This is a genomic window from Kribbella sandramycini (assembly GCF_013131805.1).
GTDB lineage: Bacteria > Actinomycetota > Actinomycetes > Propionibacteriales > Kribbellaceae > Kribbella > Kribbella sandramycini.
Genome location: NZ_JABJRC010000002.1, coordinates 403079 through 460749, shown reverse-complemented (window position 1 = coordinate 460749; position 57671 = coordinate 403079). Strand labels below are relative to the sequence as shown.

Below are 57671 nucleotides of genomic sequence, written 5' to 3'. Positions count from 1 at the left end.
ATGGCCCAGCTGCTCGCGAACCTCTTCCGGGTCGTTGCCGACCGCAATCTCCAGCGGCGGCACCTCGGGCAGCACCCGCTGCGACCCGTCCGGCGAAACGACTACCCGGAGCATGTCGTGCCGCTGGACCAGCCGGTTCCACGCCGCCCGGACCCGATCCGGATCGAGGCTGTCGTACCCGACTTCGAGGTAGACGTGGCAGGCGACGCCGCCGTACCCGAAGGCGTCGTTACGACCGACCAGGTAGGCAGCCTGGACGTCGGTCAGCGGGAACGACTCGTACCGGTCGAGCGGCGCGGGCACGATCGCCGGCCGATCCGACTCCAGCACCTCGATCACCGCGCTCTTGTACGCGCGCAGCTCGTCGAGGCGCTCCGGCGTGAGCGCGCCCTTGGGCGCCCGGTACCGCAGCCGCCCTTGTTCCACCCACAGCGCGACACCCGTGCCGCGCAATTCCGCGATGAATTCCACCGCGTTCCTGGTATTCGTCATCCGGCCCTCCCGGGGAAAACTTGGCAAATGGCGTGACGCATGCTTTCCTCGGCACCGAACCCGTCCGTTCGAAAGGACCTCGAATGCCCGAACTCGTCCGGCCCGGCGATCCCTCGTACGACGCCGCCCGCCGGGTCCGCAATGCCCGGATCGACCGGCGCCCGGCCGCGATCGCCCGCTGCGCCGGCACCGCCGATGTGGTCGCCGCCATCGATCACGCGCGTGCGCACGGCCTCGGCGTCGCGGTCCGCGGTGGCGGCGCGAACGTGGCCGGCTGGGGTACCTGCGACGGCGGCCTGGTGATCGACACCGGCCCGATGAAGCAGCTGGTCGTCGACCCGGCCCGGCAGCTGGCGTCGGCCGGTCCTGGCCTGACCTGGGGTGAGTTCGACGCCGGTACGGCGCCGTACGGGCTGGCGCTGCCCGGAGCCCGCAACACCGGGGTCGGCATCGCCGGTCACACGCTCGGCGGCGGCGTCGGCGACCTGTCCCGGCAGTTCGGGCTGACCAGCGACAACCTGGTCGAGGCCGAGGTCGTCACCGCGGCCGGCGCGGTGGTCCGGGCCACGGCGGACGAGAACCCGGAGCTGTTCTGGGCCTTGCGCGGCGGCAGCGGAAACTTCGGCGTCGTCACGCGCTTCACCTTCCGGCTGCATCCGGTCAGCACCGTGGTGGCCGGGCCGATCGTGCATCCGTACGCCGCCGTCCCGGCCGCGCTGCGCAGCGCACGCGATTGGCTCGCGACCGCGCCCGACGAGGCATCGCTGATCGCCATCGTCTGGACGGCGCCGCCCCTGCCCTTCATCCCCGAGCAGTACTGGTACGAGCGCGGTGCGCTGCTGATCCCGACCTGGTTCGGCGACCCGGCGCGGGCGGATGAAGTCCTCCGGCCGTTGCTGACCGATCCGGCACCGGTCGCCACCGCGATCCGGCCGATGGCCTACGCCGACTACCAGAGCCTGCTCGGCTCGCCGCCCGACTTCGCGTCGCAGCATGTCTACAACCGCGGCGAGCTGCTGCCCGCCCTGCCGGACGACGTCCTCGACCGGATTCTCCAGCACTGGCAGGCCTCCGGGCCCAACTACTCGGTCGTCTTCGGTGCCCTCGGCGGCGCGATCGGCCGCGGCGGGCCGACGGCGTTCGCGCATCGCGAGGCGCAGTGGTTCGTCGAGCTGTGCGCCCAGTGGTACGGCGCCGCCGACAGCGAGCTGCACGTCGGGGTGGCGGCCGACGGCTGGCAAGCCCTGCAGGACGTGACGCTGGGCCCGTACCTCAACCTGCTGCCGGACACCGATCCCGAATGGGTCGGCGCGGCGTTCGGCGCCAACCACGAACGACTGGTCGCGATCAAACAGGTCTGGGATCCGGAGAACCTGTTCCGCTTCGGCCCGGCGCTTCACAGTCCACCGGCAAACTGAGCCCCATTGAGCTCGACGGACTGGACGCCGGTCTGTTCGGCCGGCACGACGTCGAGCCAGGGGTCCGGCCCGATCAGCGCTTCGAGTCCCGCCCGGTCCTGCGCGGCCACGCCGAACCGGATCCGGGCGACGGACTTCGCGCCGTTCGGGTGCGCGATCTCGGCCGGCCGCTGCGGCGGATCGTACGACGAGACGATGAAGGGCAGTCCGGCCGGCGCCGGAGCCAGGAACTGGTAGCCCACCTTGGAGCCGTCCGGGTTGGTCCGGCGTCCCTTCAGGATTCGGGAGACCGGCAGGTCGAGCCGGGACAGCTCGGCGTACTCGGCCCGCAGGTGCTGGGCGTCGGTCTCGAGCGCGAGGTCGGCCCAGCCAGGGGCCGACCGCGCCCACGCGGCGATCCGCTGCCCGGCCGGGGCGCCGTACCGCAGGCCCACCGGCCAGCGCAGCACGGCGGCCCGGGCGGGGAGTTCGAAGAGCTCCACGAAAGGCCCCTCGGGGAACCACAACAGCGCATTGTGCGCCTTGTCCGGACGGCTCCCCCAGGTCACCGTGAAACCTTGTCCGGTAAAGTCGCGGACCGCCGCGGAAATGTCCGCGACTTTGCACAGCACGTGACTCGATCGCAGTTTCATCCGCATTCTCCAGAACATTGCCTCAGACTTCTTCCGGCGTTTAAGGTGACGCCGTGACCACCTCTTTCGCCGCCATTGCCGAGGGCTCCGAACACCCGATCTCCCCCGACGATTCGCCGGCCCGGGTGCTGGCGCTGCTCGAACGGGTCAGGGCCACCGGCCTGACCGTTCCGTCGGCGCTCCTGTGGCGGCTGTGCGACGATCCGTCGGCGCCGCTGACGGATCTGAGCACGCTGCGGACGGTTACCCACCACGGTCCGCCGCCATCGGCCGCGGACGCCGCTCGCGCGGCCGAGCTGTTCACCGCTGAGCTGATCCACGTCGCGGTGGCGGAGACCGATCTGAGCTCGGCGCTGTCGGTCGCCGCGGACGAGGCCGTCGGGCCGGTCGATCCGGCGGTGGTTGACGCCTTCCTGACCGCCCTGGACGAGGCCGTCCTCGGGTCGATGGTTCGCAGCCTTCGCGCGGCTGGGCTGTTCCAGGGCGAGAAGGTTGCCCAGAGCACCGATCAGATCCGGGCCGCGCTCGGTGCCCCGCCCGCCCATCACCGCGTGCTCGATCGCTGGCTGCGCGCCCTGGTCGGCAACGGCTACCTGACGACCGACGGCAGCGGGTTCCGCGCCGGACGGGCGATCGGCGACCTCGACGATGCCTGGCAGCGCGCCCGGGCGGCCTGGGCGAGCGGGCTCGGCAGCCCCACCTTCGTGGACTACCTGCGCAGCAACGCCGATCACCTCGACGCCCTCGTTCGCGGCGAACAGGAGGCAACGTACTTGCTGTTCCCGCAAGGCCGCACCGATCTCGCGGACGCCGTCTACCGGGAGACGATCACGGCTCGCTACCTGAACGCGGCGATCGCGGCTCTGGTTCAAGAGCTGCCGCGCCCGCTGCGCGTGCTCGAGGTCGGTGCGGGCACCGGCGCGACCACCGACGCCGTCCTGGCCGCGATCGGGGTCGCTCCGACGGAGTACGTCTTCACGGACGTCTCGGCGTACTTCCTGTCCATCGCGCGCGAACGGCTGCCCGAGTGGCTGAAGTACGAGCGGTACGACATCGACGCGGCCCCGCCGTTCGAGCCGCGGCGATTCGACCTGATCATCTGCGCGGGCGTGCTCAACAACGCCCGGAACGCCGATCGGACGGTCGCCGGCCTGGTCGAGCTGCTCACGCCCGGCGGTCATCTGGTGATCACCGAGCCGACCCGCGAGCACTACGAGATCCTCATCTCGCAGGCGTTCATGATGACCGCGGCCGAGGACGCCCGGGACGCGGACGACGGCGCGATGTTCCTGACCCGGGCCCAGTGGCTCGACATCCTGGGCGAGACCGAGACCGTCGCCGTGCTGCCGGCCGAGGAGCACCCGCTCGCCCCGCTCGGGCAACGCCTGTTCCTGGTACGCCGTCATCTCAGCGCACCTCCGCGGTGAGGAGCTCGACCGGCAGCGGCTCGTGCGCCTGCCCCGGCCGGAGCACCGGATAGCCAAGTGAGTTCGTGAGGTCGTGCCACATCCGGCTCAAGGCGAGGTGGTACTGCTCGGGCCGGTCCGACTGGCCCAGCACCTGCTCCCGCAAGGCGAGCAGATCGGCGCCGATCGCGGTCGGCCACTCGGCGGACAGGAGCTCGCGATAGCTCGCCGTGCCGGCCGGTCCGACGATCGAGGACGCGTCAGCGCTGAGGTGGTCGGCGTCGAAGTCGAAGGCGTCCCGCACACCGGCCGGGATGTGCAGCCGCGGGTTCCACAGCACCGGTCCATGAGTGTCGGTCAGGGTGAGGCCACCGCTGCTGGTGCCGATCGTGATCCGGTGCAGGAAGTGCAGATGGTTGTCCGGATCATCGGGATCGACCTCGTTCTGGACACGCAGCGTGAGCGGGACGCCGCCAATCTCGCCGTGCAGCAAGGCGAGGCCGGTGTCGTTGCCCACGGCACTGATCTGCCATGGACGCAGCACGCCGCCGAGGGCGGCACCGAGAATGTGCAGCAGCGGGAACGCGACCTGCATGGAACAGGCCGCATCGATGTAGGCGGCCGCGCGGTGTTCCAGCAGCACCCGGGCCGCCGCGACGAACCGCTGCACCGCAGATAGGTGCACGTACAGATCACCGAGCCGGTACGTCGCTCCGCCCACGCGGGCAGCCCGGTAACAGGCGGCCAGATCGCCGTGGTGCACCGGCTGCTCCTGCAGCACGTTGACGCCACGTGTCAGCAGCTGCTCGGCCAGCTCGCTGCCGGGGCCGCCCATCGCACCGGATCGGACCACGACGCAGGCGACGTCGACATCGCCCGGGAGCTCGTCGACCGAGGTGTAGAGCGGTACCCCGGCCCGCGCGGCGACCGCGGCCGAGCGGCTGCTTCCGCGGGCAACGATCCCCACCGGCTCGAACTCGCCCGGCAGCCGATGCAACGCCGCCAGGTAGAACTGACCGAACGTCGTCCCGCAGACGACGGCCTTCAGACGAGTCACAGGACGCCGTCCTCGACCACGCTCAGGTCCTCGATGGTCCCTGGAACCTTGGCGAGCTGTCCGATCGACGCAAAGGTGCGCTCGGGATCGAGCACGCACGCCGCGAGCCCTGCCCCCGGCGGCATCGACGTCTCCTGGACGGCGAGCGCGGCGACCGCGGCCGTCGTCCCGGTGAGCTCCGAGATGCCCGGCCCGTGGAACACGACCGTCTCGGCGGCGTCGAGCTCCACGACGAACGTCGTCCGCGGCTCCAGACCGGCCGTGTCGAGGGCCGATGCCGAACAGACGAGGTCGATCGCCTGCTCGCGATCCAGGCCGCGGGTCTGATCGAGTGCCCCGGCCAGCCGCGGTCCTTCGAAGGCGCTGTACCAGTCGAGGCGCGCGATGCCGAGCGATCGGGCCACCTGCTCGGCTTCGTCGTCAAGGAACGGGAACGCCGGAACCGGCTCCGCGAACTGCGGGAGCCGAAGGGTTGCCCGCGACAACGAGTTGGCGACCACGCGGCCGTCTCGCCAGCCGGCCAACGGTCGCGTCGACGCGCTGAGCACGCCGTCGAGGTAGTCCGCGGCGGCCACGCGGCTGAACCGGTCCCGGACCACGAAGTACGCGCGGACGTCGCGGTGGTTCGGGGCGACCAACCGCGGCAACAACCCGGACAGACCCGGCAGAGCTCCAGCCGCCAGCACGATTCGCCGCTCGGCAGCGCGAGCCGGTTCGTCCAGCCGCGACGCGAGCGCACCGTCGCCCCCGGCGTCGACCAGATCCACACCAGCCCGCAGCGCGGCCTGTGCGACGTGTTCCGAGTAGCGCACCGACGGTCCCGCGCAGTTCACCACCACCGTGCACCCGGCGACGAACTGCTCCACCGACCGGGCGTCGTCCAGATCGACTCCCATCCGGCCTTCAGCGTCTGGTGCGGCGGCGAAGGTGCGGCTGCCGAGGCGCAGGGCAGTTCGGCCGGCGAGGAAAGCCGTGGCCGCGCGGCCGACTTCGCCGGTGGCGCCGAGGATGCCGATCACAGCTCGCCCTCCTCGACGTCGGTGCCGAGCTCGGCCTCGAGCGCAGCGGCGACGGCGGCCACGGTCGGGTTGGCGAAGACGGTGCGCAGCGGCAGCTCGATGGCGAACCGCTGCCGAACGGCCTCGACGAACCGGGTGGCGAGCAGACTGTTGCCGCCGTGGCCGAAGAAGCTCCACCCGCGTCCGAACGAGTTCAGGCCGAGCAGCTCGGACCACATCGCCGCGACCGCCTGCTCGAGCTCTCCCTCGGGCTCGCCGTCGTCGGCGCCCGCGGCTTGGTCCGGCCAGAGGCGCGCCACGGCAGCCCGGTCGACCTTGCCGTTCGAGCTCAACGGCAACCAGGCCCGAACCTCGAACAACTCCGGCACCATGTGCGCCGGAACCCGCTCCGCGACATGCGCCCGCAACCGCTCCAGGTCGATCACCCCGAGCGGCGCATCGGCCGTGAACCGGTTCAGGAACGAGTTCGCGACCGAGGTGGACGAGGCAGCTCGCCACCCGGACGCCGTCAGGTGTCCGGCCCATCCGGCTCCGGACAGCATCGGCGTACCGGCCCGGCGGCGGACCGGGTCGAAACCCGTGTACGCGCGATCGAGCAGCGCGGCCGTCAGCATCGCGATCGGGGTCAGGTCGGTGCGCTCGGCACCGATCAGCCGCCCGCCGGGTTTGACCAGCAGGCTTGCCAGCGCCGGTCCGTGGGCCGGGTCCGGGAAGCGGTGGAACGAGTTCGCGGCGATCACCACGTCGTACGCCCAGCGATCGGCCGCGTCGACCCAGCCGTCATGAACCTCGACCTGACGCGCGTCGTACCCACGCTCGGCCAGCGCGCGGGCGGTGTCACCCGAGCCACCGAGCTCCGCGATCCGTAGTTCCGGGCCCAGGTCGGCGGCGAACGCGTCCAGTACGTCGGCCGCGCCGGCGTCGGAAGCCGCCAACCGGGCCGGAGCCAGGACGTCGTCGTCCAGCAGGACCGATGCGTCGAGCCGCCCTTCGAGGATCGATCGGTAGTCGTCGAGCCGCTCGATCAGCCGTCGGTAGGACCGCACGATCAACTCGCCGTACGGGCTGCTGGAACCGAAGTCGCTCCGGGCCGCTGCCGCGGCGTGCTCAGGACCCTCCTGCAGATCGTCGGTGAGCACCTTGCGGGACGCCAGCCATTGGCGCCACATCCGCAGCACCGGCTCGAACTCCGGGATCACCTCGATCCGCCGATCGAGCAGCTTCACCAGCACGGTTTCCACCGCCTGGGCTTCCTGCTCGGCATGCACGGCCCGGAAGGCCATCGTCGGTTCCGATGCCGATTCGGCCGCACTGGAGCCGGGCTGCGGTGACCGGCTCGGCAGCACGGCGGCGGCCAGCCGGCGCGCGGACCCGCTGCCGACGACCGACGCGACGGCCGCACCGACCGTCGGATGATCCGTCAGCGCCGCCTCGATCTCTCCCAGCTCGATCCGGTGCCCGCGGAGCTTGACCTGCTGGTCGACCCGGCCGAGGAACTCCAGCGTCCCGTCGGGCCAGTAGCGCCCGAGGTCGCCGGTCCGGTACCAGCGGCGGCCTTCGGGATCGGCGACGAACTGCCGCGCAGTCTGCTCGGGCGCACCGCGATAGCCGACCGCCACTCCGGAGCCGCCGATCCACAGCTCGCCGCCCACCCAGTCGGGGCAATCGCGCCCGCGGCCGTCGACCACCCGGAACTGCTGGTTGCGCAGTGGGTGGCCGTACGGGATCGACGGCCAGGACGGATCGACCGTGCCGACCTCGAACGCGTTCGACCAGATCGAGGCCTCGGTCGCGCCGCCCATCGCCACGAATCGGCTCTCCGGCCACAGGCCGCGAGCGCGCCCGGGCAGATCGAGCCCGACCCAGTCGCCGGAGACGAGGATCACCCGCAGGTTGGTCCGGTCCGGCTCGGCGACGACCATCAGCATGTCCAGCAAGGCGGGCACGCTGTTCCACACCGTGACGCCGTGCTCGGCGACGAGGCCGAACCAGCGGCGCGCGTCCCGCCGGGCGTCCTCCTCGATCAGCACGATCCCGGCGCCGGCTGCGAGCGGCCCGAAGATGTCGTACACCGACAGATCGAAGTCCAGCGCCGACACCGCGAGCACCCGGTCGGCCGGTCCGACGCCGTACCGATCGTTGATATCGGCAACAGTGTTCAGCGCGGCGCGGTGCGTGATCTCGACGCCCTTCGGCTCTCCGGTCGAGCCGGAGGTGAAGATGACGTACGCCGCCTGATCCGCGGGGACGTCGACCGGGGCGGGCAGCGGTGTACCGGCCATCTTCGCGAAGGACGCTTCGTCGATCACCACCCAGACTCCGGCCAACCGGTGGATCCGCGCGCGCCGGGCCTGCGGCTGATCGACACCGATCGGCACGTAGGTCCCACCGGCGGCCAAGATGCCCAGCACGGCAATGATCTGCTCCGGCCCCTTCGGCAACGTGACAGCGATCGCATCGCCCGGCTGCACGCCGCGTTCGGTCAGTGCGCCGGCCACGCTCAATGCGCGCTCGGCCAAGACCGAGTAAGTGAGCTCGCCGCCACCCCACACCAGCGCGACCGCATCCGGCGTCCGGGCGGCCTGCCCGAAGAAGCCGCTGTGCAGCAGTCCGTCCGGCAACTCTCCGTCGGTTGCGTTCACCTGCTGCCGGACGGCGGACTGCGCGGTCGGCAGCAAGTCCGGGGTCGGCGTGGTCCAGTCCGCGGTCGCCAGCCAGTCCAGCATCTGCCGATAGCCGTCGAACATGGCGTCCAGCAGACCGGCCGGGAACAGCTCCTCGACCGCGTCCCAGTTCAGGCTGATGCCGCCGGCAACTTCCGTCACCTGGTGGTCGAGCCAGACCTGCGGCGTCTGCGAAACGCCCCAGACCTGCTCGGCGAACAACGCGCCGGGCGTCGACAGCTCGCAGCCGGACACGCCGAGCGCGCTGGTGAACACGACCGGCACCGTGAAGCCGGGATCACCGGTCCGCCGGCCGATGTCGCGCTGAACCTCGACCGCGGAGACATCGCGGTGGTCGAGCGCCGCCCACAGCTCCCCCTGGGTACGACGCGCCGTGGCGAGCCAGGTCTCGGACGGCTCCGGCCGGTGGCCCACGAGCAGCAACGACGTGAAGTCGCCCAGCACCCGGCCGACATCCGGATGCACCTCGCGGCGATCGAACAGCGTCAGGTTCAGCGTCAGCTCCGGGGCGGCGCTCCAGCGGCCGAGAACCTCGGCGAAGGCGGCCAGCAGCACCCCGGACGGGCTGAGGCCATGGGCGCGCGCCTGGTCCGTGATCGCCTGCCAGCGGGTCTCGTCGACCCGGAACTCGCGCCGGGTGAATCGCGGACGCCGGATGTCGGCCGGATCGATCCGGAGCGGGAGACGTGGGGGCGGCGGGAGGTCGGCGACCCGCTCGGACCAGTAGGTCCGCGATTGCGCCGACGGCTCCGGCAGGTCGAGCACGTAGTCGCGGAAACTGAGGCCGACCGGCTCGAGCCGCGTGTCGGGATCGGCGTACAGGCTGGAGAGTTCGGCGTAGAAGCGGAGGATGCTGAGCGCGTCCAGGATCAGGTTGTCCAGGCCGACAGCGAGCCGCGTCCGCCGTCCGGACCGGACGGCCCGGATCGAGAACAGCGGCCAGCAGGCCGGGTCGAACATCTGATGCGAAGCCGCCGCCCGCAGCTCGGTCTCGTCGCCGTCGAACAGTTCGACGGTGAACGCCGGCACCTCGGCCAGGATCCGCTGGTTGCCATCGGCATCGAAGACCGCGCGCAGCATCTCGTGCCGCTGGATCAACCGATCGACGGCTTGTTCGAGCCGCGGCAGATCGAGGTCCAGTACGTCGTACTCGCGGTAGAAGTGACAGCCGGTCCCGCCCAGCGTCAAACCCTCGTCGCGACCGAACCAGTAGGCGCGCTGGACGTCGGTCGGTGCGAACGGCTCGTGCCGCTCGGCCGGTCGCGCGGTGACGGGGGCCTCCTGCTCGACCGCGCCGAACCGCAACGTCGTACAGAAATCGGCCAGCCCCGGCCGCTCGAACAGCGCCGACAGCGTGACGCCGTCCAGCCCGGCCGTGCGCAGCTTCCCGACCAGCCGGGTGGCGAGGAGTGAATCGCCGCCGAGTGTGAAGAAGTCGCTCTCACGGCCGACGCCGGTCACGGCGAGCAGCTCCGACCAGGCAGTCGCGACCACGGTCTCGATCGGGCCTTCCGGCGCACTGACTGCCGTGTCACCGAGGTCCAGGCCGGCCAGCAGCTTCGTCACCGCGGCCCGGTCGACCTTTCCGTTCGCGCTCAGCGGCAGCGCGTCGAGCACCGTCAGCCGATCGGGAATCATCGCCTTCGGCAGCCGTTTCGCCAGCGCCGCGCGAAGCTCGTCGGGCGAGACGGCACCGGTCACGACCGCGCCGAGTGTGCGTGGGCCGACCGCGGCGGCGATGGCCTGGGCGACGCCGGGGCAAGCGGTCAAGGCGGACTCGATCTCGCCGAGTTCGATCCGGTGGCCACGCACCTTCACCTGGTGATCGGCCCGGCCGAGGAACTCCAGCCGGCCGTCCGGCCAGTAGCGCGCCCGATCACCGGTCCGGTACCAGCGCCGGTCGCCGAGGATGACGAACCGGTCGGCGGTCCGCTCCGGATCGCCGCGGTATCCACGAGCGACGCCGTCGCCGCCGATCCACAGCTCACCCGGCACCCAGTCCGGACAGTCCCGACCGAGGTGGTCGACCACCCGGCAGGCCACATTGCCCAGGGGAACGCCGTACGGCACCGAGGTCCAGCCCTCCGGCACGACCCCGCCCACGACCTCCTCGATCGTCGAGTGAATCGCGGTCTCGGTGGTTCCCCCGAGGCCGGCGAATCTGGCCGTAGGCGCGACCGCGGCCAGGCGACCTGGCAGGTCGGTCGTGACCCAGTCGCCGCCGAGCAGCACCACCCGCAGCGGGACCGGCCCCTCGGCCGCGGTGAGCAGCAGGTCGAGCAAGGCGGGCACGCAGTTCAGGACGGTCGCTCGGTGGCGTTCGACTAGGCCGAGCCAAGCAGTCGCGTCCCGGCGTTCGGCCTCCTGTGGGAGGACCACGGCGCCGCCGGTCGACAGCGGCCCGAACAGATCGAACACCGAGAGGTCGAAGTCGAGTGCCGAGATCGCGAGCGTCCGATCGTCGGCTCCGATGCCGAACCGCTCGATCAGGTCGTCGATCGTGTTCATCGCCGCCGCGTGGGTGAGCTTCACGCCTTTGGGTTCGCCGGTCGAGCCCGAGGTGTAGATGACGTAGGCCAGGTCGGCGCCCGCCCGGGGCGCGGCCAACGGCTCCGCGTGGACGAGTTCGTCGAGCACGATCCGGACGCCGGCCGCCGTACAGATGCGTTCCTTGCGCAGCGCGGGCTGGTCGATCCCGATCGGCACGTACGCCGCCCCGGCAGCGAGCACGCCGAGCACGGCGATCACCTGCTCGGGCCCCTTCGGCAGCGAGACGGCGACCAGATCGCCCGGCTCGATGCCCTCGGCAACCAAGTGCCCGGCGACCGCCAGGGCCTGCGCGGCGACTGCGCCGTACGTCGACTGCCCGTCGGCTCCCCAGCACAGCGCGATCCGCTCCGGCTGTTCGGCCGCCGTCCGGAAGAAGCCGTCGTGCAGGCGGTGCGGCGTCCGCGCGGCGAAGGTGTCGTTGACCCGCGCCCGGGTGGCCGCTTGCGCGGCCGGCAACGGCGTGGCGACCGGCTGCGACCAAGCCTCCGCTCCGGCCAGTAGGTCGTCGATCAGCGCGCTGTGCGCGGCGAACATCGCATCCAGGACGCCGGGCGCGAAGGCGTCCTCCCGGGCGTCCCAGTTCAGCAGGAGGCCGCCGTTCAGCTCGGTGACCTGCGCGTCCAGCCAGACCTGCGGGCCTTGCGAGATGATCCACGAGGCCTCGCCGAAGCACTCCCGGACCTCGCGCGGGAACAACTCCCCCAACCCGAGCGCACTCGTGTAGACCACCGGCGCCAGCAGCTGTTCACCGCGCAAGCGGCTCAGGTCCCGCAGGACCTCGACTCCGGAGTACGCGGTGTGCGCGGCGTCGGCGTGGAACTGTTCCTGCAGGCGCTGGGCGCGATCGGCGAACGAGCCGGGCGCACTGCCCTCCCAGGCCAGGAGCACGGACGACGTGAAGTCGCCGACCAGCCCGGCGACCTCCGGATGGATCGGCTCGCGGTCGAACAGCGGCAGGTTGAGCAGGAAGTCCGGCTCGGCGCTCCACCGGGTCAGCGTCTCGGCGAACACCGCGGCCAGCGTCATCGCCGGGGTCAGCGCATGCCGGCGCGACCACCGGTTCAGCGTCCGAAGCGCCTCCGGGTCCAGCCACCGGTGGCGGCGCACGACTGTGGTCGCGGCCACCGCATCCGTTGCTACCGGCAACTGCGGCGCGGCCGGCAACGACGTCAGCCGCTCCTGCCAGTAGTCCCGCGCCGAGGCGACGCCGGGCCGGGCGCGATCGGCTTGATAGGCCGGGAAGCTGTAGCCGATCGGAGGCAGTGTCTCGCCTTCGTAGCAGCGCGCCAGGTCGGCCAGCAGCACTCGGAGGCTGATCGCATCCGCGGCGACCATGTCGAGGTTGACGTGTACCCGGGTCGCGTCGTCCGGCAGCAACGACAGCTGGATGTCGAGGACCTCACCCGCAGCGATGTCGAGCTGCCGATGCGACAGACCGGTCCGCAAGCCGAGCAATCGATCCGCCCAGTCCGGGGCGTCTCGCAGGTCGTGCACAGTGAGGCCGGGCCAGGTGCTCTCGGGGAGGATCTGCTGGCGGCCGTCGTCCAGGACCTGGACCCGAAGCATGCCGTGCCGCGCCAGGACCTGGCGGACCGCTGCTTCCAGCCGATCGGGCTGGACGCCGGTGCCGTCGAACTCGTCGTAGAAGTGCGCGGCGACTCCGCCCAACTGCTGGCCCTGCGTGCGGCCGACCCAGTAAGCGTGCTGCATCAGGGCCAGGTCGAACGGCGCCGACTCGTCGATCGCCTGCGTCGGCGTGGCAGGCTCGCGATCGGTCTGGGCGGCGTTGGTCAGCAGCACTCGCCAGGCGGCGAGCGTGGGCTCGGTCGCGAGCTCGGTGAAGGCCACGCCGATACCGGCCCGGCGCCATTCGCCCGCCAGGCGCATCGCGCCGATCGAGTCGAGCCCGTGCTCGATCAGGTTGTCGTGCTCGCCGATCTCGCCCGCATTCACCTCGAGCACGGCGGCCACCCGGGCCGACAGCTCGGCGACGGCCTCATGTACGTCCGGCAACTTGCTCCCCCCACCTTTGTTCTCGGTCATCGATCGGGTCAGCGACCGGCCGCGACGATCGCGCCGCGGAGCGCCTGCCCGATCCGGGCCTGGACGGCGGCCCGGGCACCGGCCAGGTAGAAGTGATCACCGGGAAACTCAGCCACGGCGAACTCCTGGACCGCGTGCTGCCGCCAGCGCTCGGCCTGAGCCGCGGTGACCTCCGGATCGCTGTCCCCGAACAGCACCGTGATCGGGCAGCTCGGCTCCGGCCCTGGCTGCCACCGGTACGTCTCGGCGAGCCGGTAGTCGGCGCGAACCGTCGGCAGGAAGAAGTTCCGCAGCTCCGGAGTCGCGAACAACTCGGCCTCGGTGCCGCCGAGCCGCATCAGATCCGCGACCAGCTCGTCGTCGGTCGCAGTATGGAGCGAGCCCGGCACGAGTTCGGCCGGCGCATGCCGGCCCGAGACGAACAAGTGGATCGGCGGCCGATCCAGCAGCCGGGCCACCTCGTACGCAAGGGCCGCGCCCATGCTGTGCCCGAACAGAGCGAGCGGCCGATCCAGCAACGGATCCAGGGCTTCGGCAAGCCGTGGCGCCAACTCGGTCATCGAGTCCAGGCAGGGCTCGACGATCCGGTCCGACCGGCCCGGGTACTGCGCCGCGAGCACCTCGACCTCAGGCCCCAGGTCCCACTCGGTGAAGAAGCTCGCCGTTCCGCCCGCATGGGGCAGACAGACGAGCCGAACCAGCGACTGCGGACGGGGCGTGCGACAGCGAAACCAGGCGGCGGGCATCTGGATTGGGCTCCTCGACAGATCGGGCGGCCGGCACGGCGGGAATCTGGCGGACTCCGTTGCCGGTCACTCGGGCATAGGCTAACCTAACTTCTCGTTGAACGACGTGCAACAGCCATCCGTCGCTCGGTCGCGGCTTGCGCGAACACACGGGTGACACTATAGGTTATGAAAATCATTTTCACCTAGAGCTGTCGCCCACCAGCCTCTCCCCCGCCACGGAGGTTCCCCTGATGACGCTCAGTCGTCGCGTCCTGCTGCGCTCCGCCGGTCTCGGCGCCGCGGCCGTCGCACTGCCCAGCGCCTGCGGCGCAGCCGCTTCCGGCCAGACCCCGGTGCAGGCGACGGCGTCCGCGACGCCCAAGCCGGGCGGCACGCTGCGCGCGGTCTTCACCGGCGGCGGCGCGACCGAATCCCTCGACCCGTACGTCGGCGGCGCGCCGGTCGACCTGGTCCGCCACGAGGTCATGTACGACGCGCTGTTCCGGTTCCGCGGTAACGAGGTCGAGGCCGCGCTGGCGCTGGCCGCGAAGCCGGTCGCCGGGCAGGGCGCGTTCGATCTCGAGCTCCGGCCGGACGTGGTCTGGCACGACGGGACGGCGTTCACCGCTCGCGACGTCCTGGCCTCGTTCGCCTACATGTCGTCACCCGAGCGGGCCTATCCCAGTGAGCTCTCGGCGTACTTCGACTTCGCCAAGGCGACCGTCACCGGGCCGCTGACGCTGCGGATCCCGACCCGGCAGCCGATCGGTGAGCCGGCCCTGTTGCTGGCGTCGTACCCGGCCAAGATCGTCAAACCGGGCAAGTCGATCGGCACCGGGCCGTACCAGGTGGACGCGTTCGCGGCCGGGCGCGAGGCCCGGCTGAAGAAGTTCGACCGGTACTGGGAGAAGACCGCCGTCAGCGACGAGCTCGTCCTGTCGAGCCTCACCGATCCGCAGGCCAAGGTCAACGCGGTGCTGTCCGGGCAGTCCGACTTCAGCACCGACATCCCGTTCACGATTGCCAAGACCGGCACGAGCAACGCGGAGCTGGAGATCCGGACCGCGGGGCCGCTCGGCCGGGTCGGGTTCGGCTTCGTCCTGAACGCGACCAAGGCACCGTTCAAGGACCCGCGGGCCCGCAAGGCGGTCCGGCTGGGCATCGACCGGCAGGCCCTGGTGGACAGCGTGCTGCTCGGCTTCGGTGCGCCGGGCAACGATCTTTTCGGTGCCGGCAGCAAGCACTTCGACAGCCGCGAGCCGCTGGCCCGCGACGTCGATCAGGCCCGCACGCTGCTGAAGGACGCCGGAGCGGCCGGCGCCACCGTGGTGTTCCGGACGGCCGAGTACGAGATCGGCTACAACGCGTCGACGCAGCTGGTCGCCGAGCAGCTGCGTGAGCTCGGGCTGATGGTGAAGATCGACCAGGTCGGCGTACCGGAATTCTTCGACGTCAAGGCGCTCGGGCAGACCGACGGGATCGTGTTCTCGATCGGGGCGCTGCCGTTGCCGGTCACATACAGCCGCCTGGCCGCCTACCCGACCCTCGGGCTGCCGGACGCGGAGCTGAAGACCGCCCTCGGTGCCGCGCTCGCCGCGACCGACGAGCCGGCCCGCGCGAAGGCATGGGCGACGGCGCAGCAGATCATGACCGATCGCGGTAACACGGTGGTGTGGGGGCAGGCCGACACGCTCAGTATCGCCCGGAAGAGTGTGGCGGGCGTCGAGACTCGTGCGGGCCAGGAGAAGTACCCCTACCTGGGCCGGGCCGGACTGGCGTGAGGCCCGTCCATCCGTTGCTGCGCCACGCCCTTTCCGGGCTGGCCGGCAACGTCGTTCTGCTGGCCGGACTGAGCTTTCTCGTGTTCGTCGGGGTCGACCTGCTACCGGGCGACCCGATCACGAGCAGGCTCGGTCCGACCGCCACCCCGGAGCGGATCGCAGCGGTCCGGGCCGAGCTCGGGCTGGATCAGCCGGTCCTGACTCGGTACGGCGACTGGCTGGCCGGGATCGTCCACGGCGACCTCGGCCGTTCGGCCGCCGGGCAACCGGTGACCGAGCTGTTGAGCGGCCGGGTCGGCAACTCCATCCTGCTGGCCTGCTTGGCCACGGCGTGCCTGATCCCGTTGTCCTTCGGGTTCGGGCTCGCGGCCGCGCGGCGTCGCGGCAGGCCCGCGGATCGCGCCATCTCGACCGGCTCGCTGCTCCTGCTCTCGGTCCCCGAGTTCGTGGTGGCCGGATTTCTCGTGCTGATCCTCGCCATCGGATTGCGGCTGCTGCCGGCCGTTTCGCTGGTGCCGGCCGGGTCCAGCCCGGTGCGGCACTCGGAGGTGCTGGTCCTGCCCGTGCTGAGTCTGCTGCTCGTCGGGCTCGCCTACGCGACGCGCGTGATCCGGGCGGCCGCCGCAGGCACTCTGCGCGCGCCGTACGTCGAATTTCTGCGGCTGAGCGGGCAGTCGGAGCGAACGATCCTGCGGACCGCCGTCGTACCGGCCGTGCTGCCGGTCGCCGTGCAGATCTGGTTGCTGACCGGGGTGAGCATGATCGGCGGCGCCGTACTGGTCGAGAAGGTCTTCGGCTACCCCGGGATCGGCGAACTGCTCGTCACCTCGGTGCAGACCGGCGACCTCGCCGTCGTCCAGGCACTTGTCCTCGTGCTCGGTGGAGCGACCCTCGCGGTGCTGCTGATCGCGGATCTGGCCATGGTGCTGCTCACGCCCCGGCTCCGGACCGGTGGAGGTGCTGAGTGAGCAGGCTGGGTAAGGCGGGGTGGGCGCTCTTCTTTCTGCTGTTGCTGGTCATCCTGATCGGGCCGGCCATCGCACCGAACACCGCGACACATCCGGTTGGTCCGCCGTACGCACCGCCATCGGGCCGGGCGCTGCTGGGCACGGACCACCTCGGCCGGGACATGCTTTCCCGCCTGCTGCTCGGCGGGCGACCGTTGCTCCTGACCAGCCTGGCCGCAGCGGCGGCCGGGACACTGGCCGGATCGCTGACCGGTCTGGTCGCGGCGCTGAGTCGGCGACGACTCGGGGCATGGTTGATGCGGCCGTTGGACGCGATCACCGCCGTACCGCCGATTCTGTTGCTGCTCTTGTGCCTGACTGCCTTGCCGAATCGGACCGGGCTCGTCATTGCGGTCGCGATCACCAGCGCTCCGCTGTCCGCGCGAGTCGCCCGATCGGCCGCGGCACAGGTTGCCGGGCGCGCGCATGTGGAGAACGCGATCGCCCGCGGCGAGAACTGGAGCTGGCTCCTCGGGCGGGAGATCCTCCCCTTGGTCGCCGGGCCGCTGCTGGCCGACTTCGGCATCCGGTTCGTCGCGGCCGTCTATCTGGTCGCCGCGGCCGGCTTCCTCGGCCTCGGCGCGTCCGACACCGACTGGGGCCGATTGATCGTCGAGGCACTGCCGGGCGCCGCGCTCCAGCCGGTCGCGCTGCTCGCTCCGGTGATCGGCGTCGCGTTCCTCGCCGTCGCGGCGAACCTCGCGTCGGATCGCGCGGCGCAGAACTCCCGGGGGCTCCTCGCATGACGGCCCTACTCGAAGTCCAAAACCTGCGGCTCACGGCTGCCGGCCGCGCGATCGTCGACGGCGTCTCGTTCCAGGTTGAGCCAGGTGAGTCGGTCGCGATCACCGGGCCGTCCGGAGCCGGCAAGACGACGCTCGCGCTGACGGTGCTCGGCCACCTGCGTGACGGCGTCACACACGACGGCGGCCAGGTACTCGTCGACGGCAGGCCAACGCTGCCGCAACCGCCGCCAGAGCTACGCGGCGGGCTGGTCGGGTACGTCGGCCAGGACCCAGGCAACTCGCTGAATCCGTATGCCCGGGTCGCGACCACGTTGCTCCGGGTAACTGCTCGGAGCGTGCCGCGGCCGCAGCGAAGCGCGCTCGTCAGCGAGCTCCTCGCCCGGGTTGGTCTGCCTACCGAGCTTGCCCAGCGGTACCCGCATCAGCTGTCCGGCGGCCAGCAGCAGCGGGTTGTCATCGCGGCCGCACTCGCGCGCAACCCACGCTTGCTCGTCCTGGACGAACCGACGACCGCGCTGGACCTGGTGGCCAAGGCCGAGGTGGTGGCCGAGCTCCGCCGGGTGTCGGACGCCGGGATCTCCCTGCTCTGGGTGACGCACGATCTCGCGTCGGTGGAGACCGTCGTGGATCGCGTTGTCACGATCGGCGAGCCGACGACGGCGTCGTACTCGCATGCACCGGTGGCGACCGCTGCGCGCGAGGTGGTGCTGACGGCGACCGGAGTCACCGCCGGCTACGGGCATACGTCGGTACTGCGTGCTGTGGACCTGGAGCTTCGTTCGGGCGAGCTGCTGGCTGTGCTCGGCGCGTCAGGGGTCGGTAAGAGCACGCTCGCCCGGGTGCTCACCGGGTTGCATCGGCCGGCATCCGGGACGCTGGCCCATCGCGGCGAACGCCTGCCGTGGGACGTCCGGCGCAGATCCCGGGCCGAGCGGGCGGCGATCCAGCTCGTCGGTCAGAACCCGGCGGAGGCGCTGCATCCACGACAGACGGTGCGGACTGCGCTCACCCGACCGCTGGTGCGACTGCGGAACCTCCCGACCGCCGAGCACGACGGCGAGATCAAGCTGTTGCTGGACGCCGTCCAGCTACCCATCGAGGTCGCAGATCGGCTGCCGGGTGAGCTCTCCGGCGGGATGCGGCAACGTGTGGCGCTGGCCCGGGCCCTCGCCGCACGGCCCGAGGTGATCGTCTGCGACGAGATCACCTCCGCCCTCGACAGCAGCACGCAGTCCGCCATCCTGCGGATGCTCGACGAGCTCCGGGCCGAGCTCGGGCTGGCCGTCGTCCTGATCACCCACGACGCGGACGTCGCGGCGTCCGTCTCGGACCGGCTGCTCGTCCTCGCGTCCGGGCGGGTGGCTCGCACCGGGGCAACCGCAGATCTGCTGCCGCCGGGCGAATCGCCGGAGGAGCGGGTTCGCCATCTGCTGATCGACCACACCGACTTGTGAAAGGCACCGCCATGCCGACCGTCCTCACCGACGACTACATCCAGGACCCGCATCGGGTCGCCGAACTGCTGCGCGCCGAAGGGCCGGTTCGCCACGTCGTCCTGCCGACCGGCATGCCCGCCTGGCTGGTCACGGGGTACGCCGAGGCCCGCGAACTGCTCACCGATCCGCGGCTGAGCAGCAACGGGGTCTACGACCGGCTCGAGAAACTGCGCGGGGCCGCGACCGGCGAGCCGAGCTCCTTCTCTCCCGACCTGGCCCGGCACCTGCTGAACACCGACCCGCCGGACCACACCCGGCTGCGCAAACTCGTGAACAAGGCGTTCACCCCACGCGTGATCGAGCGGCTGCGACCGCGGATCGAGGAGATCGCCGACGAGCTGCTCGACGCGATCGAGCAGTCCGCCGACGATCCGATCGACCTGCTGCCGGCGTACGCGTATCCGCTGCCGATCACGGTGATCTGCGAGCTGCTCGGGATTCCGGTCGAGGACCAGGATCGCTTCGGGCAGTGGTCCGGATCGCTGGTCTCGACCGCCGGGCCGAAGGAGATCGGCGAGGCGTCGGCGGCGATGGGCGGGTACCTGTTCGGGCTGATCGAGCAGAAGCGGGCCGAGCCGGCCGACGACCTGCTCTCGGCGCTCGTGCACGCGGCCGACGACGGCGACCGGCTGACCGTGCCCGAGCTGATCGCGATGACGTTCGTGCTGCTGATCGGCGGGTACGAGACCACGGTCAATCTGATCGGCAGCGGCGTCCTGTCGCTGTTGACGAACCCGGCCGAGCTCGAACGGCTGCGGGCGGATCGGTCCCTGCTGCGGAACGGGATCGAGGAGCTGTTGCGGTACGAGACGCCGAACAACATGTCCTCGCCGCGCTACACCACCGAGCCGATCAAGGTCGGGGACGTCGAGATCCCGGCCAACGAGTTCGTCCTGGTGTCCCTGCTGGCCGCGAACCGCGATCCGGCCCGGTTCGACGGCGCCGATCGGCTCGACATCGCACGACCGACCAGTGGGCACCACCTCGGGTTCGGGCACGGCATCCACTTCTGCGTCGGGGCGCCGCTCGGCCGGCTCGAAGGCGAGATCGCCATCGGCAAACTGCTCGACCGCTTCCCCGCGCTGCGGCTCGCCGTCCCGGTGACCGAGCTGCGCTGGCGACCGAGTACCGCGATGCGCGCCCTGCAGACCCTGCCCGTCCACGTCCGCTAGGAGACCGACATGTGTGGCATCACCGGATGGGTGTCGTACCGCGCCGATCTGACCCAGCAGCGCGCGATCGTCGAGCAGATGACCGCGACCATGGCCGACCGCGGGCCGGACGCGGGCGGCATCTGGCTCCGGCCGCGGGCCGCGCTCGGCCATCGCCGGCTGGCCGTGATCGACCCCGTCGGCGGCGTCCAGCCGATGAGCGACGGCGAGGTCGCACTCACCTACAGCGGCGAGGTCTACAACTATCGTGAGCTGCGCGCCGAACTGGTTGCCCTCGGCCACCAGTTTCGGACGAACAGCGACACCGAGGTCGTGCTGCGCGGCTATCTCGCCTGGGGCGATCAGGTGGCGGAGAAGCTGGTCGGAATGTACGCGTTCGCGCTCTGGGACGGGCAGGTGGACCGGCTGACGCTTGTCCGCGACCGGATGGGCGTCAAACCGCTCTACCTGTATCCGCTACCCGACGGCGGCGTACTGTTCGGCTCCGAGCCGAAGGCGATTCTTGCCAATCCGGCCGCCGATCGGGTCGTCGACACCGACTGTCTGCGGGAGCTCGTCGGCTTCACCAAGGCGGCCGGGTGGTCGCTGTGGAAGGGGATGACCGAGGTCGAGCCGGGGACCGTCGTCACGGTCGATGCCGGTGGCCTGCGGCAACGAACCTACTGGGAGCTGCCGCTGCTGGACCACACTGACGGCGAATCGGCCACGGTCGAGCGGATTCGCTCGTTGCTCGACGGCGTCGTCGGCCAGCAACTGGTGTCCGACGTACCGCTCGGTGTGCTGCTGTCCGGCGGGCTCGACTCCAGCGCAGTGACGAGCCTGGCCGCCGGCAACACGACGGACGGACCGCTCCGGACCTTCTCGGTCGACTTCATCGGCCAGGAAGAGCGCTTTGTCGCCGACGAGATGCGCAGTACGCCGGACGGGCCGTTCATCCGCGACGTCGTCGACTGGACCGGGTCCAAGCACCAGGACGTCGTACTGGATCCGGCCGCGCTGACCGATCCCGAGTTGCGGCGGGCCGTCGTCCGCTCCCGGGACATGCCGATCGGGCTGGGCGACATCGACTCGTCGATGTACCTGCTGTTCAAGGCGATCCGGGCCGAGTCGACGGTGGCGCTGTCGGGCGAGTTCGCCGACGAGTTGTTCGGCGGGTACCTGTGGTTCCACCATCCGGCCGCGCGGGACGCGAACACCTTCCCCTGGCTGGCGTTCCAGAACTCGCACACCACCGACCGGACGGCGCTGCTCCAGCCGGAGCTGCGCGATGCGCTCGACATCGGCGGCTACATCGCCGATCAGTACGCCGACGCGGTGGCCGCCGTACCGCAACTGGACACGGTGACCGATCCGCTGGAACGACGGATGCGCGTCAACTGTCACTTGCACCTGACCCGGCTGGTGCGCGCGTTGCTGGACCGCAAGGACCGACTGTCGATGGCGGTCGGGCTCGAGGTCCGGGTGCCGTTCGCGGACCACCGGCTGGTCGAGTACGTGTACAACACGTCCTGGGCGCTGAAAACGTTCGACGGCCGTGAGAAGAGCCTGCTCCGCGCGGCCGTCGCCGAGTCGCTGCCGAAGTCCGTCGTCGAGCGGGTGAAGAGCCCGTACCCGACTCCGCAGGACCCGGCGTACGGCGCTGCCCTCCAGGTACAGGCCGCCGACGTGCTCGCCGAGCCCAACAGCCCGGTGTTCGACATCGTCTCCCCGGACTGGCTGCGGGACGCCGTCCGCCATGAAGCGGCGACGCTGCCCGGCGCCACCCGCCTCGGCCTGGAACGGGTTCTCGACCTCTACCATTGGTTCGATCTGTACCGCCCGAAGCTGCAACTGACGTCGTGAGACCATGGAACTCATGTCAGGTGGGAAGTCCAGGAACCGCTCGGCCGATGGCCTGCCGCCGATCACCGCGCGCAAGATCGCGGCCCGCGCGACGGCTCTGACGGCCGAGCGCGGCATCGACGGCTGGAGCCTGCGCGAACTCGCCGCCGACCTGGACGTCTACACCGCCGTCATCTACCACCACATCGGCAGCCGCGAAGACGTCCTCCAAGCCGTCTGCGAACGCGTCGTCGCCCAAATGCCCTGCCCCCCGGCCGAGCTGTCCTGGCGCGAATGGTTCACCGAGTTCCTGATCGAGGGCCGCACCGTCCTGCGCAAGTACCCCGGCGTGGCCCGCCGCATGTCCCTCTCCGGCCCCACCGTCCCCTCCGCCCTGCGCATCATCGACCGCGGCATCACCGTCCTCGACCGCGACGGCTTCGGCCCCGACGCCGTCGACATCTACATCTTCCTGGTCGGCACCGCCTTCCTCCACGTCCAGCTCGAAGACGACCGCGCCGCCAACCCCGAAGAACGCCAAGCCGCCCGCAAAGTCTTCATCGCCCACCGCAACCGCCTCCAAGAACCCGGCCTCGCCGCCGTAGGCGCCCAACTCTCCACCCACCACCAACTGGAAGCCGCCGACGCCGCCGCCTACGCCCGCACCGTCCAACTCTGCCTCGACGGCGCCCAATCCCAACTGTCCTGAATCAATCGGCGGATGGACCGCTCACCCGTTACCGTCGACCAAGCGTCGGCGGCAGGGGGTGATCCAGGTACTCGAAATTCGCCTGCTCGGGCCGCTGGAAATCAGCCTGAACGAAGAAGTGGTGACGCTGCCTGGGCGTCGCTTGGCTGCTTTGGTGACGATCCTGGCCCTGTCGGCCAATCGCCCGGTACCGGTCGACGTGATCGCGGACCGGCTGTGGGGCGAGGAGCCGCCGCGCCACATCAAGGAAACGCTCCACACCTACATTGCGCGCGTGCGCCGGCTGCTTGGTGACGACGCCGTCGAAACCCGATCCGCCGGATACCAGCTACGGATCGACCCCGATCGAGTCGACGCGGCACGGCTGGCCGACCTGGTCCGGCAAGCGCAGCAGGAGACCGGCGACGCGGTCAAGCGGACGCTCCTCGAGACCGCGGCGAAGCTTTGGCGGGACACGCCGTTCACCAGCGCCGCCGCATCCGATTGGCTCACCACCGGCGAATCCGCGCGGCTCACCGAGATCTACCTGTCCGCAATCGAGCAACGCATCGACCTCGATCTGGCCAGTGAACGCTACAGCGGGCTGTCGACCGAGTTGCAGCAATTGATCAGCAGGCATCCGCTGCGGGAACCGCTCTGGGCAAGACTGATCGCGGTTCTCCGGCTGACCGGCCGGACCGCCGAGGCGCTTGAGCAGTACGACAAGGTCCGGACGCTGGTCGCCGATGAACTGGGGGTCGATCCGGCGCCAGCGCTCCAGCAGGAGTTCGCCCGCTTGATCGCCGACAGCGCCGACCAGCCGGTCGTCACCGCACCGCCCGCGGCGGCCGAGATCGGCCCTCCGAGGCAGCTTCCACCGGACTTACGCCGTTTCACCGGGCGGGCTGACGAAGCGCGCCGGCTGGACGAGATCCTTCGTGACTCCCCCGCGAACCGACCGACGATCGTCACGCTGACCGGCCCTGGAGGGATTGGGAAGACTTCGCTCGCGGTGCACTGGGCACACCGTGTCCAAGATCGGTTCCCGGACGGCCAGCTGTTCGTGGATCTCCGGGGTTTCGCCGCCGAGACACCGGTATCGGCTGGAGCCGCGCTACTCGCCTTTCTCCGGGCATTGCACGTTGCTCCGGCCCAGATTCCGGCGGAAACGGCCGAGCGGACTGCGCTGTTCAGGACGCTGACTGCCGACCGGAGACTCTTCCTGCTCCTCGACAACGCGCGCAACGCCGAGCAGGTCCGGGCATTGCTGCCGTCATCGGGCAGCGTGGTGCTGGTCACCAGCAGGAACCAGCTGCGCTCGCTCGGGTCGACAGCAGGTGCATTCGATCTGACGGTCGCGCCGATGCCGAGAGCGCACGCCGTCGAGTTGCTGACCGCGGCGGTGGGCACCGAGCGCGTCGCCGCCGAGTTCCCCGCGGTCGCCGAACTTGCCGACCGCTGCGCAGGGCTGCCGCTCGCACTGGCGGTAGCGGCCGAGTCGGCCCGCCGTACGCCGGAGCGTCCGCTCGCCGAACTCGTCAATGCCCTGGCAGACGACCAGCACGCACTGGATGTGTTCGCGGATCCCGACGACGACCAGGGCGATCTGCGTCGAGTGCTGTCCTGGTCCTATGAAGCGCTGGAGCCTGAGACCGCCCGGCTCTTCAGACTCCTCGGTCTGTTACCGGGTGTCCCGATCAACGTACAGACGGCGTGTGCATTGCTCGACAGCAACCCGGTCCAGGCACGGCGCCGGCTGGGCCAGCTCAGCGCGGGCAACCTGATCCAGCAGGCTCAGCACGGCCTGTTCCAGTGGCATGACCTGATCCGCGTCTACGCCGCCGAGCTGACTGTTCAGTCAGACGCGGAGGAGACGCGCCGGGCCGCTGTCGGCCGAGCGCTGGAGTGGTATCTCCACACCGTGCAGAATGCCGCCCTCGCGGCAGACACGGCCGAGAGCCGCAGTTACCTCGCGTGCTCCGCGCATCAGCCGCTCACGTTCGCGGATTCGGCCGCCGCCATGAGCTGGCTCTGGTCCGAGCACCCGAACTTCACGGCTTGGATCCGCTTGGCGATCACGTACGGGTTCGACGACTACGCCTGGCGGCTGCCGTGGCGGCTGAACAAGTTCCTGAACCGCGCCTACCTGGTGACCGAGGCGGTGGAGGCGAGCCGGCTCGCCGTCGATGCGGCCGAACGGCTGGGTGATCCGCGGGCCCGCTATCTCACCTGGAACTGTCACGGTGTCGCGGAACTGCGCGCGGGCCGGACCGACAGCTCGGCGGACAGCACCCGGCGCGCGATCCAGATCGCGCAGGACTGCGGTGACATCGCCGCTGAGGTGGGGTTCCGGACGAACCTCGCGCATGTGCTGTGGAACGGCGGAGATCTCGATCTCGCCCTCACCGAACTGGAACTCGCCCAGGCGGCTGCCACACGGTACACCCAGCCCTCCGACGAGCCGATCCCACTCCCCCGCGTCCACCTGCCGATGGCGACCGGCGCGCTGAGCTTTCTGCTGGGTCGGCTGGACGTCGCCAAGCCCCAGGTGGAGCTCGCCGTCCGCCTGGCCCGCTCGGAGGGGAACTGGTACCTCGAAGCCCTCAACCTGGTGAACCTGGCTGAACTCCACGAGACACTGGGCGACGACGCCAGAGCCGGCTTCCACGCCGGCGAGGCACTCGAGCGCCTCCAAGGCTTCCGCGCCCCGCCGTCCCTCTTCGGTGCGCTGGCGGTCCAAGCCCGGGTCGCGGCCCGCGCGGGCCGGCGCGACGACGCCGTCGCACTGGCCCGCCGGGCTCTCGGACACCTCCCCAAGGCTCACCCTCGCGGCGAGCAGATCCGCGAGCTACTCAGGTCGCTCACTTCCTGACCTACGGGGTGGGGGTCAGGCGGTTGGTGCGGTGGAGGGTTAGGAGGGTGGTGGCGCCGAGGGCTCCTAGGGTGACCAGGGCTAGCCAGGGGAGGGTGGGGAGGCCTTGGGCGCGGGCGGTGTCGAGGGTGGCGCCGGTGAGAAGGTTGCCGGCGGTGATGCCTAGGCCGCAGATGGTGTTGTAGATGCCGTAGTGGGTGGCTACAAGGCGGTTTTGGGCGAGGGTGACGATGGTGTCCATCTCGAAGGGGAAGGTGAGCATGGTGCCGATCGCCAGAAGAATGGCGGCGGTGAGGGCGGGGAGGATGGCCAGGGCCCAGGCGGCTAGCGGGTTGGGTGGGCGGGTCAGGGGGGCGGTGGCCAGGAGGGGGAGGAAGGCGATGGCCATGGTGGCGGTGCCGGCGGCCATGGCGTAACCGGGTGGGATTCGGGTGCGGCACCAGGCGGTGAGTTTGGTTTGGGCCAGGACGGTGACGAGGCCCGAGGCGACGAAGAGGAGTGCGACGCCGATGGTCGAGCCGGTGGTGTCGCCGCCGATTCGGCGTACTTCGAGGGGTAGGGCGAGGTAGACCTGGAAGGTCAGGACGGACGAGCAGGTCATGGCGGCCGCGAACAGGAGGAAGCGGCGGTTGGTCAGGACGACACGCCATTGCCCGGCGAGACCGGTGTCGCCGCGGGTGGTGGCGGGTTGGCGCGGTAGGGCGCGGATCTGGATGACCGACAGGACGGCGAACACGGCGGCCGACACCGCACAGGTCAAGCGGAAGCTGGCGCCGGTGAGCAGAAGGCCGACGACCGGGCCGATCAGGATGCCGGCTTGGTAGAAGACGTTGAACAAGGCGAACGCCTCGATCCGGCGCGAGCCGGAATCCAAAGCCAGGTAGGCCCGAACGGCTGGATTGAACATGGCACCGGCCAGGCCGGTGGCTGCGGAGGCGATCACCAGGGCCGGGACGGAGTCCGCCAGGGCGAGCAGGCCGAAGCCTGCGGTACGGAGAACGCAGCCGGCCACGATCAGCGGCTTGTAGCCGAGGCGGTCGGCCAGTGCGCCGCCGACTGCGAACATGCCCTGTTGGGACAGATTGCGGACGCCGAGGATCAGACCGACGAGCCAAGCGGCCAGGCCGAGCGTTCCGGCCAGATGCTGTGCCAGGTAAGGCATCAGCAGGTAGAAACCGAAGTTGATCGTGAACTGGTTCAGAAGCAGCAGCCGAGTCGCTGTCGGCATACTCCGGTACTGGGCGACGAGCTTGGTCATCGCTCCCCCGCCCGCGGGTCGATGACCGTGGCGCACCTGGTCCAGCGGCTCGGTACGGCGGCCTTCGGATGCGCCAGCTCGTCCGGATCGAGTGCGGGCGCGCCGTCGGCCAGGTCGTGCCGATCGCAGTACTCGTCGCTGAAAATCGTGTCCCAGTAGCGCTGTGGGCCGTCGGGGAACACTGCAGCGATCCGAGTCCCGGACGGCGCCGTCCGGGCGATCCAGTCGGCGACCAGCCCGACTGCGCCGACACTCCAGCCACCTGTGGTGCCGGCGTTGGCGGCCAGCCGACGGCAGACCCAGACGGCCTCGCTCGGCGCGACCCAGTGCACCTCGCTGAAGGCCGAGTAGTCCACGTTACCTGGGTAGATGCTGCTGCCGAGGCCGCGCATCAGCCGGCTGCCCGCAGGCTGGCCGAAAATGGTGGACCGGATGGAGTCGACGCCGACAACAGTCAGGTCGGGGCAGCGCTCCCGTAGCACCCGCGACACCCCGGCCGAATGGCCACCGGTGCCCACACTCGCTACCAGTACGTCGATCCGGCCCACCTGTGCGAGCAGCTCGGCCGCAAGTCCGGCGTACGCATCGACGTTGTCGAGGTTGTGGTACTGGTCAGGGCACCAGGCCATCGGGTCGTCCGCGAGCAGCGTACGGACGCGGTCGCGCCGGGCCTGCTGCCAGCCGCCCTCTGGGTGCGGAGCGGCCACCATGTCGACGGTAGCGCCGTACGCACGCAGCATGTGGACGACGAGCGGCTCCATCCCCGGATCGGTGACAACCGTGACCGGATGGCCGTGAACGATACCGGCCAGCGCCAGACCGAGGCCCAGTGTGCCGCTACTGGATTCGACGATTCGGGCGCCTGGTGTCAGGTCGCCGCGCGCCCGGGCGCAACGGACCATGTGCAACGCGGCCCGGTCTTTGATGCCACCTGGGTTGTGGCCCTCCAGCTTGGCCCAGTAGCCGTTCGCCGTTCCGGTCTCGTGCAGTACGTCGCCCACCCACAGCGTCGGAGTGTTGCCGACGATGCCGGCCGGAGTGCGCCAGGCGACTCCGGCCGAGACCGCCATCGCCTCAGTGGTCGGTTCGAGTTTTTGGGCATGCGAAAGCGCAACAGTGGTGCTGTCCATCAGATGTACGTCCCCTTCGAGGAAACCGCGGATCAAGGTCTCTGTCCGGCGCAGGGCCGGCGAAGGGTTGCTATATGCGCAGCAGGCAGAACAGTGCGGTCGGTGACTGTGGAGGCCGGGCGACGGCCGTTCCGCGGACGTCGCCGCGCGGCAGGGCCGGACCGGCGAACCAGAGCACCGGAGCGGCCGCGGCCGGCGCCGGATTCGTCGTATCGGACTGAGCCGGCGCCGCAGTGTCGAGCTGCTCGATCGGAGCACAGTGCGGATCGGCGTGGCCAGGTGTGTCACCGGCCGCCGAGAGTACGACCTCGGCCGGCGGGTGCCCATCGTGGTGATGTGGTTCGACGCCACACCAGGCGGTAATGCCCAGCGCCACAGTCAGGACCGCCAGAAACGACAGCGCGAACCAGCGCCGGTTGCCGTTCCCCAGATCGGTCACGCAATGCATCCTAGCGACTGTTTTGCGTCGCCAAAGCCGAGGTCCGGTAGTGCGCGGCGATCTCGTCGCTGGTGGTCAGCCAGACATCAGGTTGGGCCGCGATGTACTCGAGTGCCAGGTCGAGGTACTTGGCCCGAAACGGCTGGCCGATCACGAACGGGTGCAACGCGAGCGCCATCACCCGGCCAGAGTCCGCGGAGTCGGCACGGAGTACGTCGTACTGGTCCTTCACCATCTGCAGGAAGTCGGGGCCGGTGAGCCCGCGCAGGAACAGGCCGAGATCGTTGAGCTCGACCGTGTACGGGACGCTGAGCATGCCGGGGACGGTCAACGGGTAGGGCTGGTCGTCGTTGGTCCAGTCCAGGACGTAGCCCAGCCCGAGCTCGGCCAGCAGTGCTGGGGTATTGAGGGTCTCGGTCAGCGCCGGTCCCATCCAGCCCTGCGGCCGCTGCCCGGTGGCCGCTTCGATCGTGCCGACGATCTCGGTCAGCACCTGGCGTTCGTCGGCCGGCTCCAGGCCGGTGTGCAGGATCGAGTTCGTGCTCCCGTGGGCCAGCCAGGCCCAGTCGCGCTCTACGCCCGCCTTGATGATCTGCGGGTTCTGCTCGGCCACGAGCGAGTTCAGCAGGGTGCTGGCCCGGACGCCGTACTTGTCGAGGATCTCGATGACCCGCCAGACGCCGACCCGCGCGCCGTAGTCCCGCCAGCCGTGGTTGAGCGGGTCCGGAATCAGGTCGAGCGGCCAGATGCTGGTCGAGGCGCGGTCCGGGAGGAAGGTCTCCACGTTCAGACCGACGTAGAAGGCCACTCGTTTGCCGTCCGGCCAGGTCAGGCGCGGGCGCTCGGTGATGGGGCTGTAGTCGAAGGGCTCTCGTGTCATGCTCTCACGGTAAAATCTGACACCGGCGTCAGATTCAAGTCGCACGAGGAGGACACGCTGATGCGCATCGGCGAGCTGGCTCGGCGGACGGCCGTGAGCGAACGGTCCCTGCGGTACTACGAACAGCACGGCCTCCTGGTTTCGGACCGGACGCCGGGCGGCCACCGGGAGTACCCGGAGGCGGCCGTCGATCGGGTGATCCTGATCCAGGAGCTGCTGGCGGCCGGCCTGCACAGCAAGAAAATCGCCCAGCTGCTCCCGTGTATGCGCGATCCGGACGGCGCGCCCAACCAGAACGCCACCCCCGAGCTGGTTCGCGAGCTGACCGCCGAACGGGCCCGCATCAACCAGCTGATCGCGGACCTGACGACGTCCCGCGCCATCCTGGACGACGTCATCAGCACCGCGACGACAGCCGGCTGAAAGCTCTCAGGAACCCGGCGGCGGCTCGGGGATTGATTGCTGCCCGCAACTACCGGCGAGAAGACTCGTGAGGGTCGACTTCTCGGTGGTGTCGATGCTGAGCTGCCAGCGGTGTTTCACCGCCAGCCAATGGATGGCGTAGCTGCAGTGCGTGGCCGCGAGGGGCGGGAGCCACTGGGCCGGGTCCTTGTCGCTCTTGGAGGCGTTGACGTTGTCGGTGATCGCATCCAGGGACCAGGCGTAGTCGAGGTCGTTGGCGTACCGCGTTCGCTTCGCAGTGGTCCACGCGTGGGCGCCGGAGTCCCAGGCCTCTTTGAGAGCGACGACGTGGTCGATGTCGACGTCCGACGGGTTCGTCCAGGTGGCGCCGTCGTACCAGGACGTCCAGCTGCCGGAGAGGACCTTGCAGGCCGCGCCCACGGACGCGGACGTGGTCGACTCGGCGATCAGGATCTCTTCGCGGGTGTCGCAGGAGTCGCCGTCGGCATCGACCCAGTGCGGGAACAGATCGCGGTTGTAGCCGGTCGTGTGTTCGGCGCGGACGGTCAGACCGGCCAGCAGCTGGTTGGCGGTGATGGACGCCGCGCTGGCCGGAGCGGCATGAAGCTGGACGCCGAGGAACAGCGCGGCGAGCACGGTGGCGAAACGACGGGTGCGGGAAGTCATGATTCCTCCGGATCATCGACTCCCCGCACCGTAACCGCGGCGCCCGCACCCGCGGGCGAACTCCTTCCGAGATCTGTCAGCCCTCAGGCCGCAGCGGTCTCGGTCTCCTTCACCGTCGTCCCCGAGCCGCGGCGGGCCATCCGGCGCAGGACGACGGGCGCGTACGCGAACCCGATCACGGCCCAGACGCCGAGGACGCCGATCGTCTGCAGGTGCCGCCAGGAGCCGCCGATCTCGGCGATCGCCATCGAGTCCGGCAGCAGCGCCGACCGCATGCCCAGGCCCAGCCAGTAGACGGGGAACACCTGCCCGATCCACTGCACCCATTCGGGGAACGCGGTGATCGGGTAGAAGATGCCGGAGATCGCGATCAGGCCCATCACCGGCAGCATCACCAGGCCGAGGCTCTGCACGCTGCCGAAGACCGCGCCGATGACGGCGCCGATCGGGAGGGTGGCGAGCAGCCCGAGCAGGATGATGCCGATCAGCGTCAGCCAGGCCGTCACGCTGTTCACCCGCAGGTCGCCGAACAGCAGCGCCGACGGGATCAGGATGATCAGCAGCGCGGCCGTGGTGATCCCGGCCCGGCTGACGACCTTGCTGATGAAGTAGCCGATCGTGCCGTTCGGGATCGCCTTCATCCGCAGCAGGGTGCCGTCGTCGCGGTCGGTGGTGAGCACCAGGGCCAGCCCCATCAGGCCGGTGTAGATCAGGCTCATGCCGACGATGCCGGGCACCGCCTGCAGGCCGATCGAGAAGTCCGTCCCCGGGACCTTCTTGTCCCGCAGCGCGAACATCACGCCGACCGCGATGATCCACGGCCACACCTCGCCGGACAGCTCCCACGGGCTGGCGAGTTTGCTGCGCAGCTCGACCCAGCCGCGCTCCAGCCCGGCCTTGACGGCGACCGCGCGCGGCGTCATCGGGTCACCCCCGGCAGCGTCGAGGCGTCCGTCCACCGGCCGGCCTCGAACTCGCGCACGAGCGTCATGTAGATGTCCTCCAGAGTCGGCTTGTGCACCTCGAGATCGCCGAGCGCGTCGCCGTGCCGGGCGAACAGCTCCCGGACGTGGGCGGTGGCGTCGTCGGCGTGGTCCACCTGGGCCTGACCGGCCACGCTGTACTTGATCTCGGCCTGCCCGGCGACCTGCCGGCCGAGCTCGGCCGCCGTCCCGTCGGCCATGATCTTGCCGCCGGCCAGGATCACGATCCGGTCCGAGAGTTTCTCGGCCTCCTCGAGATCGTGGGTGGTGAGCAGGATGGTGGTCTCCTCGAGGTTGGCCAGCCGGTGCACCAGCTCGTGGAACTCCTGCCGGGCCTGCGGATCGAACCCGACCGTCGGCTCGTCGAGGAACAGCAGATCCGGCTTGCCGACGATGCCGATCGCGACGTCGAGCCGCCGGCGCTGACCACCGGACAGGCTGCCGGCCCGCGCGGTCGCCTGGGCCGTCAGACCGACCAGCTCCATCAGCTCGTCCGCGCCGTACGGCTTCGACCGCTCCGGCGTGCTGAACGGCGTGTAGTACCGCCCGAGCTGGTGCAGCAGGTCGCGGACGCGCCAGGTGCCGTGATCGCGCCAGGACTGCAGCACGATGCCCACCCGGGCCCGCCAGTACTCGTCGCCGTCGGCGGGGTCGACGCCGAGCACCCGGACCTCGCCCGCGGACCGGCCGCGGAACCCCTCCAGGATCTCGATCGTCGTCGTCTTGCCGGCGCCGTTCGGCCCCAGCAGCGCGATGACCTGACCGCGCGGCACTTGCAGATCGACTCCGCGCAGGACGTCCTTCGCGCCGTACCGCATGCGCAGACCGACGGTCTCGATCGCGAGCTCGGCGGCTGCCGCGCCCTCGTTGCCCGTGGCCGTTCGCGAGGCGGCGACTGCCATCGCTTCTCCGTTCTCGTTCACTACGTCATCTCCAGGTTCGCTACGGCGTGCCGTGCGGTGGGAAGGCCATCGTCCGTAGATGTTCGGGGACCTGGCCGAGCTGCCACTCGCGCTCACGCGCGATCGCCGTCCGCGGGATGTCGGTGGGGGTCGGCCGCAGCTCGATCGCCTTACCCGCCGAGGCTGCCGCGTACTTCGCGGCGTGCGGCGCGTGTGTGTACACGTGCGCCGTGGCGGCCGCATGCCCGGCGGCGCGCGCGGCGGCGGTCGCCGCGGCGTCCGGGGCGTCCCGGGCGGCCGCGTGCGAGGCGAACGCGAACTTCCGCGCGTCGACCATCTTCAGCTCGCCGCGCACCCACGCGCGACCGGCCTCGATCGCCTCACGGGGCCGCGGATCGTCCGGAGCCGCGCGCTCGAAGTTCTCCAGCACGTGCTCGGCGCAGACCGCGGCCCAGAGCGCGATCGCATGATGATCAGCGATGTCGATTGTCATTCTGCGTTCCCCCTCCCTCTCGTCGTCCCGTATCGGGACGAGCAGCACACGTTCTACCGGAACTGACCCTCAGTATCCAACTTCTGACACGGCGTGCGGCTACTCAGCGTGTCAGCTTGCGTCGGCCGCCATCGCCTCGCGCAGACTGCGCGGCCGCAGGTCGGTCCAGTTCTCCTCGACGTAGGCCAGCGCGTCGGCTCTGCGGCCAGGGCCGAAAACCGTCCGCCAGCCGTCCGGCACCTGGGCGAACGCCGGCCAGAGCGCGTGCTGCTCCTCGTCGTTCACCACCACCAGGAACTCGCCGTTCTCGTCGTCGAAGGGGTTCACGCTCATCGCTGCTCTCCATTCGTTGATTCGTTCAGGATGGTGTTGACGGTCCGGCTGATCGAGGTCGCGTTGACCGGCCAGTACATCTCCTGGTGCGTGCAGTTCAGGTCGATCCGGCGGACGGCGCCGTCCACATGCGGTTCCCACAGCACGTCGAACTCGGTCTCCAGCTGACGCGGCTCGTGGTTCTCCGGATCGAGCATCGCGTTGAAGAACAGCGCTTCGCCGCGGAACACCGGCGACGTGTAGTTCTGCATCAGCACGGTGTGCTCGACGAGGATCGAGGACGCCGTCTCCACGAGGAACGGGTAGTCCTCCATCCCGGACAGGTGACCCATGTAGTTCGCCAGGAATTCACGCACCATTGCCTGGTCCGGCGCGTCGAACTTCGCGAAATGGCTGGCCGGAACGCAGTCCAGCATGGCCAGCATCGCTACGTCGTGGCCGCGCCGTTGCAGCTCGGCCGCCATCGCGTGGGCGATGGTGCCGCCGAAGGACCAGCCGAACAGGTAGTACGGTCCTTCCGGCTGCACGGTGAACACCTGTGCCAGGTAGTCGTCGACCATCTCCTCGATCGATCCCGGCCGTGACGCATCGGCGCCGAAACCTCGTGCCTGAATGCCGTACATCGGGTGCCGCTTGTCCAGATGCGGTGCGAAACCCATGTAGGGCCAGCACAAACCGCCGCCCGGGTGCAGCCACCACAGCGGCGGCCGCTCGCCCTCGGTGCGCACCGGCAGCACTACTGCGAACGGATCCTCGAACTCCGTCGACTCGACCAGCCGCGGCGCCAGCTCCGTCACCGTCGGGTACTGGAAGACCGTCCGGATCGGTACGTCAACGCCGAGCTCCTCACGGAGCCGCCAGATCAGCCGGATCACCCGCAGCGAATGCCCGCCGCGCAGGAAGAAGTCGTCGTCGATACCGACCCGGTCGACGCCGAGCACCTCGGCGAACAGACTTGCGACCTTCTCTTCAAGCGGTGTGCTCGGGGCCCGGTACTCCCCCGCGACCAGATCCGGCTCGGGCAGTGCGGCCCGGTCAACCTTGCCATTGAGTGTGAGGGGTAGCCGATCGAGGACGACGATCTTCGTCGGAACCATGTACTCCGGCAGCCGCGCGGCCAGTTCCTGCCGCAACAGCGAGGGCAGCTTCGAGGCCATCCGAGACACCGCCGGCGCGTTGGCCAGGTCGGTCCGGCGTCCGGCCGGTCGATAGACGCCGTCGTACGACGCTGCGCCGCGGTCCGCCAGCAGGATGACCTCGAAGCACTCAGGCAGCTCTGGCGACCAGGTGCAGTAGCAGCGCAAGTCACGCGCCGCAGCCCACTGCTCGACGTCGTACGGGTCCAGCGCAGCACCTGCTTCGGCCAGACCGCCCTCACTCACCAGGCGCCCGTTGCGGATCCGCGTGACCCGCAACCGACCGCCGGCCCGAGCGAGTGCCTGCTCCACATCCGGCAGACTCTGTACGTCGATCCCGAACACCCTGGCCTGTAGCTCGTCGAGCTGTAGCGCCTGCACAGGCGGTTTGTGCAGCACCACCTCATACCTATGCCGCGTCAGCTCGTTGTGAGCACTGCCCTGCTTCAGCCGGACATCAACCGCGACGCCGTCGTGTCCGAGCGCCCAGTCCGTGAAGAACTGCGGATCGAGCGCCAGTTCCTTCTCGGCCAGCAGCGCTCGCTCCACTGCGGCCTTGACGACGGCATCGGCGTCCGCTGGGTGCTGCGCACGGTGCACCGCCGTCCGGAAGATCCGGAGCGTCGCCAGGTTCCGCACGTCGCCGACCAGAACCCGCCCACCGGGCGCGAGCAGATCGAGGGCCAGATCCAGTACCCGGGTCATGTAGCCGGCGTCCGGGAAGTACTGGACGACCGAGTTCAGCACGATGGTGTCGAAGTACGCCGTCGGCAGTCCGCTGCCGTCGTCCGCGGGCTGGGCCCGCAACGTCACCTTCGGGTCGCCGCCGACCTGGCGCTTGAGCCGCTCGATCACGGGCGCGGAGAAGTCGGTGCCCCAGTACTCGGCCACCTGCGGCACCAGTGGGCCGAGCAGCAGCCCGGAGCCCACGCCGATCTCCAGCATCCGCTGCGGTGCCTGTTCGGTGATCCGCTCCAGGATGGCGGCCTGCCACAGCCGCATCTCCGGCACGGGGATCGGTTCGTCGGCGTACGACGAGTTCCAGCCGGTGAAGTCCTCGCCGACTCCGTCGGAGTCGACCTCGGTCTCGCCGTACATGACGTCGTAGATCTCACGCCACTCGTCGACCTGCTGGCCGGCGTCCCCGTCGTCGGTCGCAGTGCCGTCCGGCACGACGTACGCGACGAGGCTGCGCTCACCGGCGCTGTCCGCCCGGGCGACGGCGACCGCCTGCGCTACTCCCGGCTGAGCGCGCAGCACCGCCTCGACCTCACCCGGCTCCACGCGGAAGCCACGCAACTTGACTTGCTGGTCCACCCGGCCGGCGTACTCGACCTCGCCGGCCGAGTTCCAGCGGGCCAGATCGCCGGTCCGGTACATGCGAGCACCAGACGGACCGAACGGGTCCGGTACGAAGCGGTCACTGGTCAGCCCCGGCCGCCCCAGGTAGCCGCGTGCCACGCCGTCGCCCGCGACGTACAGCTCGCCAACCACACCTGTCGGCACCAGACCGAGTCGCTCGTCCAGAATGAAGAGGCGGCTGCCCTGCATCGGCTTGCCGATCGGCAGCGGGTCCGTGCAGGCGTCGGGTGTGCCGACCCGGTGGTTGGTTGCGAACGTCGTGATTTCGGTTGGACCGTACCCGTTGACCACGGTGACGCCAGAGCAGCGCTCCAGTACCCGCCGGACGGCCGTGGGCGAGAGCACGTCTCCCCCGGCCCACACCTCCGAGACTCCGGCGAAACACTCCGGCCGCTGCTCGGCGACCAGTGCGAACAGCCCGGCTGTCAGCCACAACCCAGTGATGCCGTGGCTGGTGATCAGGTCGGCCAGCTCCGCCGTCCCCAGCCGCCCGGCCGGTGCGACGACCGCCGTACCGCCGGTGAGCAGCGGCGCCCACATCTCGTACGTCGACGCGTCAAAAGTGTGCGGCGAGTGCACGAGCACCCGTCGGTGCGCCGGTCCGGCGAAACTGCCGTCGAGCGCGAGGTCGAGCACGTTGCGGTGGGTCGTCTCGACGCCCTTGGGCCGCCCGGTCGATCCGGACGTGTACATCACGTACGCCGTACTCGTCCCGAGACCCTGGACGTCGATCGGGCCGTCCGGCAGCTCGTCTCCGACGCTGAACCCCTGGGTCAGGGTCACGACCGGGTCGACGTCGGACAGCATGAACTCGACGCGCTCGGCGGGGTCGTCCGGGTTCACCGGGACGAATGCCGCGCCGGTTTTCAGCACACCCAGGATGGTTGCCACCAGCAACGGTGAGCGTTCCAGCACCAGCGCGACGCGCTGCTCCGGTCCGGCGCCGCGGTCGCGGAGGTGGTGGGCGATCCGGTTCGACCAGCGGTCGAGCTCGGCGTACGACCAGGATTCGTCTCCGCCGACCAGCGCTGTCGCTTCCGGGTGCGCGCGCACCCGCTCGGCGAAGGCACCGGGAATGGAGCCGTCGACGGAGTGCTGCTGCTCCGACCATTGGCTCAGCAGAGCTCGCTCGTGCTGACCGAGTACGTCGGCGGCGGCAAGCGGGGCCGTCGGCTCAGCGAGCAACTGCCCCAGCAGGTGTTGCCAACGCTCCATCAGCAGCTGGATCGTCGCGGGCTCGAACAGGTCAGTCGCGTACTCGGCGACACCGGTGAGCCGGCCGGTCCCGTCGTCCTCGTTCCGTTCGGTCAGGCTTAGGAACAGGTCGAAACGCGAGGTGCCCAGCAGGACCGGCTCGTGCGCGACCGACAGGCCGGGGAGCGCGAACGCCGGCTGCTCGTTGTTCTGCAGCGCCAGCGACACCTGGAACAGCGGGTGGTGTGCGGTCGAGCGGACCGGGTTCAGCACCTCCACCAGGTGTTCGAACGGCACGTCCTGCCGGTCGTACGCCGCCAGACTCGCCTCCCGAACCCGGCCGACCAGCTCGGTGAAGCTGGGGTCGCCGGACGTGTCGGTGCGCAGCACCCAGGTGTTCACGAAGAAGCCGACCAGGTCGTCGAGCGCCTCATCGGTCCGGCCCGCGATCGGTGAGCCGATCGGGATGTCGGTCCCTGCGCCCAGCCGCGACAGCAGCGCGGCCAGACTGGCTTGCAGGACCATCGACACGGTCGCACCGGCGTCCCGCGCTAGCTTCCTGATCCCAGCTGTCAGCTCGGGGTCGAAGCTGAACCAGTGCAGGTCGCCCTGGTGTGAGGCGATCGCCGGACGCGGCCGGTCGGTCGGCAGCCCGACGGCGACCGGCAGCTCGGCGAGCTGATCGGTCCAGTAGTCCAGCTGCTTGCGGTACAGACTGTCCGCGTCGTTGCGATCTCCGAGCAGTTCGCGCTGCCAGAGCGTGTAGTCGGCGTACTGAACCGGCAACGGGCTCCACTCGGGTGCCTGACCGGCGCTGCGCGCGGCGTACGCGGCTACTAGGTCCTTTGCGAGCGGCTGGAGCGACCAGCCATCGGCCGCGATGTGATGCACCGCCATCATGAATACCGACTCGTCTGGCGCGACTCGGAAGAACCAGGCCCGCAGCGGCAGATCGGTGGACAGATCGAGTGGCACCGAGGCCGCCGTCCGGAGCGCATCGGCGAGGTCGCCCTCGACGACGTCACGTTCCTCCCACGGTACGACGGCATCCGCAGCCGACCGGACCTCCTGGTACGGCTCTCCCTCGGCCTCACCGAAGACGGTCCGCAGCGACTCGTGCCGGGTGACGACGTCCTGCAAGGCGGCTTGCAGCGCGGCTGTGTCGACCGCACCGCTCATGCGGAGCGCCAGCGGCATGATGTACGTCGCCGACGGGCCTTCGAACCGGTGGATGAACCACAGCCGCTGCTGCGCGAACGACACCGGGACGCGGTCCGGCCGCGGCCGCCGGTCGAGTCGCGGCCGGCTCTCCGTCTCTGCCACCAGATACGGCGCCAGCTGGGCAGCCGTCGGTGCTTGGAAGACAGCCCGGATCGGAATCTCCACACCGTGCACCGACCGCACCCGACTGACCAGCCGCGTCGCCAGCAGCGAGTGCCCGCCGATCGCGAAGAAGTCGTCGTCGGCGCCCACCCGCGCCAGGCCGAGCACCTCGGCGAACAGGGCGCACAGCGCCGTCTCCTCAGGTGTCGCCGGTGCCCGGCCGCCCGCGGAGGCCACGTAGTCCGGCGCAGGCAGGGCCTTGCGGTCAACCTTGCCGTTCGGCGTCAGCGGGATGGAGCCGATCGCCACGATCGCCGAGGGCACGAGGTACTCCGGCAACCGCTCCTGCAGGTCGCTGCGCAACGCGGTCAGCAAAGTACCGATCCCCCGAGCCGCGACCGGGTCGTTGATGACCCAGCGCTGTCGGCCCGCTGGGCTGTAGGTACCAGTCAGTGCCAGCTGACCCGGCGGAGCGATCAGCGCCTCCATCCGGTCGACGGCGTCCGGCGACCAGGTGAGGACGATCGCCAAGCCCCGCCCGGCGGCCCAGGCTTTGAGCTCCTCCGGGTCGACAGCGCGCGTGGTGGCGTCGGTGCCGTCGTCGAGACCGAGCACGCGGGCCGCTGCGGCCTCCTCGGTCAGCCGGGCGTTCGGAATACCGATGATCCGCACGGGCTGCGCACCGACCCGCTGACCAAGGAGGTCCAGGTCTCCTGGCCACTCGACAGCCGGCCAGCCGGAGGCATCCTGCAGAGCGTCCGCGGGCTGCTTGTGCAGGATCACCTCGTACCGGTGCCGCGTGAGCTCGTTGTGGGCGACGCCGTCCTTCAGCCGGATGTCGACGCCCGCACCGGCTGTCTCGGCCCAGCGGACGAACCACTCCGGATCGATCACCAGCTCCTTCTCCAGCAGCACGGCCTGCTCGACAGCTGCGCGTGCCAGCCCGGTTGCGGCACCCGGGTGCTGAATCCGGTGCACACCGGTCTGCAGCAGCGGCAGGGAGGCTCGCCGCCGGATGTCGCCGAGAACGACGTGACCGCCGTCCGCGAGCAACGTCCAAGCCGAGGCGAGTGCCGACTGCAGGTAGCGCTCGTTCGGGAAGTACTGGGCGACCGAGTTCAGCACAATCACGTCGAACGCGCCTGCGGGCAGCCCTTCGGCGTCGTCCGCGCCCTGCACCTGCAGCTCGACCCGCCCGGCCAGACCGGCCTCGGCGACCTGGTGCCGCAGCCGTTCGATCACTGCCGGCGAGAAGTCGGTTCCCCAGTACTCGTCGACCTGACCCGCGATCGGCGCCAGCAGCAGACCCGAACCGACACCCAGCTCAAGGACGCGGCGCGGCTGCAGCGCGAGCACCTGCTCGACGGCGGCGTCCCGCCAGGCGCGCATCTCTTCGAGCGGGATCGCGTCACCGGTGTACGCCGACTTCCACAGGTCGAAGTCCTCACCCCATGCGGCGTCGGCCGAGTCGACGTACGCCTGGTCGTAGACAACCTGCCACTCCTCGACCTGCTCGTCGGCCGCGTCTGCATCGCCGCTGTCGCGCTGCTCCGGCGTCACATAGGCAACGAGCCGGACGTCACCGGGCTGGTCCTCCCGAGCGACCACGATCGCCTGCCGGACGCCGGAGTGCCCGATCAGCGCGTGTTCGATCTCGGCCGGCTCCACCCGGAACCCGCGGATCTTGATCTGGTGGTCAGCCCGGCCCGCGAACTCCAGTTCGCCGCCGCTGTTCCAGCGGGCCTTGTCACCGGTCCGGTACATCCGGGCCCCCGGCACCCCGAACGGGTTCGGGACGAACCGCTCCGCGGTCAGATCGGCACGCCGGCGGTAGCCACGCGCGACGCCGTCGCCAGCGATCCACAGGTCACCAGCAACCCCGGCCGGCACCGGCTGCAGCGACTCGTCCAGCACGTACACCTGAGTGTTCCCAATCGGCCGACCGATCGTCGGCGCCACACCCGGCAACACCTCCGCCACACTCGACCAGATCGTCGTCTCGGTCGGCCCGTACAGGTTCGTCACCTCAGCGGCGTGCTGGGCCAGCGTGTCCGCCAGTGCAGCGGGCAGCGCCTCACCGCCGCTCAGCACGCGCAGCCCGGCAAGCCGTTCGGCGTCGTGCGAAACGAGCATCTGCCACAACGCGGGTGTGGCCTGCATGATCGTCACGCCACACTGGTCGATCAGCTCGAGCACGACCGCCGGCTCGGACACCTGCTCCTTTTCGGCGAGGACGACGCTCGCGCCGTTCAGCAGCGGCAGGAACAGCTCCAGCCCCGCGATATCGAACGCGATCGTCGTCACCGCCAGCAACCGGTCCGCCGGCGTCAAGGCGAACCGATGCTGCATGGAGACCAGGAAGTTGATCAACGCCGCGTGCTCGATCACCACGCCCTTAGGCGTTCCGGTCGAGCCGGAGGTGTAGATCGTGTACGCCGCGCTGTCTGCAGCCACCTGGGTGCTGAGGTCGTCATCCGGGTAGTCGGCGAGGTCGGACGGCAGCTGTCCGTCGAGGACGAGCACCGGTTCGGAGTCCGTCACCACATGCTCGATCCGCGCGGCCGGGTAGTCGGGATCGACCGGAACGTACGAACCGCCCGACTTGAGCACCGCGAGCAGCGCGACCACCAGGTCGATCGAGCGCGGCAGGACGACGGCCACCCGCGCCTCCGGGCCCACACCGTGCTCGACCAGCCAATGCGCCAAGCGGTTCGCCCGGCGGTTCAGCTCGCCGTACGTCAGCGATTCGTCGCCACAGAACAGCGCGGCAGCATCCGGCGTCGCCTGTGCCTGCCGCTCGAATCGCTGCGGCACCAGGACCGGGTCGACCGTCAGCTCAGTGGCGTTGTAGCCGGTGACCAGCTCGTCCCGCTCGCCGGGGCTCAGCACCTCGACCGATCCGATGGCGCGACCGGGATCGGCGACAACCTGCTCGACGACGCGAGCGAAACGCGCCGCGATCTCCTCGACCGTCGTCGCGTCGAACAGCTCGGTCGCGTACTCGATCGCACCCGCGACCGCCCGGCCGGTCTCGTCCGGCGCCAGGTTGAAGAACAGGTCGAACTTCGCCGTGTTCGTCGACACCGGCTCGACGGTCACGTCGAGCCCGGGCAGGTCCAGCTCCGGCCGGACGTTGTTCTGCCACGCGAACATCACCTGGAACAACGGATGATGCGCGGTCGACCGCTCCGGCCGCAGCAGCTCGACGAGCCGCTCGAACGGCACGTCCTGGTTGTCGTACGCCGCCAGCGCCTTCTCCCGCACCTCGTCAAGCACGTCGGCGAAGGCGCGCTGCGGAGCCGGTCTGACCCGCAGCACCCACGTGTTCACGAAGAAGCCGACGAGATCGTTCAGTCCTTCGTCCGTGCGCCCGGCGATCGGCGATCCGATCGTCAGATCGTCGCCGCCGCCCAGGCGATGCAGCAGGACGGCGAGCGCGGCTTGGAACACCATCGACACCGTGACCCCGCGGGCCTTGGCCAGCGCTTCGACGCCGCTCAGCACTTCGGCCGGCAGCTCGAACGGGATCGTCCCGCCGCGGTAGCTGGCGACCTCGGGACGTGCGCGATCGGTCGGCAACGGCAACGGCTGCGGGACGCCGGCCAGCTCGTCGTGCCAGTAGGCGGCCTGAATCGACTGCAGGCTTGCCGGATCGGTCTCCTCGCCCAGCAGCTCACGCTGCCACAGGGCGTAGTCCGCGTACTGCACCGGCAGCTCCGCCCACTCCGGAGCCGCACCGGTCACGCGCGCCCGGTACGCCGCCGAGAGGTCACGGGCCAGTGGCGCCATCGAGCCGCCGTCACCGGCGACGTGCTGAATCACCAGTGCCAGCACGTAGTCGTCCACCCCGCAGCGGAACACACATGCGTGCAGCGGCAGGTCGGCCGACAGGTCGAAGCGGTAGCCCGCGACGGAGGCCAGCATCCCGGCCACGCCGCCCGGTTCGACATCGATCACCGGGACGTCGAGCCGCACGTCGGCCATCGGCAGGATGCGCTGCCCGGCGTTGCCCTCGGCATCTTCCACGATCAGCGTCCGCAGACTCTCGTGGCGACCGATCACGTCGTGCACCGCGGCCACCATCGCGTCGATGTCCAGCGGGCCCTTGATCCGCAGGGCGGCCGGCAGGTTGTAGGTCGCCGACGGGCCTTCGAGGCGGTCGATGAACCACAGCCGCTGCTGCGCGTAGGACAGGGGGATCATCAGGTCATCACCTTTCGGTCATCCGGCGCAGTGGCTTCCGAACGGGGGCGGACAGGTCCTTGCACCGCATCGCCAGGCCGGCCACGGTCGGCGCGGCGAACACCGTGCGGATCGGGATCTCGATCCCGAGCACGCTCCGGGCCCGCGCCACCAGGCGCGTGGCCAACAGCGAGTGGCCGCCCAGCGCGAAGAAGTCGTCATCGATACCGGCTCGCTCGATCCCGAGCACGTCGGCGTACAGCGCGCACAGCTGTTCCTCCAGCCGGCTGCTCGGCGCCCGGTACGCCTCACTGCCGAACTCGGGCCTGGGCAGCGCCGAGCGATCCAGCTTGCCGTTCGGTGTCAGCGGCAGCTCGGCCAGGACGACGATCGCCGCCGGAATCATGTACGCCGGGAGGCGGGTGCTCACGTAGGTCCGCAACTCATCGGCCGCCGGGGCGGCACCGTCTGGCGTCACGTAGGCGACCAGCCGCACGTCGCCGGGCTGGTCCTCGCGGGCGATCACCACTGCCTGCCGGACGCCGGAGTGCGTGGTCAGCGTGTGTTCGATCTCCGCGGGCTCGATCCGGAAGCCGCGGACCTTGATCTGGTGGTCGGTCCGGCCGACGAACTCGAGTTCACCGCGACCGTTCCAGCGCGCGGTGTCGCCGGTGCGATACATCCGCGCGCCCGGTACGCCGTACGGACTGGCCACGAACCGCTCGGCCGTCAGCGCTGCGCGTCCGTAGTACCCACGGGCGACGCCGTCACCAGCGATCCACAGGTCACCCGGCACCCCAGCCGGCACCGGCTGCAGCGACTCGTCCAGCACGTACACCTGGGTGTTCCCGATCGGTCGACCGATTGTCGGCGCCACACCCGGCAGCACCTCCGCAGCACTCGACCAGATCGTCGTCTCGGTCGGCCCGTACAAATTCGTGACGGATGCCGCTTGCTTCGCCAGCGCCTCGCCCAACGCCGGTGGCAGCGCTTCGCCGCCGGTAAGGACGCGCAGCCCGTTCAGCCGCGTCGCATCGGTCGTCACAAGCATTTGCCACAGCGACGGCGTCGCCTGCATCAGCGTCACCCGCTCACGGTCGATCAGGTCCAGCAGGACGGCAGGCTGGGCCACCTCCTCCCGGCTGGCCAGTACGACGCTCGCACCGTTCAATAGCGGCAGGAATAGCTCCAGCCCGGCGATGTCGAAGGCGACTGTCGTGACCGCCAGCAACCGGTCCGCCGGCGTCAGGGCGAACCGATCCTGCATCGAGGCCAGGAAGTTCAGCAGCGCGCCGTGCTCAATCACCACACCCTTCGGCTTCCCGGTCGAACCTGAGGTGTAGATCGTGTACGCGGTGTGCGCCGGTGTGACCGCAACCGCCGGATCGGCATCGGAGTACGCCGAGAGGTCAGCCGTCGCGAGCAGGTCGTCGTCCAGGACCAGTACGGGCGCACAGTCGCTGACCACGAACTCGACCCGAGCGGCCGGGTACTCCGGGTCGACCGGGACGTACGAGCCACCGGCCTTCAGAATCGCCAGCAGCGCGACCACAAGGTCAGCCGACCGCGGTAGCAGTACAGCGACCCGGGACTCCGGCCGGACACCGGAGTCGATCAGCCAGTGCGCAAGGCGGTTGGCCCGCCGGTTCAGCTCGTCGTACGACGTCGTCTGTCCGTCCCAGGTCAGTGCGGCCGCCGTTGGCGTCTCCAGCGCGCGCTGAGCGACGAGGGCAGGGACTGTCGTGGCCTCGACCGGGAGGACGGTGTCGTTCCAGCCGTCGACGAGCAGCTCCCGCTCCCCCGGGCTCAGCACGTCGACCAGGCCGATCTTCCGGGCCGGCTCGGCGACGACCTGTTCAACGACGCGGACGAAGCGGGCCGCGATCGCCTCGGCCGTCGACCGGTCGAACAGATCGCTCGCGTACTCGACACCGCCGATCACGGCGTCGCCCGTGCTGTCCGGTGACAGGTTGAAGAACAGGTCGAACTTCGCCGTATTGGTGGACACCGGCTCGACGCCGACGTCGACGCCAGGCAGGTCCAGCTCCGGACGCACGTTGTTCTGCCAGGCGAACATCACCTGGAACAGCGGGTGATGCGTCGTGGAGCGCTCCGGCCGCAGCAGCTCGACCAGTCGCTCGAACGGCACGTCTTGGTTGTCGTACGCCGCGAGCGCCTTGTCGCGCACTTCGTCCAGCACCTCGTCGAACCCACGGTGCGGCGCCGGCTGTACCCGCAGCACCCAGGTGTTGACGAAGAAGCCGATCAGGTCGTGGACGGCGTCGTCGGTCCGGCCGGCAATCGGCGAGCCGATCGTCAGGTCCTCGCCACCGCCGAGCCGGTGCAGCAGAACGGCGAGTGCGGCCTGGAACACCATCGACACCGTGACCCCACGCGCCATCGCCAGCGCTTCGACGCCGCTCAGAATGTCGCTCGACAGCGTGAAGTCGACGATCCCGCCCCGGAAGGTCGAAACGTCCGGCCGCGGGCGGTCCGTCGGCAGCACCAGCGGCTGGGGCACGCCGTCCAATTCGTCGCGCCAATACGCCGCCTGCACCGACTGCACGCTGGCCGGGTCGGACTCCGCGCCCAGCAGGTCGCGCTGCCACAAGGCGTAGTCGGCGTACTGAACAGTCAGGCCGGGCCAGCCAGGTGCATCGCCGCCGAGCCGTGCTCGGTACGCCGTCGAAAGGTCACGTGCGAGCGGCGCCATCGATCCGCCGTCGCCCGCGACGTGATGCAGCACCAGGACGAGGACGAACTCGCCGGGCCCGGTGTGCAGCAGCGACGCGCGCACCGGCAGCTCGACCGACAGATCGAACTGGTGGGTCGCGATCGCCGACACCAGCTCCGGCACCGCACTCGGCTCGACGAACCGGTGTTCCTTCCAGTGGATCTGCGCATCTTCCGGCGCGAGGATCCGCTGGTACGGCTGGCCGTCGAACTCGCCGAACACGGTCCGCAGGGCTTCGTGCCGCGCGACGACGTCCTGGAGCGCGGCCTGCAGCGCGGCGGGATTCAGTTCGCCGCGGAATCGCAGTAGCTGCGGGATGTTGTACGTCGAGGACGGGCCTTCGAACCGGTCGATGAACCACAGCCGCTGCTGCGCATACGACAGCGGCAGCGGATCGGGCCGCACCGCCGGGCGCAGCTCCGTCCGCACCTTGCCGGTCTTCGTCAGCTGCGCGACCAGAGCGGCCACAGTCGGCGCGGTGAACACCAAACGGATCGGGATCTCGACCCCGAGCACTGCCCGCGCCCGCCCGACCAGTCGGGTAGCCAGCAGCGAGTGCCCGCCGAGCGCGAAGAAGTCGTCGTCGACGCCGACCCGCTCGACCCCCAGGACGTCCGCGAACAGCTCGCAGAGCGCTTCCTCCTGCGGCCCGCTCGGCGCGCGATAGACCCCACCGCTCAGCTCCGGCGCCGGCAGCGCCGACCGGTCGAGCTTGCCGTTCGGCGTCAGTGGCAAGGCCTCCAGCACGACAATTGCCGTCGGCACCATGTACGCCGGCAGCCGCTCCCCCACGAACGCCCGCAACTCGTCGACCGCCGGGTCGCCGGCCTCCAGGGTCACGTAGGCAACCAGCCGCAGGTCACCCGGCTGGTCTTCCCGAGCGATCACGACTGCTTGCCGGACCGCCGGGTGAGCCGCCAGCGCGTACTCGATCTCGGCCGGCTCGATTCGGAACCCACGGACCTTCAGCTGATGGTCGACCCGGCCGATGAACTCCAGCTCACCGTCGGGGCTCCAGCGTGCCTTGTCGCCGGTCCGGTACATCCGCTCGCCCGGCGCGCCGAAGGGGTTAGGCACGAACCGCTCCGACGTCAGACCGGGCCGTCCGTAGTACCCACGAGCCACACCGGCGCCGGCGGCGTACAGCTCGCCCAGCGTGCCCGGTGGCACCGGTTTCAGGGTCGGCCCGAGCAGGTACAGCCGCATGTTGCCGAGGGGTCCACCGATCGGCAGACTCGCGCCCTGCGTCCAGCGCTCGCCCGGCGGCAGCGTGAAAGCCGTGGTGTAGAAGGTCTCACTCGGCCCATAGGTGTTGATGATGCGGATGTCAGGCAGCACGGAACGAGCCCGCTCGACCAGGGCATTGGTCAGCGTCTCGCCACCGAGGACGACCGTGCCGACGTTCAGCCGCGCGCCGACCGTGTCGACGAGCTCTGCGAACGCCGACGGCACGGTGCTGATCACACCGCCGCGCCACTGGTCGCGCTCGCCCACGACGAGCACGTCGCGGACCAGCTCGATACAGCCACCCGAGCAGAGCGTCGCGAACAGCTCCCACACCGAGATGTCGAAGCCGACCGACGTACCGGAGAGCAGCTTCGACCCGACCGGCTCGTCCAGGTAGGCGCGCATCCGGAGTACGGCGTTGGCCAGTTCCCGTTGCGTCTGTGCGACGCCCTTGGGGATGCCCGTTGTCCCTGAGGTCGTGAGGACGTACGCGAGGTTGTCCTGGCGCAACGGCCGGCTGAGATCAGGCTCGTTCGTCCGCGACTCGTCGATGGTCTCCAGATGCAGCCGCGGAATGCTCGCGACTGGGACCAGTTCGGCGGTCTCGGCGTCCGTTACGACGACCAGCGGCCGCACCGACTCGAGTGCGCGGACGACGCGGTCACTCGGGTAGTTCGGGTCGACCGGCAGGTACGCGGCGCCCGCTTTCACCACACCGAGCAATCCGACCAGGAGGTCGACCGTGCGCGGTAGCGCGACGGCCACCACGACGTCCGGCCCGGCACCGCGACTGATCAGCTCGTGGGCGAGGGCATTCGCCCGGCGGTGCAGCTCGCGGTAGGTGATCGTCCGGCCCGCAGCCTCGACGGCGATCGCGTCCGGCGTCTTCCGCGCCTGCTGCACGAGAAGCTCCGGAACGGTCACCTCCGGCAGCTCCACCGCGGTCTCGTTCAGCTCGCGAACCAGCTGGGTGTACTCGTCCTCGGTCAGCACATCGATCGCGCGCACCGATGTGGTGAGTCCAGCGGCCAGCTGGTGCAGAACCCGAGTCAGCCGGTCGGCGAGTTGTTCTGCGGCGGCCAGGTCCAGTACGTCGGGCTGGTACTGCAAGCTCAGCCGAAGATGCGGATCAGCCGCCGCGAGCACCGTGACGGCGTAGTGCGTCGCGGCGTGCGGCCGGATGCCGGTCACCGCGAGACCCGCGGACGCCGTCGCGTCGGTCAGCCCGGCCCGATCGACCGGGAACGACTCGAACACGACCAAGGTGTCGAACAACGTGCTCAAACCGGTCGCGCGCTGAATCTCGCCGAGACCGACCTGGTTGTGGTCAAGCAAACCGGCCTGGGTGTCCTGGATCCGGCCGAGCAGGTCGGCGAGCGAGTCGGTCGGCGCACAACGGACCCGGACCGGAACCGTGTTGATGAACAGGCCGATCACTGCCTCGACGCCATCGAGCTCTGCCGGGCGACCAGACACGGTGGTACCGAACAGCACCTCCTGGCGGCCGGTCAGCTCGGCCAGGACAAGCGCCCAGGCAGCCTGGACGACGGTGTTCAGCGTGACGCCTGCCTCGGCTGCGCGCTTCGAGAGCAGCTGCGCGTCCGCACCGGTCAGTGCCAGGTCGACCTGTCCCACACCGGTCGCCGGGCCGGAGTCAGCCGGCGGCGGTACGACCGCGGCCAGCAGGGTGGGCTCATCGACGGACGCCAGTTCGGCGGCCCAGGCTTGGGCGCCGGCGTCCGCGTCGTACTGCGCGAGCCACTGCAGGAAGTCGCGGTAGCTGCGCTCATGCGGCACCGGCTCCGCGCCGTACAACCGGATGAGCTCCTGCATGATCAGCGGGAGCGACCAGCCGTCGAAGAGGACGTGGTGCGCGGTCAGCACCAGCTCGGCGCGCCCCTGCGCGAAGGTGACCAGGGTAAAGCGCAGCAGTGGCGGCGCGGCCGGATCGAAGTGTGCGGCCTGCTCCTCGGCCAGCAGCCGGGTGAACGCGTCCTCGGCCGCCGGAACGTCGGACAGGTCGACGTGCTGCCACGGCACCGACACCCCGTCGACCGGGATCTGCACCTTGTCGCCAGACACCGACGTGGTGAAGGCGACCCGGAGATTCGGATGCCGGTCGAGCAGCGATTGCGCGGCGCGTTGCAGAGCGTCCGGATCGACGCGGCCGGCCAGCCGGAAGACGAACTGGGTCTGGTAGGCATCGAAGGCCGGACCAGCCAGTTCGGCGTGGAACAGCAGCCCCGACTGCAGCGGAGTCAGCGGCCAGACGTCCGCGAACCGGCCGTAGCGCTGCTGCCAGCTGTTCAGCTCTGACTGCGTCACCGACACCAGCGGCACGTCCGACGGTGACAGGCCGTGTCCGCCGCGCTCGACGTCCTCGGCCAGTTCCTGAAGTGCGGCACACCATGCGGTGGCCAGCTCATCCACCTCGTTCTCGTCGAGGAGCTCACTGGCGAAGGTGAAGAGGCCGGTGAGCTGGTCACCAGTGACAACCGTGTTGAGTTCGAGTGCCGACAGCAGCGGCATGTCGGCAGCAGGCGCGGCAGTCAGCTCGGGCCGCTCCGGTGCCAGCGGCCAGCCCTCCCAACTGAACCGGCCGAGGTAGTTGAAGCCGATCTCGTCCACCGGGTGGCCGCTCAGCACTGCGGCCGTCTCGGCGTTGGCGAAGCGCAGGAGGCTGTAGCCGATGCCCTTGTCCGGCACGGCACGCAACTGCTCCTTCACGGTCAGCAGCGCGGCCGCAGCTGAGTCAGCGACCTGCAGCCGGACCGGGAAGACCGTGGTGAACCAGCCGGCCGTACGGGACAGGTCCGCGCCGGGAGCAAGCCATTCCTCGCGGCCGTGCGCCTCCAAGCGGACGACGGGATCCGCGCCGGACCGCGCGCGGAGCGCGACCGCGAACGCCGCCAGCAACACCTCATCGACACCGCACCGATAGGCCCCGGTGATCTTCTCCAGCACCGCCGACGTCAGCTCGGTCGGAAGCTCGACGTGCAAGGTTCGTGCCGTCCGGACGACGTCGATCGCCGGGTCGAGCGGACGGCGTCCGATCGGCGCCGGCGGCTCGTCGAGCATGCCCAGCCAGAAGTCCAGCTCGTCGACGCGCTGCGCAGCCGCCTCTGCCAACGCGTGCAGCCAGCGGCGCAGCGAAGTCGGCACCGGCGCCAAGACCCCGCCGCGGGTAGCGGTCACCAGGTCGGGCAGCAGCACGCGCCAAGAGACGCCATCGACGAGCAGGTGATGTGCAGCCAGCAGCAGTCGGCCGGGCCGGTCGTCCGTACCCTCGAACAGCACAGCCTGCAGCAACGTACCGGCCGTCGCATCGATCCGTCCGACAGCTTGGGCCGCCTCGGCCGTGAGTCGATCACTCCAGTCCGGAGCGTCCCAACCGCCGTCCCACGTGTGTGTCGTCAGCACCTGCTCGGCGCGCACAGCGCCGACCGGTCGGACGACGAGCCCGTCCGCACCCAATTGCGCGCGGAGTGCGTCATGGTGACCGATCAGCTGGTCCAGGGCCGCAGTCAGCGTTTCGCGATCGATGGCAGCCGGTACGTCGAGTAGCAGCCACTGCGCCAGACCGTCGAGTCCGGCGCCGCGCTCGGCGATGAGCTGAGCCATCGGCGGTAACGTCATCCAGCCCACCCCGCCGCCGTCCAACTCCTCGAGCACGGGCAGCGCAACCTGCCGCCCGGCGACCTCGGCCAGGGCCGCGACGGTACGCCGCTCGAAGACGTCCCGTGCGCTGATCGTCAGCTCACGCAGCCGGGCCGCCGACGCCACCTGGATCGCCCGGATGCTGTCGCCGCCGATCGTGAAGAAGTCCCGGTCGATCCCGACGCGGTCCAGCCCGAGCACCTCGGCGAAGATCTCGGCCAGCGCATGCTCGTCCGCCGTCCGCGCGGCCAGGAACGGGCCATCGGCGAATTCCGGCGCGGGCAACGCCTTCCGGTCCAGCTTTCCGCTGCCGGTCAGCGGCAGCCGGTCCAGGAAGACGAACGCGGCCGGTACCAGATGGGCCGGGACGCGCGCGGCCAGGAACGATCGCAGCTCACCGGCCGTCAGCCCGGCATTGAAGTCCAGCTCTCGATCGGCGTTGCCGATCCCACCGGCAACCGCCGGTACGACGTACGCGATCAGCTGCGCCCCGCCGTCGGCCTCGCGCGCCAGGACGGCGACCTGCGCGACGCCGGGGTGCTGCTCCAGTGTGGCCTCGATCTCGGCCGGCTCGACGCGGAAGCCGCGCACCTTCACCTGCTGGTCCGCGCGGCCGGCGAACTCCAGCTGGCCGTCGGCGTTCCAGCGCGCAAGGTCGCCGGTCCGGTACATCCGGGCGCCGGGCGCGCCGAACGGGCACGGCACGAAGCGCTCAGCCGTCAGCCCGCGCCGACCGTGGTACCCCCGGGCAAGCCCGTCGCCGGCGATGTAGAGGTCGCCCGTCTGACCCGGCACGACAGGCCGCAGATCACCGTCGAGGACGTACAACTGCGTGTTCCAGATCGGCCTGCCGATCGGTACGACGGCAGAACCCGGGACACACTCCCAGAACGTCACGTCGACAGCAGCCTCGGTCGGGCCGTAAAGGTTGTGCAGGGCAACGGTTGGGAACACCTGATGGAACTGCTCCGTCAGCGCGGGCGGCAGCGCCTCGCCGCTGCACACCACCCGTCGCAGGCCGGCACCCGACTGCGGCACTCGGAGGAACTCGGCGAGCATCGTCGGGACGAAGTGCAGCGTGGTGATCTGCTCGCGGTCGATCACCTCGGCCAGGTACGCCGGGTCGCGGTGCCCGTCCGGCCGGGCGACGACCAGGGTCGCACCGGTGATCAGCGGCCAGAAGAACTCCCAGACCGACACGTCGAACGACGACGAGGTCTTCTGCAGCACCCGGTCCGACGCGTCCAGCCCATAGGCGTCCTGCATCCACAGCAGCCGGTTCACGATCGCCGAGTGGGACACCGCGACACCCTTGGGCCGCCCGGTCGATCCCGAGGTGTAGATCAGGTACGCCGGATGCGCGGGATCGACCTCCCGGCTCAGCTCCACCCCGACGTCGAGCGCAAGGCGGTCGATCAGCACAGTGGACGCGATCTCCGGCAACCGATCGCTGACAGCGGCCGAGGTGAGCACCAAGACCGGCTCGGCGTCTTCCAGCATCAGCGCGATCCGCGCCTCGGGGTAGTCGGGGTCGACGGGGAGATAGGCGGCGCCTGCTTTCAGGATGCCGACCAGCGCGACAACCAGCTCCAGCGAGCGCGGGACCGCCACTGCGACTACCTGCTCAGGTCCAGCCCCTTGTTCGGCGAGCCGATGCGCCAACCGCCCCGACTGCTCGGCCAGCTCCCTATACGTCAACGAGGTGTTCTCGAAGCGCACAGCGACCGCATCAGGCGTCGCAACAGCCTGCTGGTCGAGCAGCGCAGTCAAGCTGACATCCGGCGTGCTGACCACCGGCCCGCGGGAGGCGGCCAGCTCGGCCTGCTGCTCGGCTCCGGACAGCAGCTCCGGCACGGCCGAGCTGTCCGCCATCACAGCGATCAAGAACGCACGAAAGCGGTCTGCGAGCGCTTGGACGTCGGACTCGGCGTAGAACTCGGCCGGTGCGTCGAAGCGGATGAACTGATCGCTGTCCGCCGAGCCGTCGCCGTAGACCGAGATCATCACCTCGTCCAACGCTCCGAAGACGCCACCGGCGAAACGGGCCCGGGCGGTCCCGAAATGCAGCTCCTCGACCTGCGGGATCACATTGACGATCGGGCCGAACGGACTGCGCGTCGTCCCGCGCTGTCCGGTCGCGCGCTGAATCAGCGACAGCTGATGACCGGCATGGCGCAGCAGCGAACGTCGCTCGTCGACAACCGCGCCTGCTAGGTCGGCCAAGCGAGCTCCACGCGGCAGCGAGGGTCGCAGCGGCAGGATGTTGGACAGCAGGCCTGGCGCGCGCCGGGTGGTCCCCGTCCGGTTGTTCACCGTGAACGAAACCAGCGGCCGCGAGCGACCGGTCGTCTTCCCGATGAAGGCGACGACGGCAGCTACCAGCAACTCCGGAACCGACTCGCCCCACTGCCGTGCGACCTCGGCCGGCACCGACCTGGTCGCGGTGACCATTCCGAGCGGCTTCGACAGGTCGTCCCAGATCGTGATGTCACCGGCCGGCTCGACGCCGCTGGTCAGCAACCCGGCCGGCAGCTGAGCCGGCTCCGGCGCGTCCGCGAGGTAGCCGACCCAGAACTCCTCGTCCTGCCGGAACCGCGCCGAGGAGCGGTACGCCAGATCCTTGCTCAGGGCAAGCATCGGGTCGGCGGCCGGCTGCTCGGGCAGCGGCGTCCCGGTGCTCAGCGCCGTGTAGATCGCCGCGATCCGCTGCGAGAGCAGGTTGATCAGCCCGAACGCGTCGGTGACCACGTGGTGGAACACCAGCACCAGCAGGGTCCGTTCGGCCCCCAGCCGCACCGATCCCATCCGCAGCAGTGGATCCGTGGCCAGGTCGAACGGCTGCCCGACCAACTCGGCCACCAGGTCGTGCGCCGCCGCGAGCGGGTCTTCGGCAGCGGCCGTCTCGGCGCAGAAGGGCTGCCACTCCCCCGGATCCCAGCCCACCTGCCGGACGACGGCGCCTTCGCGGACGAAGTTCACCGTCAGCGGCGCCGCCTCGGCGACGGCCCGGCGGAGCGCCTCGTCGAGGTGGTCCCGGTCGATCCGGCCGGCGACGTCCCACAGGACGGCGACGTTGTTCGGCTCGTCGGGCGCCACCTCCTGCGCCAGGTACATCGCTTCCTGCGCCGGCGTGACATCCCAAGACCCCATGGACGTGTCTCCTCCTCGGCTTGCCGGCGTGCTGGATGGCCTCCCCGAGTCTCGTAACCGCCCGGAGCCCGGTCAACCGGCCTGAAAGACCTGCGCCAGAATCGCCACCGAGGCCGGATCACGCTCATTTCCGGGGATTTGATCAAACCAAATTGACAATCCTTGACATTCCCACACATCCATCGACGCGCGGACCCCCTGCAACGGGCTTGAACGATAAGGCATGATCGTTTTCGGACCATCGTTCCGTCGTCCACGGGGAAGGGGATCACCGACGCACCTGCTGTTCAATCAGGCTTCAGCGCCTGTGGGACAGAGCATCATTTGCTCTTGGCAACGGTCTGGGGGACCGCGCCCGAACTGGCACCGGGGTGCCAGTGACACCGGCAACGAGCCCATTCCAGATTACCTGTTTCAAGCATTTGAAAACTCGGAGTCAAACATTTGATCTGGACACATACCACTCAGGTCAAGTACGGACCGCCCGGAAAGACATCCGTATCGTTGAACTTTGGGGGATGCTTTGCCCAATCATTCGAGAACCGCGGTGAAACTCGTCCGCTGGCCGATCGAGGAGGAGGTTCGGTCGCAGTGCAAGGACGAGGGAATCCCGTGTCTGCTGGTCGTGGAGGCCGGGGTCGAACCGCCGGTCTGCAGCGACCCTCGGGAGGACTGGGTCCGCCCGCCCGTTTCGCGCCCCGATTTCGACGCTCGGGTCGAGGCGCTGCTCACCAGGGTGTACGGCTCGCGCGTACCCCGGCTGGATTCGGTGGGCACGTTGTATTTCGACGACCAGCTGGTCACCATCTCCTCGGCGCAGATCAAGCTGATGGAGCTGTTCGTCGAACGTTTCGGTGAAGTGGTCTCACGTGACGAGCTGGCCGAGCGGCTGAACGAGTCGGCGGCGCCGACCCGGAACTCGCTCGACCTGCACATCATGAGACTGCGGCGCCGGCTGGAAGGCGTGAACCTGGCGATCAGGACGGCCTGGGGCCAGGGCTATGTGCTCGAAGCGCCCGACGCGTAGCTGACGCGACGACGGGGACCATGGAGTAATTCGCGGACCATGGTCCCCCCGGTCGGTCAGCGGGTCGGCGTCGGCACCAGCGCTTCGTGGACCTCGCCGCGGAGCAGCCGGAGCCGCGGGAACGGCAGCCGGATGCGGCTGGCGATGTAGCCGGCGCCCGAGCTGCCCGCCGTCCCCGGCTGGTCGCCGAGCAGGGCGGAGATCATCGTCAGGTGCGCGATCTTCCAGCGCCAGAATCCGTTCCCGATCTCGACCAGACTCTCGGCGATCCGGTGCAGGACTCCGGTGCTCGACCCGATCCGGCAGACCGCGGCGACCGACATCCCCTGGGCGGTGGCGTAGGCGTCGAACGCGGCGTACAGACCGTCCGGCCGCTCGTCATTGCCGAGCAGATCGTCCAGCTGGTGGAACTGCTGCGACTGGGCGCCACTCGCGGTGCCCAGATGCGGACGGAAATCCGCGAAATGCCGCAGCGGCATCTTCTCCAGCGCGACCAGCTGGTCGTGCAGCAGCCCGATCAGCCGGCCCGCCCGGTCCAGGTACTCGACGCTCAGGTTCGCGTCGGGATTGCCGTAGTCGGGGCGCAGCGCGTCGGTCGCCGCCAGCAGGTCGGCGATGATCTGCTTCAGCCAGATCTCCGAGGCCTGGTGCGCGACGATGAAGAAGTGCTCGGCGAGGACGACCTCGCGCGGAGCGGTGTTCGACGTCCGCGGCTCCTGCATCGACAGCAACTGATCGAGCTGCAGGTAGCTCGCGTAGTTGAGCTGGCTCACGGGCGTCACCAGGCATTCCGGTCGCGGCCGAATTCGAGCAGCGCGTCGACGCCCGATTGCAGCACCTTCGGGTCGACGCAGAACGCGATCCGGACCAGCTTGCCGGCGTTCGGATCGGTCTCCATCGCGGTCAGTCCGCCGTGCTTGTCGAGCTGCGGCCGCAGCCCGAACCCGGAGCCCGCGACGACGGCGACGCCGCGCTCCTCCAGCAGCCGGGCCGCGAAGTCCTCGGCGCTCAGGCCCGCCTTGCTGACGTCGAGCATCGCGTACCAGCCGCCGGCCGGCAGCTCGCGGAGCAGACCCGCGTCGCGCAGCGCCGGCAGGACGGCGTCCCGGTTCTGCTGCACCAGTTTGCGGTTGACCTCAGCAGTCCCGGTCATCTGCAGAGCCGCGATGCCGCCGTACTGCACCGGCGTCGGCGGCGCGATGATGCCGGCTTCCTGGACGACGCGGATCCCGGACGCCGCGGCGTCGTTCGCCGTGACGACGTACCCGAGCCGGTAACCGGTCATCGCCAGGCTCTTGGAGAACGTGAACACGCTGTGCACGATCCGCTGCTCGGCCGGCAGGTCACGTTCGCGGGCGGCCAGTGACAGGTGGTTGCCCTCGTAGACGAAATGCTCATAGGCCTCGTCGCTGATGACCTGCCAGCCGCGCTCGCGGGCCAGATCGAGCAGGCCTTGCAGCCGCTCGGCATCCAGCACCGCGCCGGTCGGATTGGCCGGTGAGTTCACCAGCAGGATGCGCGAGGCCGGGCCGGACACCTCGGCAATCGAGTCCAGGTCGGGGAAGTAGTGCTCGTCGAGCCCGTAGAACACCGGCCGCAGACCGGCGATCAGGCTCTGCTGGACATGGATCGGCCAATGCAGGTCGGGCAACAGGATCTCGGTGCCGGGCTCGGCCATCGAGAACAGCAGCGCCTGCAGGCCCTGGCAGGAGCCCGGGGTGACGAAGATCCGCGAGATCGGCGTCTCGATCCCGTTCTCCAGTTCGAGTTTCGCGGCCAGCGCGCGCCGGAGCTCGGGCAGCCCCTCGACATCGGTGTACGACGTCCGCCCGGCGCGCTGCGCTTCGGCGATCGCATCGGCGACCTCCGGCGGCGGCGTGAAGTACGGCTCGCCGACGTGCAGCCTGATCACCGGTGTACCGGTGGACTGCTCCCGGACGTCGGCGGCACGGAAGATCTCGTGCAACGACGACGACGGAATGGCTCTGGCAACAGGTGAATGACTCATCGCTTCTGGTCCCCAAATCGTGGTCAAGCTGCACGGTCAAGTCAGTGGGTGGTCGATGGCCGGCTACGTGGTGCGGCCCCCGTCCACCGGGAGGAGCACCCCGGTGATCCAGCCCGCGAAGTCCGGGTCCAGGAGACAAGCCACCCAGCGCGCGATCTCGTCCTCTTCGCCGAAGCGGCCCATCGGCGTCCCGGCGACCATGTCGCGGCGCAGCAGCTCGGTCTGCATCGGCGACAACCCAAGGTCCTGCCACATCGGCGTGTCGACCGGGCCCGGCAGGACGGCGTTCACGCGGACGTCCGGCGCCAGCTCACGGGCCAGCGAGCGGGTCAGGCTGTTCATCGCGGCCTTGCTCGCGCCGTAGTACGAGCGACCGGGCATCGACAGCGCGCCCGCCACCGACGTGACGTTGACGATCGAGCCCCGGACCGAGCGCAGGTGCGGCAGCGCGGCCTTGATCAGCTGCGCCGGGCCGCGGACGTTCACCGCCAACAGGGCATCCAGATCCGCGACGTCGACCTCGTCGATCCGGCCGAACCGCGCCAGCCCGGCGTTGTTCACCAGCCCGTCGACGCGGCCGAACCGGTCGATGGCCGCGTCGATGATCCGGTCGGCGCTGTCCGGCGTACAGAGGTCGGCGGCCACGATCTCGACCTCGGCGTCGAGCTGCGCGACGGTTTCCTTCAGCGCTGTCTCACGGCGGCCGACGACGGTGACCAGCGCACCCTGCGCGGCGAGCTGGACGGCGATCGCCCGCCCGATCCCGGAGCCGGCGCCGGTCACGACGACCGACCGGCCCGCGAGGCTCACGACACCGCCCGTCGGGGCGCGGCGGCGTCCAAGATGTCGCCGATCAGCACACCGGGCTCGGCGTAGATGTGGAAGTGACCGCCTGGACGCCGTTGGAGGGCGAAGGGCCCGGTGCTGACCTCGGCCCATTCGGGGAGCTGGCTCTCGTCGATCAGCGGGTCGCCGATGCCGTGGTAGCAGCGGACCGGACAGTCGAGCGCGTTCGGGTCGCCCGGCGGCTCGTACAGCTCGTTGGCTCGGACGTCGGAGCGCAGGATGGGCAGCAGGACGCCGCGCAGGTCCTCGTCGGCGGCGATCTCCGGCTCGACGCCGCCGAACCCGCAGACGATCTTCCACAGCTCGTCGTCGTCCCGCAGGTGCGTGTCTCCGCCACCGGCAAGTCGCGGTGGCGGCGAGGCCGAGACGGCCAACCGCGCGAGGGGGACGTCGTTCTGCTGCAGGAGCAACGCGGTTTCGTACGCGACCAGCGCGCCGAGGCTGTGACCGAACAGGGTCAGCGGCGCCGGCTCCAAGGCGAGCAACTCCGCGCTGACCGCCGCGGCCATCCGGCGAACGTCGTCCTCGAAGGGTTCGGCGAAGCGGTCGCCGCGGCCCGGGTACTGCACGACGGCCAGCTCGGTCCGCGGCGGCAGGAGCGGACCGAAGACGGCGTAACTCGCTGCCGATCCCCCGGCGTGCGGGAAACACACGAGGCGTCCGGCCGGTCTGGGGACCGTGGCCGACCGCCGTAGCCAGCCTCGAC

General features: G+C 70.0%; 33 protein-coding genes (2 of these 33 running past the window's edge). 12 read left to right on the top strand and 21 right to left on the bottom strand.

From position 1 onward, the window contains the following. On the bottom strand, window positions 1–492 hold the start of the coding sequence (locus tag HPO96_RS09655) for a non-ribosomal peptide synthetase (protein WP_171673007.1). Its footprint begins 4791 nt before the window's first position; 492 of the gene's 5283 nt are visible here — the first part of the coding sequence; the start codon lies at window positions 490–492; the stop codon falls past the left edge of the window. Window positions 493–575: 83 nt separating this feature from the next. On the opposite strand from HPO96_RS09655, the gene HPO96_RS09650 reads away from it, so the two are divergent. After that, a complete protein-coding gene (locus HPO96_RS09650) occupies window positions 576–1910 on the top strand; it encodes an FAD-binding oxidoreductase (protein WP_171673006.1) in 1335 nt (444 codons plus the stop codon). On the opposite strand, the gene HPO96_RS09645 is transcribed toward HPO96_RS09650, so the two are convergent. Then, entirely contained in the window at window positions 1889–2542 is a 654-nt protein-coding gene (locus HPO96_RS09645) for a VOC family protein (protein WP_171673005.1), read from the bottom strand. The two genes, HPO96_RS09650 and HPO96_RS09645, sit on opposite strands and share 22 nt — an antisense overlap. Before the next feature lie 53 nt (window positions 2543–2595). On the opposite strand from HPO96_RS09645, the gene HPO96_RS09640 reads away from it, so the two are divergent. Continuing rightward, complete coding sequence (locus HPO96_RS09640; protein WP_171673004.1) at window positions 2596–3969, top strand: methyltransferase; 1374 nt, start codon at window positions 2596–2598, stop codon at window positions 3967–3969. On the opposite strand, the gene HPO96_RS09635 is transcribed toward HPO96_RS09640, so the two are convergent. From HPO96_RS09635 to HPO96_RS09620, 4 genes are read right to left on the bottom strand one after another with little or no spacing between them, the layout of a single operon-like run. Further along, a complete protein-coding gene (locus HPO96_RS09635; RefSeq protein WP_171673003.1) occupies window positions 3950–5005 on the bottom strand; it encodes a Gfo/Idh/MocA family oxidoreductase in 1056 nt (351 codons plus the stop codon). The genes HPO96_RS09640 and HPO96_RS09635 overlap by 20 nt on opposite strands. Further along, window positions 5002–6024, bottom strand: coding sequence for a saccharopine dehydrogenase NADP-binding domain-containing protein (locus HPO96_RS09630; RefSeq protein ID WP_171673002.1), 1023 nt, complete (start codon window positions 6022–6024; stop codon window positions 5002–5004). Before HPO96_RS09630 ends, HPO96_RS09635 begins: the two co-directional genes overlap by 4 nt. Next, the gene (locus tag HPO96_RS09625) at window positions 6021–13301 is read right to left on the bottom strand and encodes a non-ribosomal peptide synthetase (RefSeq protein ID WP_171673001.1); all 7281 of its coding nucleotides are present in this window, start codon (window positions 13299–13301) and stop codon (window positions 6021–6023) included. The genes HPO96_RS09630 and HPO96_RS09625 overlap by 4 nt, the downstream gene beginning before the upstream one ends. Window positions 13302–13309: 8 nt before the next feature. After that, window positions 13310–14047, bottom strand: a complete 738-nt coding sequence (locus HPO96_RS09620; protein WP_171673000.1) for a thioesterase II family protein — start codon at window positions 14045–14047, stop codon at window positions 13310–13312. Window positions 14048–14280: 233 nt separating this feature from the next. On the opposite strand from HPO96_RS09620, the gene HPO96_RS09615 reads away from it, so the two are divergent. Genes HPO96_RS09615 through HPO96_RS09580 form a run of 8 tightly spaced genes read left to right on the top strand, consistent with a single transcriptional unit; the run spans window position 14281 to window position 25612 of the window. Beyond that, a complete protein-coding gene (locus HPO96_RS09615; RefSeq protein WP_171672999.1) occupies window positions 14281–15810 on the top strand; it encodes an ABC transporter substrate-binding protein in 1530 nt (509 codons plus the stop codon). Then, the gene (locus HPO96_RS09610) at window positions 15807–16778 is read left to right on the top strand and encodes an ABC transporter permease subunit (RefSeq protein WP_202885778.1); all 972 of its coding nucleotides are present in this window, start codon (window positions 15807–15809) and stop codon (window positions 16776–16778) included. Before HPO96_RS09615 ends, HPO96_RS09610 begins: the two co-directional genes overlap by 4 nt. Then, a complete protein-coding gene (locus HPO96_RS09605) occupies window positions 16775–17563 on the top strand; it encodes an ABC transporter permease subunit (RefSeq protein ID WP_202885777.1) in 789 nt (262 codons plus the stop codon). Before HPO96_RS09610 ends, HPO96_RS09605 begins: the two co-directional genes overlap by 4 nt. Beyond that, window positions 17560–19017, top strand: coding sequence for an ABC transporter ATP-binding protein (locus HPO96_RS09600; protein WP_171672998.1), 1458 nt, complete (start codon window positions 17560–17562; stop codon window positions 19015–19017). Before HPO96_RS09605 ends, HPO96_RS09600 begins: the two co-directional genes overlap by 4 nt. Window positions 19018–19028: 11 nt before the next feature. After that, window positions 19029–20231 (top strand): cytochrome P450 family protein, encoded by a 1203-nt coding sequence (locus HPO96_RS09595; protein WP_171672997.1) that lies wholly within the window; start codon window positions 19029–19031, stop codon window positions 20229–20231. 9 nt (window positions 20232–20240) lie between these two features. Further along, entirely contained in the window at window positions 20241–22073 is a 1833-nt protein-coding gene (asnB, locus tag HPO96_RS09590; protein WP_171672996.1) for an asparagine synthase (glutamine-hydrolyzing), read from the top strand. Between the two features lie 13 nt (window positions 22074–22086). Then, entirely contained in the window at window positions 22087–22761 is a 675-nt protein-coding gene (locus HPO96_RS09585) for a TetR/AcrR family transcriptional regulator (protein WP_171672995.1), read from the top strand. Between the two features lie 58 nt (window positions 22762–22819). Continuing rightward, window positions 22820–25612 (top strand): BTAD domain-containing putative transcriptional regulator, encoded by a 2793-nt coding sequence (locus HPO96_RS09580; RefSeq protein WP_171672994.1) that lies wholly within the window; start codon window positions 22820–22822, stop codon window positions 25610–25612. A 1-nt stretch (window position 25613) separates the two neighbouring features. On the opposite strand, the gene HPO96_RS09575 is transcribed toward HPO96_RS09580, so the two are convergent. The 4 genes from HPO96_RS09575 to HPO96_RS09560 form a co-directional block, all read right to left on the bottom strand. After that, a complete protein-coding gene (locus tag HPO96_RS09575; protein WP_171672993.1) occupies window positions 25614–26870 on the bottom strand; it encodes an MFS transporter in 1257 nt (418 codons plus the stop codon). Then, window positions 26867–28000, bottom strand: a complete 1134-nt coding sequence (locus HPO96_RS09570; RefSeq protein ID WP_272954575.1) for a PLP-dependent cysteine synthase family protein — start codon at window positions 27998–28000, stop codon at window positions 26867–26869. Before HPO96_RS09570 ends, HPO96_RS09575 begins: the two co-directional genes overlap by 4 nt. A gap of 70 nt (window positions 28001–28070) precedes the next feature. Further along, complete coding sequence (locus HPO96_RS09565; protein ID WP_171672992.1) at window positions 28071–28439, bottom strand: hypothetical protein; 369 nt, start codon at window positions 28437–28439, stop codon at window positions 28071–28073. Between the two features lie 10 nt (window positions 28440–28449). Beyond that, entirely contained in the window at window positions 28450–29319 is an 870-nt protein-coding gene (locus HPO96_RS09560) for a polysaccharide deacetylase family protein (protein WP_171672991.1), read from the bottom strand. A 60-nt stretch (window positions 29320–29379) separates the two neighbouring features. Here HPO96_RS09560 and HPO96_RS09555 point away from each other — a divergent pair, with 60 nt between their 5' ends. Next, the gene (locus HPO96_RS09555; protein WP_171672990.1) at window positions 29380–29742 is read left to right on the top strand and encodes a MerR family transcriptional regulator; all 363 of its coding nucleotides are present in this window, start codon (window positions 29380–29382) and stop codon (window positions 29740–29742) included. A gap of 6 nt (window positions 29743–29748) precedes the next feature. On the opposite strand, the gene HPO96_RS09550 is transcribed toward HPO96_RS09555, so the two are convergent. The 7 genes from HPO96_RS09550 to HPO96_RS09520 form a co-directional block, all read right to left on the bottom strand. Next, a complete protein-coding gene (locus HPO96_RS09550; RefSeq protein WP_171672989.1) occupies window positions 29749–30408 on the bottom strand; it encodes an HNH endonuclease family protein in 660 nt (219 codons plus the stop codon). Between the two features lie 83 nt (window positions 30409–30491). Then, window positions 30492–31331, bottom strand: coding sequence for an ABC transporter permease (locus tag HPO96_RS09545; protein ID WP_171672988.1), 840 nt, complete (start codon window positions 31329–31331; stop codon window positions 30492–30494). After that, window positions 31328–32293, bottom strand: a complete 966-nt coding sequence (locus HPO96_RS09540) for an ABC transporter ATP-binding protein (RefSeq protein WP_171672987.1) — start codon at window positions 32291–32293, stop codon at window positions 31328–31330. Before HPO96_RS09540 ends, HPO96_RS09545 begins: the two co-directional genes overlap by 4 nt. Window positions 32294–32333: 40 nt before the next feature. After that, entirely contained in the window at window positions 32334–32786 is a 453-nt protein-coding gene (locus tag HPO96_RS09535; protein ID WP_171672986.1) for a putative immunity protein, read from the bottom strand. A 111-nt stretch (window positions 32787–32897) separates the two neighbouring features. Then, a complete protein-coding gene (locus tag HPO96_RS09530; RefSeq protein ID WP_171672985.1) occupies window positions 32898–33119 on the bottom strand; it encodes an MbtH family protein in 222 nt (73 codons plus the stop codon). Continuing rightward, the gene (locus HPO96_RS09525; protein ID WP_171672984.1) at window positions 33116–42337 is read right to left on the bottom strand and encodes a non-ribosomal peptide synthetase; all 9222 of its coding nucleotides are present in this window, start codon (window positions 42335–42337) and stop codon (window positions 33116–33118) included. Before HPO96_RS09525 ends, HPO96_RS09530 begins: the two co-directional genes overlap by 4 nt. Window positions 42338–42344: 7 nt before the next feature. Further along, window positions 42345–53084, bottom strand: a complete 10740-nt coding sequence (locus HPO96_RS09520; RefSeq protein ID WP_171672983.1) for a non-ribosomal peptide synthetase — start codon at window positions 53082–53084, stop codon at window positions 42345–42347. Window positions 53085–53631: 547 nt separating this feature from the next. Here HPO96_RS09520 and HPO96_RS39580 point away from each other — a divergent pair. Then, on the top strand, window positions 53632–54111 hold the full coding sequence (locus tag HPO96_RS39580) for a winged helix-turn-helix domain-containing protein (RefSeq protein WP_202885776.1): 480 nt from the start codon (window positions 53632–53634) through the stop codon (window positions 54109–54111). Window positions 54112–54167: 56 nt separating this feature from the next. Here HPO96_RS39580 and HPO96_RS09510 read toward each other — a convergent pair whose 3' ends face one another. The 4 genes from HPO96_RS09510 to HPO96_RS37575 form a co-directional block, all read right to left on the bottom strand. Next, a complete protein-coding gene (locus HPO96_RS09510) occupies window positions 54168–54884 on the bottom strand; it encodes a tryptophan 2,3-dioxygenase family protein (RefSeq protein ID WP_171672982.1) in 717 nt (238 codons plus the stop codon). Between the two features lie 5 nt (window positions 54885–54889). Beyond that, window positions 54890–56119 (bottom strand): pyridoxal phosphate-dependent aminotransferase, encoded by a 1230-nt coding sequence (locus HPO96_RS09505; protein WP_171672981.1) that lies wholly within the window; start codon window positions 56117–56119, stop codon window positions 54890–54892. A 63-nt stretch (window positions 56120–56182) separates the two neighbouring features. Beyond that, a complete protein-coding gene (locus HPO96_RS09500) occupies window positions 56183–56929 on the bottom strand; it encodes a glucose 1-dehydrogenase (RefSeq protein WP_202885775.1) in 747 nt (248 codons plus the stop codon). After that, window positions 56926–57671, bottom strand: partial view of a thioesterase II family protein gene (locus HPO96_RS37575; protein WP_202885774.1) — the 3' portion only. The gene runs 16 nt beyond the window's last position; 746 of the gene's 762 nt are visible here — the last part of the coding sequence; its start codon lies off the right edge, out of view; it ends in the stop codon at window positions 56926–56928. The genes HPO96_RS09500 and HPO96_RS37575 overlap by 4 nt, the downstream gene beginning before the upstream one ends.

Excerpts from the sequence above, each read along its gene's own strand:
- HPO96_RS09550 (WP_171672989.1), bottom strand. The coding sequence starts at position 30,408 with ATGACTTCCCGCACCCGTCGTTTCGCCACCGTGCTCGCCGCGCTGTTC.
- HPO96_RS09575 (WP_171672993.1), bottom strand. The coding sequence starts at position 26,870 with ATGACCAAGCTCGTCGCCCAGTACCGGAGTATGCCGACAGCGACTCGG.
- HPO96_RS09570 (WP_272954575.1), bottom strand. The coding sequence starts at position 28,000 with ATGGACAGCACCACTGTTGCGCTTTCGCATGCCCAAAAACTCGAACCG.
- HPO96_RS09540 (WP_171672987.1), bottom strand. The coding sequence starts at position 32,293 with ATGGCAGTCGCCGCCTCGCGAACGGCCACGGGCAACGAGGGCGCGGCA.
- HPO96_RS09585 (WP_171672995.1), top strand. The coding sequence starts at position 22,087 with ATGTCAGGTGGGAAGTCCAGGAACCGCTCGGCCGATGGCCTGCCGCCG.
- HPO96_RS09650 (WP_171673006.1), top strand. The coding sequence starts at position 576 with ATGCCCGAACTCGTCCGGCCCGGCGATCCCTCGTACGACGCCGCCCGC.
- asnB (WP_171672996.1), top strand. The coding sequence starts at position 20,241 with ATGTGTGGCATCACCGGATGGGTGTCGTACCGCGCCGATCTGACCCAG.
- HPO96_RS09595 (WP_171672997.1), top strand. The coding sequence starts at position 19,029 with ATGCCGACCGTCCTCACCGACGACTACATCCAGGACCCGCATCGGGTC.
- HPO96_RS09615 (WP_171672999.1), top strand. The coding sequence starts at position 14,281 with ATGACGCTCAGTCGTCGCGTCCTGCTGCGCTCCGCCGGTCTCGGCGCC.
- HPO96_RS09525 (WP_171672984.1), bottom strand. The coding sequence starts at position 42,337 with ATGATCCCCCTGTCCTACGCGCAGCAGCGGCTGTGGTTCATCGACCGC.
- HPO96_RS09600 (WP_171672998.1), top strand. The coding sequence starts at position 17,560 with ATGACGGCCCTACTCGAAGTCCAAAACCTGCGGCTCACGGCTGCCGGC.
- HPO96_RS09625 (WP_171673001.1), bottom strand. The coding sequence starts at position 13,301 with ATGACCGAGAACAAAGGTGGGGGGAGCAAGTTGCCGGACGTACATGAG.
- HPO96_RS09560 (WP_171672991.1), bottom strand. The coding sequence starts at position 29,319 with ATGACACGAGAGCCCTTCGACTACAGCCCCATCACCGAGCGCCCGCGC.
- HPO96_RS09535 (WP_171672986.1), bottom strand. The coding sequence starts at position 32,786 with ATGACAATCGACATCGCTGATCATCATGCGATCGCGCTCTGGGCCGCG.
- HPO96_RS09555 (WP_171672990.1), top strand. The coding sequence starts at position 29,380 with ATGCGCATCGGCGAGCTGGCTCGGCGGACGGCCGTGAGCGAACGGTCC.
- HPO96_RS09530 (WP_171672985.1), bottom strand. The coding sequence starts at position 33,119 with ATGAGCGTGAACCCCTTCGACGACGAGAACGGCGAGTTCCTGGTGGTG.
- HPO96_RS09545 (WP_171672988.1), bottom strand. The coding sequence starts at position 31,331 with ATGACGCCGCGCGCGGTCGCCGTCAAGGCCGGGCTGGAGCGCGGCTGG.
- HPO96_RS09645 (WP_171673005.1), bottom strand. The coding sequence starts at position 2,542 with ATGAAACTGCGATCGAGTCACGTGCTGTGCAAAGTCGCGGACATTTCC.
- HPO96_RS09520 (WP_171672983.1), bottom strand. The coding sequence starts at position 53,084 with ATGGGGTCTTGGGATGTCACGCCGGCGCAGGAAGCGATGTACCTGGCG.
- HPO96_RS09505 (WP_171672981.1), bottom strand. The coding sequence starts at position 56,119 with ATGAGTCATTCACCTGTTGCCAGAGCCATTCCGTCGTCGTCGTTGCAC.
- HPO96_RS09620 (WP_171673000.1), bottom strand. The coding sequence starts at position 14,047 with ATGCCCGCCGCCTGGTTTCGCTGTCGCACGCCCCGTCCGCAGTCGCTG.